General features: G+C 68.2%; 56 protein-coding genes and 2 pseudogenes. 27 read left to right on the forward strand and 31 right to left on the reverse strand.

Going from position 1 to position 54376, the window contains the following annotated elements:
- Nucleotides 1-120, forward strand: a pseudogene (locus tag P2PM1_RS25535) (IS110 family transposase); the annotation flags it as partial.
- Between the two features lie 468 nt (nt 121-588).
- Nucleotides 589-1044 (forward strand): GFA family protein, encoded by a 456-nt coding sequence (locus P2PM1_RS19110; protein WP_186400151.1) that lies wholly within the window; start codon nt 589-591, stop codon nt 1042-1044.
- Between the two features lie 20 nt (nt 1045-1064).
- On the opposite strand, the gene P2PM1_RS19115 is transcribed toward P2PM1_RS19110, so the two are convergent.
- Nucleotides 1065-2330 (reverse strand): FAD-binding oxidoreductase, encoded by a 1266-nt coding sequence (locus tag P2PM1_RS19115; protein ID WP_186400152.1) that lies wholly within the window; start codon nt 2328-2330, stop codon nt 1065-1067.
- 130 nt (nt 2331-2460) lie between these two features.
- Between P2PM1_RS19115 and P2PM1_RS19120 the strand changes: the two genes are divergently transcribed.
- From P2PM1_RS19120 to P2PM1_RS19150, 7 genes are all read left to right on the forward strand, one after another.
- Complete coding sequence (locus tag P2PM1_RS19120; RefSeq protein WP_186400153.1) at nt 2461-3459, forward strand: sodium:proton symporter; 999 nt, start codon at nt 2461-2463, stop codon at nt 3457-3459.
- Between the two features lie 39 nt (nt 3460-3498).
- Nucleotides 3499-4278 (forward strand): DUF2259 domain-containing protein, encoded by a 780-nt coding sequence (locus P2PM1_RS19125; RefSeq protein ID WP_186400154.1) that lies wholly within the window; start codon nt 3499-3501, stop codon nt 4276-4278.
- 114 nt (nt 4279-4392) lie between these two features.
- Complete coding sequence (gene rpe, locus P2PM1_RS19130) at nt 4393-5070, forward strand: ribulose-phosphate 3-epimerase (protein ID WP_186400155.1); 678 nt, start codon at nt 4393-4395, stop codon at nt 5068-5070.
- A gap of 79 nt (nt 5071-5149) precedes the next feature.
- Nucleotides 5150-5623, forward strand: a complete 474-nt coding sequence (locus P2PM1_RS19135; protein WP_186400156.1) for a hypothetical protein — start codon at nt 5150-5152, stop codon at nt 5621-5623.
- Between the two features lie 43 nt (nt 5624-5666).
- The gene (gene purB, locus P2PM1_RS19140; protein WP_186386342.1) at nt 5667-6995 is read left to right on the forward strand and encodes an adenylosuccinate lyase; all 1329 of its coding nucleotides are present in this window, start codon (nt 5667-5669) and stop codon (nt 6993-6995) included.
- A gap of 5 nt (nt 6996-7000) precedes the next feature.
- Nucleotides 7001-7753: a metallophosphoesterase gene (locus tag P2PM1_RS19145; RefSeq protein ID WP_186386341.1), complete on the forward strand. Its 753-nt coding sequence runs from the start codon at nt 7001-7003 to the stop codon at nt 7751-7753.
- A 37-nt stretch (nt 7754-7790) separates the two neighbouring features.
- Nucleotides 7791-8351 (forward strand): alpha/beta hydrolase, encoded by a 561-nt coding sequence (locus P2PM1_RS19150; RefSeq protein WP_186400157.1) that lies wholly within the window; start codon nt 7791-7793, stop codon nt 8349-8351.
- Between the two features lie 47 nt (nt 8352-8398).
- Here P2PM1_RS19150 and P2PM1_RS19155 read toward each other — a convergent pair whose 3' ends face one another.
- The 3 genes from P2PM1_RS19155 to P2PM1_RS19165 form a co-directional block, all read right to left on the reverse strand.
- The gene (locus P2PM1_RS19155; protein ID WP_186386339.1) at nt 8399-8617 is read right to left on the reverse strand and encodes a hypothetical protein; all 219 of its coding nucleotides are present in this window, start codon (nt 8615-8617) and stop codon (nt 8399-8401) included.
- Nucleotides 8618-8838: 221 nt separating this feature from the next.
- Nucleotides 8839-9609, reverse strand: a complete 771-nt coding sequence (locus P2PM1_RS19160; protein WP_186396228.1) for an HpcH/HpaI aldolase/citrate lyase family protein — start codon at nt 9607-9609, stop codon at nt 8839-8841.
- Between the two features lie 139 nt (nt 9610-9748).
- Nucleotides 9749-10072: a DUF1476 domain-containing protein gene (locus tag P2PM1_RS19165; RefSeq protein ID WP_186386337.1), complete on the reverse strand. Its 324-nt coding sequence runs from the start codon at nt 10070-10072 to the stop codon at nt 9749-9751.
- 392 nt (nt 10073-10464) lie between these two features.
- Here P2PM1_RS19165 and purC point away from each other — a divergent pair, with 392 nt between their 5' ends.
- Complete coding sequence (purC, locus tag P2PM1_RS19170) at nt 10465-11262, forward strand: phosphoribosylaminoimidazolesuccinocarboxamide synthase (protein ID WP_186386336.1); 798 nt, start codon at nt 10465-10467, stop codon at nt 11260-11262.
- A 105-nt stretch (nt 11263-11367) separates the two neighbouring features.
- On the opposite strand, the gene P2PM1_RS19175 is transcribed toward purC, so the two are convergent.
- On the reverse strand, nt 11368-12132 hold the full coding sequence (locus P2PM1_RS19175; RefSeq protein WP_186400158.1) for an SDR family oxidoreductase: 765 nt from the start codon (nt 12130-12132) through the stop codon (nt 11368-11370).
- Nucleotides 12133-12351: 219 nt separating this feature from the next.
- Here P2PM1_RS19175 and purS point away from each other — a divergent pair, with 219 nt between their 5' ends.
- From purS to P2PM1_RS19190, 4 genes are read left to right on the forward strand one after another with little or no spacing between them, the layout of a single operon-like run.
- Entirely contained in the window at nt 12352-12591 is a 240-nt protein-coding gene (gene purS / locus P2PM1_RS19180) for a phosphoribosylformylglycinamidine synthase subunit PurS (protein WP_186386334.1), read from the forward strand.
- A 25-nt stretch (nt 12592-12616) separates the two neighbouring features.
- Nucleotides 12617-12724 carry a phosphoribosylformylglycinamidine synthase-associated small membrane protein gene (locus P2PM1_RS25540; RefSeq protein ID WP_244301571.1) on the forward strand — a complete coding sequence of 36 codons (108 nt, stop codon included), beginning with the start codon at nt 12617-12619 and terminating at the stop codon, nt 12722-12724.
- Nucleotides 12725-12762: 38 nt separating this feature from the next.
- Entirely contained in the window at nt 12763-13437 is a 675-nt protein-coding gene (gene purQ / locus P2PM1_RS19185) for a phosphoribosylformylglycinamidine synthase subunit PurQ (RefSeq protein WP_186400159.1), read from the forward strand.
- 28 nt (nt 13438-13465) lie between these two features.
- Complete coding sequence (locus tag P2PM1_RS19190; RefSeq protein ID WP_186400160.1) at nt 13466-13726, forward strand: DUF2164 domain-containing protein; 261 nt, start codon at nt 13466-13468, stop codon at nt 13724-13726.
- A gap of 34 nt (nt 13727-13760) precedes the next feature.
- Here P2PM1_RS19190 and yegS read toward each other — a convergent pair whose 3' ends face one another.
- Entirely contained in the window at nt 13761-14660 is a 900-nt protein-coding gene (yegS, locus tag P2PM1_RS19195; RefSeq protein ID WP_186400161.1) for a lipid kinase YegS, read from the reverse strand.
- A 149-nt stretch (nt 14661-14809) separates the two neighbouring features.
- Here yegS and purL point away from each other — a divergent pair, with 149 nt between their 5' ends.
- The 4 genes from purL (at nt 14810) to P2PM1_RS19215 (ending at nt 18162) form a co-directional block, all read left to right on the forward strand.
- Nucleotides 14810-17035, forward strand: a complete 2226-nt coding sequence (gene purL / locus P2PM1_RS19200; protein ID WP_186400162.1) for a phosphoribosylformylglycinamidine synthase subunit PurL — start codon at nt 14810-14812, stop codon at nt 17033-17035.
- Nucleotides 17036-17050: 15 nt separating this feature from the next.
- Nucleotides 17051-17284, forward strand: coding sequence for a BolA family protein (locus P2PM1_RS19205; protein ID WP_186386329.1), 234 nt, complete (start codon nt 17051-17053; stop codon nt 17282-17284).
- A gap of 64 nt (nt 17285-17348) precedes the next feature.
- Nucleotides 17349-17681: a Grx4 family monothiol glutaredoxin gene (gene grxD, locus P2PM1_RS19210; RefSeq protein WP_186386328.1), complete on the forward strand. Its 333-nt coding sequence runs from the start codon at nt 17349-17351 to the stop codon at nt 17679-17681.
- Nucleotides 17682-17880: 199 nt separating this feature from the next.
- The gene (locus tag P2PM1_RS19215; RefSeq protein ID WP_186400163.1) at nt 17881-18162 is read left to right on the forward strand and encodes an antitermination protein; all 282 of its coding nucleotides are present in this window, start codon (nt 17881-17883) and stop codon (nt 18160-18162) included.
- 15 nt (nt 18163-18177) lie between these two features.
- On the opposite strand, the gene P2PM1_RS19220 is transcribed toward P2PM1_RS19215, so the two are convergent.
- From P2PM1_RS19220 to P2PM1_RS19240, 5 genes are all read right to left on the reverse strand, one after another.
- The gene (locus tag P2PM1_RS19220) at nt 18178-19446 is read right to left on the reverse strand and encodes an Hsp70 family protein (RefSeq protein WP_186400164.1); all 1269 of its coding nucleotides are present in this window, start codon (nt 19444-19446) and stop codon (nt 18178-18180) included.
- 107 nt (nt 19447-19553) lie between these two features.
- Nucleotides 19554-20486, reverse strand: a complete 933-nt coding sequence (gene ttcA, locus P2PM1_RS19225) for a tRNA 2-thiocytidine(32) synthetase TtcA (protein WP_186400165.1) — start codon at nt 20484-20486, stop codon at nt 19554-19556.
- A gap of 234 nt (nt 20487-20720) precedes the next feature.
- Nucleotides 20721-21338, reverse strand: a complete 618-nt coding sequence (gene rpsD / locus P2PM1_RS19230) for a 30S ribosomal protein S4 (protein WP_186386324.1) — start codon at nt 21336-21338, stop codon at nt 20721-20723.
- A 194-nt stretch (nt 21339-21532) separates the two neighbouring features.
- On the reverse strand, nt 21533-22354 hold the full coding sequence (gene murI / locus P2PM1_RS19235; RefSeq protein WP_186386323.1) for a glutamate racemase: 822 nt from the start codon (nt 22352-22354) through the stop codon (nt 21533-21535).
- Between the two features lie 12 nt (nt 22355-22366).
- Nucleotides 22367-23152 carry an RNA methyltransferase gene (locus P2PM1_RS19240; protein ID WP_186400166.1) on the reverse strand — a complete coding sequence of 262 codons (786 nt, stop codon included), beginning with the start codon at nt 23150-23152 and terminating at the stop codon, nt 22367-22369.
- Nucleotides 23153-23398: 246 nt separating this feature from the next.
- Here P2PM1_RS19240 and P2PM1_RS19245 point away from each other — a divergent pair, with 246 nt between their 5' ends.
- Nucleotides 23399-23968, forward strand: a complete 570-nt coding sequence (locus P2PM1_RS19245; RefSeq protein WP_186386321.1) for an HdeD family acid-resistance protein — start codon at nt 23399-23401, stop codon at nt 23966-23968.
- 123 nt (nt 23969-24091) lie between these two features.
- Here the strand turns inward: P2PM1_RS19245 and P2PM1_RS19250 are convergent, their stop codons facing one another.
- Nucleotides 24092-25534 carry an ATP-binding protein gene (locus P2PM1_RS19250; protein WP_186400167.1) on the reverse strand — a complete coding sequence of 481 codons (1443 nt, stop codon included), beginning with the start codon at nt 25532-25534 and terminating at the stop codon, nt 24092-24094.
- A 101-nt stretch (nt 25535-25635) separates the two neighbouring features.
- On the reverse strand, nt 25636-26172 hold the full coding sequence (locus tag P2PM1_RS19255) for a molybdopterin-dependent oxidoreductase (RefSeq protein WP_186386319.1): 537 nt from the start codon (nt 26170-26172) through the stop codon (nt 25636-25638).
- A gap of 308 nt (nt 26173-26480) precedes the next feature.
- Between P2PM1_RS19255 and P2PM1_RS19260 the strand changes: the two genes are divergently transcribed.
- From P2PM1_RS19260 to P2PM1_RS19275, 4 genes are all read left to right on the forward strand, one after another.
- Nucleotides 26481-27695, forward strand: a complete 1215-nt coding sequence (locus P2PM1_RS19260; protein WP_186386318.1) for an NADP-dependent isocitrate dehydrogenase — start codon at nt 26481-26483, stop codon at nt 27693-27695.
- Nucleotides 27696-27841: 146 nt separating this feature from the next.
- Entirely contained in the window at nt 27842-28282 is a 441-nt protein-coding gene (locus tag P2PM1_RS19265) for a hypothetical protein (protein ID WP_208985345.1), read from the forward strand.
- 120 nt (nt 28283-28402) lie between these two features.
- Entirely contained in the window at nt 28403-29272 is an 870-nt protein-coding gene (locus P2PM1_RS19270) for a cupin-like domain-containing protein (RefSeq protein ID WP_186386317.1), read from the forward strand.
- Nucleotides 29273-29275: 3 nt separating this feature from the next.
- The gene (locus tag P2PM1_RS19275; protein WP_186400168.1) at nt 29276-30484 is read left to right on the forward strand and encodes a GNAT family N-acetyltransferase; all 1209 of its coding nucleotides are present in this window, start codon (nt 29276-29278) and stop codon (nt 30482-30484) included.
- Between the two features lie 27 nt (nt 30485-30511).
- Here P2PM1_RS19275 and P2PM1_RS19280 read toward each other — a convergent pair whose 3' ends face one another.
- Together P2PM1_RS19280 and alaS are read right to left on the reverse strand one after the other, a co-directional pair.
- Entirely contained in the window at nt 30512-31042 is a 531-nt protein-coding gene (locus tag P2PM1_RS19280) for a cyclic nucleotide-binding domain-containing protein (RefSeq protein WP_186400169.1), read from the reverse strand.
- A gap of 27 nt (nt 31043-31069) precedes the next feature.
- The gene (gene alaS, locus P2PM1_RS19285) at nt 31070-33748 is read right to left on the reverse strand and encodes an alanine--tRNA ligase (protein ID WP_186400170.1); all 2679 of its coding nucleotides are present in this window, start codon (nt 33746-33748) and stop codon (nt 31070-31072) included.
- Nucleotides 33749-34041: 293 nt separating this feature from the next.
- Between alaS and P2PM1_RS19290 the strand changes: the two genes are divergently transcribed.
- Nucleotides 34042-34278 carry a hypothetical protein gene (locus P2PM1_RS19290; protein WP_186400171.1) on the forward strand — a complete coding sequence of 79 codons (237 nt, stop codon included), beginning with the start codon at nt 34042-34044 and terminating at the stop codon, nt 34276-34278.
- Between the two features lie 683 nt (nt 34279-34961).
- On the opposite strand, the gene recA is transcribed toward P2PM1_RS19290, so the two are convergent.
- From recA to P2PM1_RS19330, 9 genes and pseudogenes are all read right to left on the reverse strand, one after another.
- On the reverse strand, nt 34962-36041 hold the full coding sequence (gene recA, locus P2PM1_RS19295) for a recombinase RecA (RefSeq protein WP_186396210.1): 1080 nt from the start codon (nt 36039-36041) through the stop codon (nt 34962-34964).
- 1444 nt (nt 36042-37485) lie between these two features.
- Nucleotides 37486-37569 (reverse strand): annotated as a pseudogene (locus tag P2PM1_RS25840) (zincin-like metallopeptidase domain-containing protein); the annotation flags it as partial.
- A 175-nt stretch (nt 37570-37744) separates the two neighbouring features.
- Nucleotides 37745-38527 carry an inositol monophosphatase family protein gene (locus tag P2PM1_RS19300; RefSeq protein WP_186400172.1) on the reverse strand — a complete coding sequence of 261 codons (783 nt, stop codon included), beginning with the start codon at nt 38525-38527 and terminating at the stop codon, nt 37745-37747.
- A 276-nt stretch (nt 38528-38803) separates the two neighbouring features.
- Nucleotides 38804-39298 carry a hypothetical protein gene (locus P2PM1_RS19305; protein WP_208984791.1) on the reverse strand — a complete coding sequence of 165 codons (495 nt, stop codon included), beginning with the start codon at nt 39296-39298 and terminating at the stop codon, nt 38804-38806.
- 388 nt (nt 39299-39686) lie between these two features.
- Nucleotides 39687-41135: a hypothetical protein gene (locus tag P2PM1_RS19310; RefSeq protein WP_186386310.1), complete on the reverse strand. Its 1449-nt coding sequence runs from the start codon at nt 41133-41135 to the stop codon at nt 39687-39689.
- Between the two features lie 76 nt (nt 41136-41211).
- A complete protein-coding gene (locus P2PM1_RS19315) occupies nt 41212-42150 on the reverse strand; it encodes a DUF6384 family protein (protein ID WP_186396207.1) in 939 nt (312 codons plus the stop codon).
- 87 nt (nt 42151-42237) lie between these two features.
- Nucleotides 42238-43416, reverse strand: coding sequence for a cell surface protein (locus P2PM1_RS19320; RefSeq protein WP_186386308.1), 1179 nt, complete (start codon nt 43414-43416; stop codon nt 42238-42240).
- Between the two features lie 149 nt (nt 43417-43565).
- Nucleotides 43566-44540: a pseudouridine-5'-phosphate glycosidase gene (locus P2PM1_RS19325; RefSeq protein ID WP_186400173.1), complete on the reverse strand. Its 975-nt coding sequence runs from the start codon at nt 44538-44540 to the stop codon at nt 43566-43568.
- A 134-nt stretch (nt 44541-44674) separates the two neighbouring features.
- On the reverse strand, nt 44675-45622 hold the full coding sequence (locus tag P2PM1_RS19330; protein WP_186400174.1) for a PfkB family carbohydrate kinase: 948 nt from the start codon (nt 45620-45622) through the stop codon (nt 44675-44677).
- A gap of 162 nt (nt 45623-45784) precedes the next feature.
- On the opposite strand from P2PM1_RS19330, the gene P2PM1_RS19335 reads away from it, so the two are divergent.
- From P2PM1_RS19335 to P2PM1_RS19345, 3 genes are read left to right on the forward strand one after another with little or no spacing between them, the layout of a single operon-like run.
- Nucleotides 45785-46402 carry a CDP-alcohol phosphatidyltransferase family protein gene (locus P2PM1_RS19335; protein ID WP_186400175.1) on the forward strand — a complete coding sequence of 206 codons (618 nt, stop codon included), beginning with the start codon at nt 45785-45787 and terminating at the stop codon, nt 46400-46402.
- A complete protein-coding gene (locus tag P2PM1_RS19340) occupies nt 46399-47343 on the forward strand; it encodes a phosphatidate cytidylyltransferase (RefSeq protein WP_186400176.1) in 945 nt (314 codons plus the stop codon). Before P2PM1_RS19335 ends, P2PM1_RS19340 begins: the two co-directional genes overlap by 4 nt.
- Nucleotides 47344-47350: 7 nt before the next feature.
- Nucleotides 47351-48004 carry a lysophospholipid acyltransferase family protein gene (locus P2PM1_RS19345; RefSeq protein WP_186400177.1) on the forward strand — a complete coding sequence of 218 codons (654 nt, stop codon included), beginning with the start codon at nt 47351-47353 and terminating at the stop codon, nt 48002-48004.
- Between the two features lie 50 nt (nt 48005-48054).
- Here P2PM1_RS19345 and cckA read toward each other — a convergent pair whose 3' ends face one another.
- The 7 genes from cckA to flgB form a co-directional block, all read right to left on the reverse strand.
- Entirely contained in the window at nt 48055-50598 is a 2544-nt protein-coding gene (cckA, locus tag P2PM1_RS19350) for a cell cycle histidine kinase CckA (protein ID WP_186386303.1), read from the reverse strand.
- 70 nt (nt 50599-50668) lie between these two features.
- A complete protein-coding gene (gene flhB / locus P2PM1_RS19355) occupies nt 50669-51745 on the reverse strand; it encodes a flagellar biosynthesis protein FlhB (protein WP_186400178.1) in 1077 nt (358 codons plus the stop codon).
- Nucleotides 51746-51749: 4 nt separating this feature from the next.
- Nucleotides 51750-52523, reverse strand: a complete 774-nt coding sequence (gene fliR, locus P2PM1_RS19360; RefSeq protein ID WP_186386301.1) for a flagellar biosynthetic protein FliR — start codon at nt 52521-52523, stop codon at nt 51750-51752.
- 6 nt (nt 52524-52529) lie between these two features.
- Nucleotides 52530-52805 (reverse strand): flagellar biosynthesis protein FliQ, encoded by a 276-nt coding sequence (gene fliQ / locus P2PM1_RS19365; RefSeq protein ID WP_186386300.1) that lies wholly within the window; start codon nt 52803-52805, stop codon nt 52530-52532.
- Between the two features lie 58 nt (nt 52806-52863).
- Entirely contained in the window at nt 52864-53178 is a 315-nt protein-coding gene (fliE, locus tag P2PM1_RS19370; RefSeq protein WP_186386299.1) for a flagellar hook-basal body complex protein FliE, read from the reverse strand.
- 38 nt (nt 53179-53216) lie between these two features.
- Nucleotides 53217-53627 carry a flagellar basal body rod protein FlgC gene (gene flgC, locus P2PM1_RS19375; protein WP_186400179.1) on the reverse strand — a complete coding sequence of 137 codons (411 nt, stop codon included), beginning with the start codon at nt 53625-53627 and terminating at the stop codon, nt 53217-53219.
- 50 nt (nt 53628-53677) lie between these two features.
- Nucleotides 53678-54085, reverse strand: coding sequence for a flagellar basal body rod protein FlgB (flgB, locus tag P2PM1_RS19380; protein WP_186396201.1), 408 nt, complete (start codon nt 54083-54085; stop codon nt 53678-53680).
- Between the last annotated feature and the right edge of the window lie 291 nt (nt 54086-54376).

Genomic DNA, 54376 nt, shown 5'->3' on the forward strand with positions numbered 1-54376 from the left:
TTCTATCAACGGCTTGTCCAGAACGGAAAGAAGCCAATCGTCGCCATCGCCGCTCTCATGAGAAAGATCGTCGTCATCCTCAATGCAAGGCTCAGAGATCAGATCCAACAACAGAGTTGATGACGGCGGAGGGTGGGGTGACGCGGCGGGGATGAACTCGGAGGGGATGCGAGGTCGTGCCTCACCCTCGGAGGTCATCCCGGTCGCGCGCCAGCGCAGAGCCGGGAACCATTGGCACCCTTAGCCGGCATGAGGCGGGAGGCCGCCGCTCCACTCCACGGCTGTCATACCTGCGAAGGCAGGTGTCCAGTATCCGCTGGGTCTCATGGTTGTGCGAAAGCGGCAGCCTGAGGCCTTCCGGCGCCCGCCTCGGCTGGAGCCGCGCGACCTGGGGCACCTGGGTCGGTCTTCGGCTTCACTGAGACCGGGACGACAGGCTGAACGTGGGGTTCGCGCAGGCATGCCCGCGCGCCCCTGCAGCCGTCGCGGCCGCTTGACCCTGCACGCCGACAGGGCACAGTGGCGGCGCGCGGGCGTTGCCCGCGACGCCGCGATCGGGTGCGGCGATGTCGACGAGAGGACAGGACGATGGGACAGACTGCCAAGCCGCTGACGGGAACCTGCCGCTGCGGCGCGACGGCGATCGAGGTCGCGGCGGAGCCGATCATGACGGCGGCCTGCCACTGCCACGGCTGCCAGAAGATGAGCTCCAGCGCCTTCTCGCTGTCGGCGATGATACCGGCCGAAGCCTTCCGCGTGGTGGCCGGCGAGCCGGTCAAGGGCGGCCTGCGGGGCCCGCAGCTCGACCATTATTTCTGCCCGCATTGCATGACCTGGATGTTCACCCGCGTGAGCGGCTTCGACGCCTTCGTCAACGTGCGCCCGACCATGTTCGACGTGCCGCGCTGGAGCCGGCCCTTCATCGAGACGATGACGGCGGAAAAGCTCGACTGGGTCGAGCTTCCCGTCGCCCGCAGCTACGCGGGCTTTCCGCCGCCGGAGGACTATCAGGGCCTGATGGAGGCGTTCGCCGCGCGCGGCTGAGAGGCCGTGAGGAGGCGGCCCTAGCCGACGAGAAACCGCGAGGGCGAATAGGGCTGCGGGTCGGCGAGCGGCATCATGTCGGTGACGAGATCGGCGAGGAGCCGCGCCATCGCCGGGGCGAGGGAAAAGCCGTCGCGCATGTGGCCGACCGACAGCCACAGGCCCGGCATGCCCGGCATCTCGCCGACGATCGGCAGTTGATCGGGCACGAAGACGCGCACGCCCGCCGCCGGCCGCTCCTCCACCAGCGACCCGAGCGGCAGCAGCGCCTTCGCCGCCGCGCCCGCCCGCTGCAAGGCGTTGGCGCGCAGCGGTGCCGCGCCCAGCGCCCGCGCCGGCGACATCAGCTCCGTGCCGCCGACCAGCCGCAGCCCGCGCTCCATCGGCGTCAGCGTGAAGCCGCCCTCCTGGTCGGTGACCGGACGGGCCAGCGACACGCCGGAGACGGCACGGAAATGCCGGTGATAGCTGCGGCAGGCGGCGAGCGGCAGGCCGAGGCCGAAGCGCGCCAGCACCGGCGACACGCCCGCGCCCAGGGCCAGCACGACGATCGGCGCGCCGACCTCGCCGCGCACGGTGCGCAGGGCAAAGCCCTGCCGCGTGTCGATCAGCGAGCCGGCCTCGCCGATCTCCACATCGCCGCCGCGCTCGCGGAACAGCCGGCCATAGGCTCTGGTGACACCGCCGGGCGAGGACACCGACTGGCTTTCCGGCCAGTAGATCGCCGCTTCCTCCAGCGAGCGCAGATGCGGCTCCAGCCGGACGATCTCCACCGCGTCGAGATCGACATAAGGCACGCCGAGGATGCGGGCGAAATGCCGGTCCACCTCGGCAAGCTCGCGCGCGCGGCGCGAGCGCAGCAGCTTGATCCAGCCGGTGCGGCGGAAGAAGCGCAGGGCGCTGGCGGCCCGCGCCAGCGCCAGATGCTCGGCCGCCGCCGCCGCCTGCAACGGCGCCAGCGCCCGCGCGGCACGCGCCGCGCTCGACGGCCGGGCGGCAAGGCGCGCCTCGGCGAAGAAGCGGGCAAGATCGGGCAGCGAGCGCGAATCGATGCCGAGGCCATGGCGCCGGGTCAGCGCCCCGGCCAGGATCCCCGGCAGGCCGAGCGGCACGGAAAGCGCCGAATAGCCGTCGCGGCCGATCAGCCCGTCATTGCCGCGCGTCGCGTCCTCGCCCGGCGCGTCGCGGTCGACCAGCGCCACGCGCAGGCCCCGCCCCTGCAGGTGCAGGGCGGCACTCGTGCCGGTGATGCCGGCGCCAAGGACGATTGCGTCGAAGCTGCGCATACGCTTTTCGACACTGTTCACAATCGCCTTGCAAGTGGAAGACGCTCTCCGCGATACTCAAGGCCCTGAAATCTCTCCCGCCCGGCACCGCTCCAGGTGCCCGCAGGCTCTCCGGAAAGTGCCTTCCGACATGCCGGCGCTCGCCCTGCCGCTCTCCCTTCTCGCCTGGCTCGGACGCCAGGGCACCCGCGCCGTCGCGATCAGCGCCCTGCTCGGATTGATGCTGCCGCCGCTCTCCGCGCTGTTCCGGCCGCTGGTCGAGGAAGCGATCTTCGTGCTGCTGGTGCTGGCCTTCCTGCGCGTCGATCCGGTCGCCGTCGTCGCCCATGTCCGCCGGCCGAAACTGGCGGCCCTGGCGCTGCTGTGGATGCTGGTTGCCGTGCCGCTGGCCGTGGGCGCGCTGCTGCAGGCGAGCGGCCTTGCCGCCCTGCATCCGGACATCGCGCTCGCCGCCTTCATCGTCACCGCCGCCCCGCCGATCATGTCGGCACCGGCCTTCATCGCGCTGATCGGCCTCGACGGGGCGCTGTCGCTGGCGCTGGTCGGCGGCGGCATGCTCCTGACGCCGCTGACCGCGCCGGCGATCGCCGGCCTGCTGCTCGGCGAGAGCCTGCCGATCGACACGCTCTCCCTCGGCCTGCGGCTGACCGGCCTGCTCGCCGCCTCCGCCGGCCTCGCGATGCTGATTCGCCGCCTCGCCGGCACGGCGCGCGTCGTCGGGGCGAGAGAGCATATCGACGGGCTCAACGTGCTGATCCTCTTCGTCTTCGCCGTCGCGGTGATGGACGGCGTCGCCGAGCGCTTCATGGCGGCGCCCCTGTTCACCCTGGCGATGGCGGCGCTGACCTTCGCCGTGGCGCTGACGCAGATGGGGCTGACGCTGCTGGTCTTCGCGCAGGTGCGCCGCGACCAGGGCTTCGTCGTCGCCCATGCGGCCGGCAACCGCAACATGGGCCTCTTGGTCGCCGCGCTGGGAGGGACGCTTCCGGATCTCGCCTGGCTGTATTTCGGGCTCGGCCAGTTGCCGATCTACCTGCTACCCTGGCTCCTGAAGCCGCTCGCCAACCGCATCGCCGCCGATCAGGCGGAACGTGACCGGGATCACGGCGGCGCCGCGCCCGGCGGCTAGTCTCTCAAGGCCAACGCAACCCGCACCGGGAGACAGGACATGCGCGACTGCCCGACGCCGAAAGCCTTCACCCTTGCCGCCGCCCCGCTGGTGGGTGCCGCCTTCGCGCTGCTCGTCGGGCTCGGCACGACGCCGGCCTTTGCCGTCGATTATGCACGGGTCGACGTGATGGGCTTTTCCGCCAATGGCAGCCGCTTCGCCTTCGAGGAATACGGCATCCAGGACGGCTCGGGCTTTCCCTATTCCAACATCTACCTGTTCGATGTCGACCGCGACGCCTGGCTCGGCGGCAGCCCGTTCCGCCGGCGCGACGAGCCGGACTACACGACCTCGCCGCAGGCGGAAGCGGCGCTGCAACGCACCCGCGAGGCCAATCGCGATGCGGCCTGGAACCTGATCGTCTCGGCCGCCATCACCGGCCACGGCGACACGGTGGCGCACAACCCGCCGACCCAGCGCGGCATCGATCCGCACCGGATGAGCGCCACCACCCTTGTCGAGACGCCGGACTTCGGCCCGCCGATCGAACTGCGGCTGAGCGAGCACAAGGTGGAGCGGCCCGCCTCCTGCCCGGACGATCTCGGCGAGATCAAGGGCTTCCGCCTGACGCTGAGCTTCAAGGGCAAGACGCGCATCCTCAACGACGATGCCCGCCTGCCGCAAAGCCGCGGCTGCGCGCTCGGCTACCGGATCGACCGGCTGGTGCTGCACCACCCCGACGACGGCCGCGCCAGTTCCTTCGCGGTGCTGGTGCTGGTCGAGCAGATCGGCTTCGAGGGGCGCGACGGCCGCTATCTGGCGATCACCGGCCGGCTGTGAGACGAGGCCGGGCCGCTTGCGCGCTTGTGGCACCGGGGAGCCTGTGATAGCGGCTTGCGCCAGATCAGCCCCAAGCGATCAGCCTCCCAAGCCCAGCCATCGGAGCCGCCGCCCATGCCCCGCCCCCTCGTCATCGCCCCGTCCATGCTGGCCTCGGACTTCTCCGCCTTCGGAAGGGAAGTGCGCGACGTGGTGGAGGCGGGGGCCGACTGGATCCATCTCGACGTGATGGACGGGCATTTCGTGCCCAATATCAGCTTCGGCCCCGACGTCATCAAGGCGATGCGCCGGCACACCGACAAGGTGTTCGACACGCATCTGATGATCGCCCCCTGCGACGCCTATCTGGAGGCCTTCGCCAAGGCCGGCTCGGACATCATCACCGTGCATGCCGAGGCCGGCCCGCATCTCGACCGCTCGCTGCAGGCGATCCGCGCGCTCGGCAAGAAGGCCGGCGTCTCGCTCAACCCGGCAACGCCGGAAAGCGTCCTCGAATACGTGCTCGACCGCCTCGACCTGGTGCTGGTGATGAGCGTCAATCCGGGCTTCGGCGGCCAGTCCTTCATCCCGGCGATGGTCGACAAGGTCGCCCGCATCAAGGCGATGATCGGCGACCGGCCGATCGACATCGAGGTCGATGGCGGCGTCACCGCCGAGACCGCGCCGCTGGTCGCGAAGGCCGGCGCCAACGTGCTGGTCGCCGGCTCGGCGGTGTTCAAGGGCGAGGGCGTTGCCGGTTACCGCGCCAATATCGAGGCGATCCGCGAGGCCGCCGCAGCCGCCACGGCTTGACCCCCGCCGCCGCGCGGCCGACAGTCGGCGCGATGCGCCGGGCACTGCCGCCCGGCGTGAGAACGGATGACCCTGCCAGGTGCGATCTCTCGTCTTCGCCATCGCCTGGGCCGCGCTGATCGGCCTCCTGCAGACCGCGCTGCTGATGTGGCGCGGCGAAGCGCTGACCGGCCGTTCCGCCGCGGTGGTGCTGGTCATGACCGCGAGCGGCTTTCTCGGCGCCTTCTGCGCCTGGGGCGCCGCGAGCCTCCTGACCTTCCGCCGCCGCAAGGGGCGGCTGCCGGCGCGCTTCGCCGCGATGATCCTGTCGCTGACGCTCGGCACCACCGGCTTCGCCGCCCTGGGCTTCTTCCTGCAACTGCGCACCTATTATTCCGAGTGGCACACCACCACCCTCTCCATGCAGATGTTCTGGGAGTTCGCCTTCACCGCCGCCTCGTCCAGCTATGTCTTCGCCGTGCTGAGCGCCCGCCCGCTGCTGCCCTTCGCTTTCCTGCCGCTGCTCGCCTTCTCGTGGTACTTCGCGCGCATTGAGCCGTCGCGCCGGGTCTGATAAGCAGCCGGCACACCCGCCCGCTGCCCGAGAGGACGCCCGCATGATCCCGCGCTATTCGCGGCCAGAAATGGTCGCCATCTGGTCTCCCGAGACGAAGTTCCGCATCTGGTTCGAGATCGAGGCGCATGCCTGCGACGCGCTCGCCGAGATCGGCGTGATTCCGCAGGACGCCGCCCGCACGATCTGGGAGAAGGGCGGCGCCGCCACCTTCGACGTCGCCCGCATCGACGAGATCGAGCGCGAGACCAAGCACGACGTCATCGCCTTCCTGACGCATCTGGCCGAGATCGTCGGGCCCGACGCCCGCTTCGTGCACCAGGGCATGACCTCCTCCGACGTGCTCGACACCTGCTTCAACGTGCAGCTCACCCGCGCCGCCGACCTGCTGCTGGCCGATATCGACGCGCTGCTGGCCGCCCTCAAGCGCCGCGCCTTCGAGCACAGGGACACGGTCTGCATCGGCCGCTCGCACGGCATCCATGCCGAGCCGGTGACCTTCGGCCTGAAGATGGCCGAGGCCTATGCCGAGTTCGACCGCTGCCGCACCCGCCTGATCGCGGCGCGCGCGGAGGTCGCAACCTGCGCCATTTCCGGCGCCGTCGGCACCTTCGCCAATATCGATCCGCGCATCGAGGAACATGTCGCCAAGGCCATGGGCCTGGCCGTCGAGCCGGTCTCCACCCAGGTGATCCCGCGCGACCGGCACGCGATGTTCTTCGCGACGCTCGGCGTCATCGCCTCGTCGGTCGAGCGCGTGGCGACCGAGATCCGCCACCTGCAGCGCACCGAGGTGCTGGAGGCGGAGGAATATTTCTCGCCGGGCCAGAAGGGCTCCAGCGCCATGCCGCACAAGCGCAACCCGGTGCTGACCGAGAACCTGACTGGCCTTGCCCGCATGGTCCGCGCCTATGCGATGCCGGCGATGGAGAACGTCGCCCTGTGGCACGAGCGCGATATCTCGCACTCCTCCGTCGAGCGGATGATCGGCCCGGACGCGACCGTGACGCTCGACTTCGCGCTGGCGCGGCTGACCAATGTCATCGACAAGCTGCTGGTCTATCCGGAGCGCATGCTGGCCAACATGAACCGCCTCGGCGGCCTGGTGCATTCGCAGCGCATCCTGCTGGCGCTGACCCAGGCCGGCACCTCGCGCGAGGACGCCTATCGCCTGGTCCAGCGCAACGCCATGAAGGTCTGGGACAGCTACCAGAAGGACGGCAGCGCCGATGTCGACTTCCTGGAGGAGCTGCTGAACGACGCCGACGTGCGCGCCGCCCTGTCGGAGGAGGAGATCCGCTCGCGCTTCGACCTCGGCTATCACACCAAGGCCGTCGGCACGATCTTCGACCGGGTGTTCGGCAAGGCCTGACGGCAATGCGCATCGCCGTGCTGGCCGACATCCACGGAAATGCCGAAGCGCTCGAGGCGGTGATCCCCGACCTCGAGCGTGAGGCTCCGGACGAGGTCGTCAATCTCGGCGATTGCCTGTCCGGTCCGCTCTGGCCCGAGCGCACCGCGACACTCCTGCGCGGCCTCGGCTGGCGGACCGTGCGCGGCAACCACGACCGTGTCGTCGCGGCCGGCAACGTGCCGGCGGCGAACCGTACGGATCACTTCACCGCCAACGACCTCTCCGCCGAAAGCCTTGCCTGGCTGCGGACGCTGCCGGCAACGCTGGAGCTGGAAGGCGGCGGGATCCTGCTGTGCCACGGCACGCCCTTGCGCGACGACGTCTACCTGACGGAAGAAATCGCGGGCGACAGCACCCGCCTTGCCGCGGAACAGGACATCGCCGACCGTCTCGGCGATACGGCGGCGGAGCTGATCTGCTGCGGCCACACCCATATTCCGCGCCTGATCCGACTGCCGGATTGCGGCCGGACCATTCTCAATCCGGGCAGCGTCGGGCTGCCGGGCTATAGCGACGACACACCGGCGCCGCACAAGGTCGAGACCGGCAGCCCGCACGCGCGCTATGCGATCCTCGAAAGGATCGGGCGGGACTGGCGGTTCGAGATGAAGAGCATCACCTATGACTGGGAGCGCGCCGCCCGCGAGGCCGAGCGCAACGGCCGCCCGGACTGGGCCCGGCCGCTTCGCACGGGCTTCTTCGGCCCGCTGTCCTGACACTCGATCGCAAGAGACCGACAGGGAACACCGCTCGATGAAAATCGCCGAGACCGATATCCTGCTGCTGCCCGGCTATGGCGACACGCCGGCCGGCCACTGGATGCACCGCTGGTGCGAGAAGATGCCGACGGCGCGCATCATTGCCCAGCGCAACTGGTTCCAGCCCGTGCTGAAGGAGTGGGTGGATACCCTGAAGGACGCGGTCGCCGCCACTGAGCGCCCGGTGGTGCTGGTCGGCCATTCGCTCGGCTCGATCACCGTGGTGCACGCCGCCCATGGCCACGGGCTCGACACGGACAAGATCAGGGCCGCCTTCCTGGTCGCCCCGACCGATCTCAACCGCAAGGAGCCGAAGCCCGCCTTCGACGCCGCGCAATTCCGTGCTGTGCCGAAGGGTCCCCTGCCCTTCCGCACCAGGGTGGTGGCGAGCCGCACCGACCCCTATTGCGCCTATGAGGTGGCCGAGCAGATGGCAAGGGACTGGGGCGCGCATTTCCAGGATGCGGGCGATGCCGGCCACATCAACCTGGAGAGCGGCCACGGTCCCTGGCCCGAAGGACTGATGTCCTTCGCCTATCTGATGAAGGACCTGTAAGAGGCAGGCCCCCAGATCCCCTTGCGGCTCCCGGCGCGCCCCCCGCCTCAGGCGGTCTTGCGCGGTCCCGGCCCCATCACCGTGTCGATGCGCCGGGCGACCAGCAGCGAGATCGGCACGGCGACCAGCGCGCCGACACCGGCGAAGACCGCGAGCAGCCAGGGCGCGAAGGCATTGATGCCGTAGAAGGTCATCGGCACCAGGGCGAAGGTCCCGGCCAGGGTCGGCCCGATGACGATGAACAGAATGGCGGCAAGCTTCCACATGAAAGGCACTCCCTCATTGTGGGGCAGTGCGGGCGGTCTTGCGGGGGGAAACCGACCAACGCCCCAACGTCAGCCATGGTAGTCCCAACAGCCGCAAAAGGTATGCGGCACCCGACCTCATGGGGGTTTCCCTCTCGGGACTACTACGCAGAAACCGCCCGGTCGGAGACCGGACGGCCAATATGCGTTGCCTGCGAAAGACGGAAGGCAGACGGGGAACGTCAGTCCAGCTCGGCGAGCCTGGCGCCGGCCACCTCCAGCAGCATCGACATCTCGATGCCGTGGGAGATGAAGCGGAAGCCCATCTCGCGCGCCGACCTTGCATCCGCCGCGTTGTTGCAGAAGATGCCGGCGACCTTGCCGGCCGCCCGGGCGCGCCTGGCCACCTCGGCGGCGATCGTCTGCACCTTGGCGCTGCTGGGGGCAAGCTCGCGCCCCTCCGACAGGGTCAGCGACAGGTCCGCCGGGCCGATGAACACGCCGTCGAGCCCGTCCACCGCCAGCATCTCGTCCAAGGCCTCGAGCGCCGCCGGCGTCTCGATCATCGCGAAGGCGACCGTCTCCGTATTGGCGGAGGCAAGATACTCGGCCGGCGTCAGGCCCTGCAGCATCGCCGCGCGATGCGGCCCCCAACTGCGCACGCCGGCGGGGGGAAACTTGCTCGCCCCGACCAGCGCCAGCGCATCCTCGATCGTGTTGACCATCGGCATGATCACCGCCTCGGCGCCAAGGTCGAAGGCGCGGCTGACCGTGGCGAAATCGTCGACCGGCGGGCGCACCACCGCATGGGCGCCGCCAAGGCGCGCGGCGGCGATGCCCTCGCGCACCGAGGCAAGGTCATGGGCGCCGTGCTGCATGTCGAGCGTCACCGCGCCGTAACCCGCGCGGCCCAGCAATTCCGCCAGCACCGGCACAGCCAGCGTCGACCAGGCGGTGATGACGGTCTCGTCGGCGCGAAGGCGGGCGGCAAGCGAGGGCTTGGAAGCGGACATGGCGGGAAGTTCCGAACTGGCGGGGTGGGAAGGCCGGCAGGGCGCGGGCCTGCGGATCGACGCGATGAAGCGAAAAGGGGAAGAAGCGAAAAGGGGCGGAAGCGAAAAGGGGCAGCGCCCGGCGCTGCCCCCTCCCCTGTCACCCTTCGTTCTTGATCTGCTCGGCCGCCTGGTGCAGCAGCTCGTCCATGGTGCGGCGGATCTGGTGGTCGGACTGCTCGACACCCGCCTCGTCGAAATCGCGGCGGATCTTCCGGAACACGTCCTCGTCGCCCGGCTCCTCGAAATCGGCCCGGACCACTTCCTTGGCATAGTCCTGGGCCTTGTCGGCATCGAGCCCGATCTTCTCGGCCGCCCACAGGCCGAGCAGCTTGTTGCGACGGGCCACCGCCTTGAAGCGCAGTTCCTCGTCGTGGGCAAACTTGGACTCAAAGGCCTCCTGGCGACGGTCGAAAGTGCTCATGCGTCAGTCTCCTGCCTTCTAGCGGTGGCGCCCGCGGGCGCTGAATTCGGTTGCGGTACCGCCATCATATGGGGATCCGCTGCGCCCTTGCATATCCTTCGCGACACACCAAATCAACGCGTATCGGTCGCCCCGGCCTCCCTGTCCCGCACTCCCGACACACGCATCCCGGCCCCCGCGCGAACGCACAGGCGGCCAGGTGAAAATCTCTTGAGCGGCTTCATTGTACTTTCCAGGGCGATCGTGTAGGTTCCGCGCCATCGAGCGGGGGGCCGAAAGCGCAACTGCCGTTCTCGCGCCCTTCCGATGACCGTCCCGGGTCCGGCCTCCGCCGAACGAGACACTGTCCGACAGGGCAAGGGACCGCAGTCAACCGGAGCATCTCCGCCAATATGGATTTTCTTTCTCAAACACGGTACGTGCCTATGAACCGCCGCCGGCGCATTTACGAGGGCAAGGGCAAGATCCTCTATGAGGGCCCGGAACCTGGTACGCTCATCCAGCACTTCAAGGATGATGCAACTGCCTTCAACGCCAAGAAGCATGAGATTGTCGATGGCAAGGGTGTCCTGAACAACCGGATCTCCGAGTTCATCTTCAACCATCTCAACGCGATCGGCATCCCGACCCATTTCATTCGCCGGATGAACATGCGCGAGCAGCTCATCCGCGAGGTCGAGATCATCCCGCTCGAAGTGGTGGTGCGCAACGTCGCCGCCGGCTCGCTGTCCAAGCGCCTCGGCATCGAGGAAGGCACGCAACTGCCGCGCTCGATCATCGAGTTCTACTACAAGAACGATGCGCTCGAGGACCCGATGGTCTCCGAGGAGCATATCACCGCCTTCGGCTGGTGCTCGCCCCAGGAGATGGACGACATCATGGCGCTGGCGATCCGCGTCAACGACTTCCTGACCGGCCTGTTCCTCGGCGTCGGCATCCGTCTCGTCGATTTCAAGATCGAATGCGGCCGGCTGTGGGAAGGCGACATGATGCGCATCGTCGTCGCCGACGAGATCTCGCCGGATAGCTGCCGCCTGTGGGACATCCAGTCCAACGAGAAGATGGACAAGGACCGCTTCCGCCGCGACCTCGGCGGCATGCTGGAAGCCTATCAGGAAGTGGCCCGGCGCCTCGGCATCCTCAACGACAACGACCGGCCGAACGGCACCGGTCCGGTGCTCGTGAAGTAAGCCGGTCAAGCAAGATCGCCGGGCGTCGCGCTCGGCGGAACACGGAAAGCCCCGACCGGAAACGGCCGGGGCTTTCGGTTTTTCGGGGACGCCTCGCGCCGAAGATCAGGTGCGGTTGATCGAGACGCCGCCGTCGACCAGCATCGCCGTTCCGGTGGTGAAGCTGGAGGCCGGCGAGGCGAGGTACAGCACCGAGCGGGCCACCTCCTCCGGCGCGGAGATGCGCTTGAGCGCATGCAGCCCCTCGACGAAGGCGAGCGCCTCCGGCGTCGAAGCCGCCTCGCGTCCCATCGGCGTGTCGATGCCGCCCGGCAGGATGGCGTTGACCCGGATCCCCTTCGCGCCATGCTCGGCCGCCAGCACCTGCGTCAGCCCGACGAGCCCGGCCTTGCTGGCGCCATAGGCCGCCATGCCCGGCAGGCCGACCGAGTGCCCGACGATGGTCGAGGTGAAGATCAGCGAACCGCCACCACGCTCCTCCATCGCCGGGATCTGGTATTTCGCCCCGAGGAACCCGCTGGTCAGGTTGGTGGCGAGCACCGTGTTCCAGTCAATGAGCGACAGGGACGATGCCGGCGCCATCGGCCCGATCATGCCGGCATTGTTGAAGCCGATGTCGAGCCCGCCGAAGCGGTCCTTGGCGAGATCGACCAGCGCCTTCGCATAGGCCTCCTCCTGCACGTCGCCGGCAAGCACGGCCGCCCGGCCGCCCGCCCGCCCGATCTCCCCGGCGACCGCTTCCAACTCGCTGGAGCGCCGCGCGCCCAGCACGACCGCGCAGCCTTGCGCGGCGAAGAGCCGCGCCGTCGCCGCTCCCAGCCCGGAGCTCGCCCCGGTGATGATTGCGACCTTGTCTTCCAGTATCGGCATGAAGCCCTCCTTGCGTTGTCAACGGAACGGTTGATAGGCAAGGCGGGAGAGCGGCGACACCCGATTAGAGATCGCCCCGGCACCGATGCGAAACGCATCCGGCCGACGCAAAACGCACAGAAGCCCCTTCCTTCCGCGCGGCCAGCGCGCTAGAAGCGGCGCAAATGCCCTGCCGGCGGACGCCAACGCGCCGGCGCCGACCTGCGGAGACGTCCCCCGATGAAAGCACGCGTGACCGTTACCCTGAAAACCGGCGTCCTCGACCCGCAGGGCAAGGCCATCGAGGGCGGCCTTGCCGCGCTCGGCTTCGCCGGCGTCGACAGCGTGCGCCAGGGCAAGGTCTTCGACCTGGAGCTCAGCGGCCGCGATGCGCAGGCCGCGCGCGCCGACCTTGCCGCCATGTGCGAGAAGCTGCTCGCCAACACGGTGATCGAGAACTACGACATCGAGATCCTGTAAGGATCCTCGCGGAGCCGGGACCGAAATGGACGAGGACAGCGCCAGGGCCCTGCGTTTCCTGCTGATCAAGGCGGCGATCTTCATGTTGCTGCCGGCCGCGCTGGCGCTCGCCGCCGCGCTGTTCCTGGTCTGAACCGATCCTCGCGTGAACCGAAAGGGAGTCCTCCCGCCATGAAGTCCGCCGTCGTCACCTTCCCCGGCTCGAATCGCGAGCGCGACATCATGCATGCGCTGGAGCTGACCTGCGGCCGCAAGCCGCAGGCCGTGTGGCATGCAGAAACCAGCCTGCCGGACGTGGACCTCGTCGTGCTGCCGGGCGGCTTTTCCTATGGCGACTACCTGCGCTCCGGCGCCATCGCCGCCCGCGCCCCGGTGATGGAGGCGATCCGCGCCTTCGCCGCCCGCGGCGGCCTGGTGCTCGGCGTGTGCAACGGCTTCCAGATGCTGACCGAGGCCGGTCTGCTGCCGGGCGCATTGATGCGCAATGCCGGCCTCACCTTCGTCTGCCGCGAGGTGCTGCTGGAGACCGCCTCCACCGCCAACCGCTTCACCGCCGGCATGCGCAAGGGCGAGGTCTGGCGCTGCCCCGTCGCCCATCACGACGGCAACTATTTCGCCGATGGCGAGACGCTGGCGCGGCTGGAGGGCGAGGACCGCGTCGCCTTCCGCTATGCCAAGGGCACCAACCCGAACGGCTCGCTCAACGACATCGCCGGCATCACCAACGAGGCCGGCAATGTGCTCGGCATGATGCCGCACCCGGAAAACTACGTCGACGACCAGCAGACCAGCACCGACGGGCGCGCCTTCTTCGAGAGCATCTGCGCGGCCTTCGCCGCCGCCTGAGCCGGCCGCGAGACACGGGAGACAACCGATGAGCCGCTCCGCCTCCGGATCTCCCTTCTCAGGCGAAGAAAAGGCCGAGCTCGCCCGCCGCCTGCGCGCCTATCTGCGCGATGAACTGGGCGCCGAAGCCGGCATGCTGGAGACCGAGGCGTTTCTCGACTTCCTCGCCGCCGAGATCGGCAACGCCTTCTACAATCGCGGCCTGCTCGACGCCCAGGCCGCCATCGCCGCCCGGCTGGAAGAGGCGACCGACGCGGTCTATGCGCTGGAAAAGCCCATCCGCCCCTGACCGCAGATGAACCGCTCCTGCGGGGCGCGCAGTCTTATTTTCCGGTGATGAAGCTCAGCGCTGCCGGATCGACCTGCACGTCGAGCCGGCGTGCCGACATCGGCTCGCCGTCGAGATTGAGCGCGAGGTCTTCCTCGGCCTCGATGGTCAGCCGGGTGAAGCGCGCCTTGCGGGCATAGCCGTCGAACTGGCTTCCCGGCTCGCGCAGCAGGCCGGAGAGCAGCGTCATCAGGTTGTCCGCGTCGGGCTGGGGAAACAGCGTCAGGTCGAGGCGGCCGTCGTCGACACGCGCCTCGGCGCAGAGCGGCACGCCGCCGCCGGCCAGCCGGCCATTGCCGATGGCCATGGCGATGAAGTCGCCCTCCCAGGAGAACCCGTCGGCCGCGAAGGCGGCGCGCGTCGGCGCCAGCTCCCCGATCCGGCTGGCGCCGGCGATGAGATAGGCCGCCCCGCCGAGCAGCCGCTTGGCGCGCGGGTCGGTCTCGCGGGTGATGCGGGTGACGGAGCCGCCGCTCGCCACATTGACGAAGACCCGGCCGTTGATCCGCCCGACATCGATCCGCCGCGGCGCCGCCGCCGCGCAGAGCGCCAGCGCCGCGGCCACATCGTCGACCGGCAGGCCGAGGCCGGTGGCAAAGTCGTTGGCGGTGCCGAGCGGCAGCACGCCGAAGGCGCAGTCGGTCGCCGGCTCCGCCTCCAGTGCGGCGGCAACCACCTGGTTCACCGTGCCGTCGCCGCCGCCGGCGACGATCACCTGCGGCCGCGCGTCGCCGGCAAGGCGCACCGCCTCGCGCGCGAACTGCGCCGCGTCGTCCCCGTCATAGGTCACCCGCACGCGGACCTCGCAGCCTTCGCCGCGCACCCGCTCGACGGCGCCGCGCACATCCTCGCGCTGCGCGGACTTGCCATTGAGGATCAGCAGGAGACGGCGCATGCGGGAATCCGGTCTTTCGTTTCGCAAGGAACGGCGCGGCGGGCACCTATCGATAGATGGCGAGCCGAAAGCGGCATGTCTACAATTCCCTTTGCCCTTGCGGTTTGCTAAAGGGGCGGCATCTTCCGCTTTCAAGGTTGCAGGCCCCCATGATCCCCAACGACATCGCCATCACTCCGGAGCTGGTCGAGGCGCACGGCCTCAAGCCGGACGAGTATGACCGCATCCTGGCGCTGATCGGGCGGGAGCCGACCTTCACCGAACTCGGCATCTTCTCGGCCATGTGGAACGAGCACTGTTCCTACAAGTCGTCGAAGAAGTGGCTGAAGACCCTGCCGACCAGCGGGCCGCGCGTCATCCAGGGACCGGGCGAGAATGCCGGCGTCGTCGATATCGGCGACGGCGAGGCGGTGGTCTTCAAGATGGAGAGCCACAATCACCCGTCCTATATCGAGCCCTATCAGGGCGCGGCGACCGGCGTCGGCGGCATCCTGCGCGACGTCTTCACCATGGGCGCCCGGCCGATCGCGGCGATGAACGCGCTGCGCTTCGGCGCGCCGGACCACCCGCGCACCCGCCATCTGGTCTGCGGCGTCGTCGCCGGCGTCGGCGGCTACGGCAATTCCTTCGGCGTGCCGACGGTCGGCGGCGAGGTCAATTTCGACGCGCGCTACAACGGCAACATCCTGGTCAACGCCTTCGCCGCCGGCCTCGCCCGCACCGATGCCATCTTCTATTCCAAGGCGGAGGGCGTCGGCCTGCCGGTCGTCTATCTCGGCGCCAAGACCGGCCGCGACGGCGTCGGCGGCGCCACCATGGCCTCGGCCGAATTCGACGAGCAGATCGAGGAAAAGCGCCCGACCGTCCAGGTCGGCGACCCGTTCACCGAAAAGTGTCTGCTGGAGGCCTGCCTGGAACTGATGGCCTCGGGCGCGGTCATCGCCATCCAGGACATGGGCGCGGCCGGCCTCACCTGCTCGGCCGTCGAGATGGGCGCCAAGGGCGACCTCGGCATCGAGCTCGACCTCGACAAGGTGCCGGTGCGCGAGGAGCGCATGACCGCCTATGAGATGATGCTGTCGGAGAGCCAGGAGCGCATGCTCATGGTGCTGAAGCCCGAGAAGGAGGAGGAGGCCAAGGCGATCTTCCGCAAATGGGGCCTCGACTTCGCCGTGGTCGGCCGGACGACGGACGACCTGCGCTTCCGCATCCTCCACCAGGGCGAGGAAGTCGCCAACCTGCCGATCAAGGAACTCGGCGACGAGGCGCCGGAATACGACCGCCCCTGGGTGGAGCCGGCCCGGCCGGCGGCCCTCGCCGCCGACGACGTGCCGCAGGCCGATATCGCCGACGCGGTGCTGACGCTGCTCGGCTCGCCCGACCTGTCCTCGCGCCGCTGGGTCTGGGAACAGTATGACACGCTGATCCAGGGCAACTCGCTGCAGCGGCCGGGCGGCGATGCCGGCGTGGTGCGCATCGAGGGCCATGCCGCCAAGGCGCTCGCCTTCTCCTCCGACGTCACGCCGCGCTACTGCGAGGCCGATCCGTTCGAGGGCGGCAAGCAGGCGGTCGCCGAATGCTGGCGCAACATCACCGCCACCGGCGCGCTGCCGCTGGCGGCCACCGACAACCTGAACTTCGGCAATCCTGAGCGCCCCGAGATCATGGGCCAGTTGGTCCGGGCGATCCAGGGCATCGGCGAGGCCTGCCGGGCGCTCGACTTCCCGATCGTCTCCGGCAATGTCTCGCTCTACAACGAGACCAGCGGCAAGGGCATTCCGCCGACCCCGACCATCGCCGGCGTCGGCCTGCTCGCGGACGCCGGGAAGATGGCGCGGATCGGCTTCGCCGCCGAGGGCGAGATGATCGTCCTGGTCGGCGCGCCGCAGGGCTGGGGCAGCCATCTCGGCCAGTCGGCCTATCTGCGCGACGTCCACGGCCGCGCCGACGGCACCCCGCCGCCGGTCGACCTGGCGGCCGAGAAGCGCGTCGGCGACCATGTGCGCGACCTCATCGGCCGCGGCATCGTCACCGCCTGCCACGATCTCTCGGATGGCGGCCTCGCCATCGCCCTGGCCGAAATGGCGATGGCCTCCGGCATCGGCGCGACCATCGCCGGTCTCCCGGACATCGATCCGATCCCCGTCTTCTTCGGCGAGGACCAGGCGCGCTATCTGGTGACGCTGGCCTTCGACCCGCACAGCGCGGAGTGGGCGGCCCTGCGCGCCGAGCAGGAGTCGCTCGGCATCTTCGCCCCCTGGATCGGGACGACAGGCGGCACCTCCTTGAAGCTTGGCGGTGCGCGTGCGATATCCGTTGAGGAACTGAAGGCGGTGCACGACTCCTGGTTCCCCCGCTTCATCGACGGCAAGTAATCGAGGACTGATCCCATGCCCATGGACGCCCGCGACATCGAACGGCTGATCAAGGAAGGGATTCCGGACGCGAGAGTGACGATCCGCGATCTCGCCGGCGACGGCGACCACTACGCCGCCGAGGTGGTGGCCGAGAGCTTTCGCGGCAAGAGCCGGGTGCAGCAGCACCAGATGGTCTATCAGGCCTTGAAGGGGAGCATGGGGGGCGAGCTGCACGCACTCGCCCTGCAGACCAGCGCTCCGGAATGAACGCCGCACAGCGGACATCCCACGGTCGCCGGATCTTGACCCGGCAGAACGAAAGGACAATGAGATGAGCATTCAGCAGTGGATCAAGAACGAGGTCGACAGCAACGACGTCGTCGTGTTCATGAAGGGCACCCCGGCCTTCCCGCAGTGTGGGTTCTCCGGCCAGGTGGTGCAGATCCTCGACTATGTCGGCGTGCCCTACAAGGGCATCAACGTGCTCGAGGACGACGAGTTGCGCCAGGGCATCAAGGAGTTCTCGAGCTGGCCGACCATTCCCCAGCTCTATGTCAAGGGCGAGTTCGTCGGCGGCTGTGACATCGTGCGCGAGATGTTCCAGAACCAGGAACTTCAGGCGCACTTCACGGAAAAGGGCATCCCTGTCCGGCAGCCGAGCTGATCAAACAGGTTAATAAAGAGTTAATAAGGGGCGGATCCAAGTCGATCCGCCCTTTATTTTTGCAAAATTTGCTGACTAGGCAAAATTTGCCGAATCACTCACGATGAACGTCAGATGAATGCGCATTTCAGACTGCGCTCACGGACGAAGCGGTAGTTCTCGGGTGAACAGGGGTTCCCGTCACCGAAAGGAACGACAGATGCGGATAGCGAAGTTTGCCGTTGCCGGTATTGCCCTCAGCCTGGGCCTCGGCCTCGCGACCGTGGCGCAGGAGTCCGACGCCGGGCTGCGCCGGATCGCCTGCGTCAACCTCACCGTCTTCGCCCCCGCCGGCAACGGCCTCAGCGACGCCGACACCTGCCGGGCCCATGGCGGCCTTGCCGAGAAGGGCGCGGCCGAGGCCTCCGCCGCCCTCGTCATCCTGGTGCGCAACCAGCCGGCCGGTTTCGACCGCGGCCTTGCCGCCGGCAACGGATCGTAGCCGCTTCCCCGCAGCTCACCGCGATCCGTATTTGCGGGCAGCGTCGAGGGCAAGGCCCGTGCCGACGCTGCCGAAGACGTCGCCCTGTACCACGCTGGCGCCGGGCAGCAAGCCGGTCAGTTGCTGCCGCACGAAAGGCACCGACGCCGAGCCGCCGGTCAGGAACACCGACGAGATGTCGCCGGCCGCAACGCCCGCCTGCGCCAGGCACGCCGCCAGCGCCCCCTCGATGCCCGCCACCGCCTGTTCGATCGCCGCGATGAGGTCCTGACGGGTGATCGCGATGTCGAGCGCGCCGCCGCGCAAGGGAAACCCAAGGCGGTGAACCTCCTCATGCGACAGGGCGATCTTCGCCGCCTCCACCGCACCGGCCAGCGCATGGCCCTGCCGCTGCGCAATCACCTGGATCAACCGCTCGACAAGCTCCGGCCGCGCCGCGTCCTGGCGCAGCTCGCGCAGCCGCGTGTCGATCTGCGGCGCGTAGAGAAAGTTGATCCGGTGCCAGGTGGCGAGCTCGAAATAGGCCCAGTTCGGCAGGTCGCGGCGCGGATCGCGCGAGCGCGTGCCATAGCCGAGCTCCGGCATCACCCGGGCAAGGCTCAAGAGCCGGTCGAAATCCGTGCCGCCGATATGAATGCCGGTGCTGGCGAGAATGTCCTCGCGCCGGTCGACCTTGCCCCGCCGCTCCGGCGACACCCGCACCACCGCGAAATCCGAGGTGCCGCCGCCAAGGTCGACGATCACCGCCAGTTCCTCGCGCGTCACCGCGCGCTCATAATCGAGCGCGGCGGCGATCGGCTCGAACTGGAAGGCGACGGAGGCAAAACCGGCCTTGCGGGCGATGGCCTCCAGCTCGCCTTCCGCGCGGCGGTCGGCCGCGTCATTGTCGTCGACGAAGCGCACCGGGCGGCCCAGCACCACCGCGTCGAAGGCATGGCCCGCCGCCTGCTCGGCCCGGTGCTTCACCTGCGACAGATAAAGGCCGATGATCTCGCCGAAGGTCCAGCGCTGCGCCCGGATCGTCGTCTTCTCGCTCATGGTGCTGGAGCCGAGCACGCTCTTCAGCGCCCGCATCAACCGCCCCTCGATGCCCTCCACATAGGCGGCGACCGCATCGCGGCCGAAGCGCACATGCGTGTCCTCGAAGGAGAAGAAGATCGTGCTCGGCAGCACCACGCTGTCGCCCTCCAGCGGCAGCAGCCGCGCCGTGCCGTCGCCCAGGAGCTGCGAGGCGGTGGAGTTGGACGTGCCGAAGTCGATGCCGCAGGGGCGAAGGCTGGTCATGGTCGGGTCCGGGTCGGGTCGGGTCGCGCCGCGGCCGGCGCAGGGAAAGCGCTGCCGGCGGCCGGGAGACGGTCCCCCCGGCGCGGGCAGCGCTCTGGTCGGGGCGGTTATTCGGCGGCGAACAGCGTCCGTGTCATGGCAAGGCCGGCAGCGCAGGGCTCCTCCGCCTCGCCGGCGGACACCGGGACCTCGCCCTGGCCGGGGCGGAGCCCGGCGAAATCGAACAGCGAGAGATCGTGCAGATGCGACGGGCGGACCTGCGTCAGCGCCTTCGCCATGGTGGCGAGCCGGCCGGGGCTCTCCTGCTCCCAGGCCTGCAGCATGCGCTTCACCTCGGCCCGCTGCAGCCCGTCCTGGCTGCCGCACAGGTCGCAGGGGATGATCGGGAACGCCATGGCGCGGGCAAAGCGGGCGATGTCGTCCTCGGCGCAGGCGATCAGCGGCCGCAGCACCATCAGGTCGCCGTCGTCATTGACCAGCTTCGCCGGCATCGCCGACAGCCGCCCGCCATGGAAGAGGTTCATGAACAGGGTTTCCAGCGCATCCTCGCGGTGATGGCCGAGCACCACCGCCTGGCAGCCCTCCTCGCGCGCCGTGCGGTAGAGCAGGCCCCGGCGCAGCCGCGAGCACAGCGAGCAATAGGTGCGCCCTTGCGGGATCTTCGAGGTGACGATGGAATAGGTGTCCTGCCGCACGATCCGGTGCGGGATGCCGTTGTCGCTCAGGAACTGCGGCAGCACATGCGAGGGAAAGCCCGGCTGGCCCTGGTCGAGATTGCAGGCCAGCAGATCGACCGGCAGCAGCCCGCGCCATTGCAGCTCCAGCAGCACGGCGAGCAGCGTGTAGCTGTCCTTGCCGCCCGACAGGCAGACCAGCCAGCGCGGCCGCGCGCCGCTCGCCTCGACCATGGCGTGGCGGGCGATGGTCTCGCGCGTCTCGCGCAGCAGCCGCTTGCGCAGCTTCTTGAAGCCGACCGAGGACGGCGCATTGCGATAGAGCGCGGGAACGTCGCTCTCCACAGGGTCGGCAAGGTCGGTCATGGCTGGCGCGCGCCCCGGCTGGCTGAAACGGGAGGATCGATGATCCCGCTGGAATAGCGCCTCGCGCCGCCAGCGCCAAGCGGAAAGCCGCGCCCCCATAAAAGCAAAAGGGCGCGCTCCTCACAAAAGCGAAGGGGCGCGCTCCTCACAAAAACAAAAGGGCGCGCCCCTCGCAAAAGCGAAGGGGCGCGCCGGTGGCGCGCCCCTCAAAGGCCTGGCGGACTTTTTCAAAAATCAGCGCGAGTAGAACTCGACGATCAGGTTCGGTTCCATCTGGACCGGATACGGCACGTCGGTCAGCGTCGGAACGCGCGCGAAGGTCGCGGTCATCTTGCTGTGGTCGGCGGCGATATAGTCCGGCACGTCGCGCTCGGCCAACTGCACGGCCTCGAGCACGGTGACGAGCTGGCGCGACTTCTCGCGGACCTCGATCAGATCGCCCGGGTTGCAGCGGTAGCTCGCGATGTTGACGCGGCGGCCGTTGACCTTGACGTGACCGTGGTTGACGAACTGGCGGGCGGCGAAGACGGTCGGAACGAACTTCGCGCGGTAGATGATGGCGTCGAGACGGCGCTCGAGCAGGCCGATCAGGTTCTCCGACGTGTCGCCCTTCATCCGCGAGGCTTCCACGTAGATCTTGTGGAACTGCTTCTCGGAGATGTTGCCGTAGTAGCCCTTGAGCTTCTGCTTGGCGCGGAGCTGCACGCCGAAGTCGGAGAGCTTGCCCTTGCGGCGCTGGCCGTGCTGGCCCGGGCCGTACTCGCGGCGGTTGGCCGGAGACTTCGGACGACCCCAGATGTTCTCGCCCATCCGGCGGTCAATCTTGTACTTTACACCATGGCGCTTCGACATGCGCGGTTCCCTCGTTGTTTGCCTTCTTGCAAGGAAACGCGACCTCCTCTCCTGCTTTTCCGCAAAGCGGCGAAACAGGCGACAGGACCCCCGGCCAACGGCGCCGGCGCGGGGCTCCACGGTTGCGTGAAATGCAAAGCGGGCCGACAGGGCCCGCAAAGCGAGAGGATGCCTACTCCAAAGCCGCCTTCGAGTCAAACGCTCGATGCCGCCTCCACGCCGGAAATCGCCAGCGTTTGCCCCGACAGCAGGCCGAGCGCGGCGGAAAGATCCGCTCCCGACGTCGCCAGCATCCGCACCGGCGCAGCAAGCAGCCCCTCGCCGGTCGCCGCCCCGCTGGCGAGGAGCACGTCGCGCAGCCGGCGGGCGATGGCCGGCGCCGGGTCGAGCCAGTCCACCGGCCAGGGCGCGATCTCGGCCATCCGCTCCGCCAGCAGCGGAAAATGCGTGCAGGCCAGCACCACCACATCCGTGCGCCGGCCGCCCTTTTCCACGAAACAGGGAGCGAGTTCGGCCGCCAGCAGGTCCGCATCGAGCCGCCCGCGCAGCAGCGCCTCCTCGGCAAGCCCGGCAAGGCGCCGCGCGCCGACCAGCGTCACCGCGACATCCGGCGCGAAACGGTGGATCAGGTCGAACGTGTAGTCGCGCGTCACCGTGCCCGGCGTCGCCAGCACGCTGACAAGGCCGGAGCGGGTGCGCTCGGCCGCCGGCTTGATCGCCGGCACGGTGCCGACGATCGGAATGTCGAGCGCCGCCCGCAAGGGAGGCAGCACCAGCGTCGAGGCGGTGTTGCAGGCAATGACCACGGCGGCCGGGCGCAACGCGCCGGCCAGCCGCGTCACCACGCCGGTGCAGTGGCGCGTCAGCGCCTCCGCCTGCCAGGCGCCATAGGGAAAGCCGGCATCGTCCGCCGCATAGACCAGCGGCAGGCCCGGCAGCAGCCGCCGGATCTCGCGGGCGACCGTGAGGCCGCCGATGCCGCTGTCGAAAACCAGAACCGGAGCCGGTTCCGCCATGGTCTGCCCCCGTCAGCCGCGCGGGCGGGTCGAGCGGCCTTCGAGCGCTGCCACCACCCCGCGCAGGGTCTTCACCTCCTGATCGGTGAGTGAGGCTTTTTGAAGGATGTTGCGCAGGTTGCGGACCATCGAGGGCCGCTTCTCCACCGGGCGGAAGAAGTTGACCGTGTCGAGCGCCCCTTCCAGATGCTCGAACAGGCGCACGAGGTCGTCCTTGCTGGCCGGCGGGTTCTGCTCCTCGTCGAGACGGAAGGGCAGAGCCCCGTCATTCGCCTTCAGCCGCCATTCATAGGCGCAGACCAGCACCGCCTGGGCGATGTTGAGCGAGGCGAAGTCAGGATCGACCGGCAGGGTGACGATCTCGTCGGCGAGCGCCACCTCGTCGTTGTTGAGGCCCCAGCGCTCGCGCCCGAACAGATAGCCGGTGCGGGTGCCGCCGGCGCCGAGCCGCGTCGCCGTCACCGCCGCCTCGTCGGGGCCGCGCACCGGCTTGGCGATCTCGCGCGAGCGCGCCGTGGTGGCGAAGACGAAGCCGAGATCGGCAACCGCCGCCTCGACACTGTCGAACACCTGCACCGCCTCGATCACATGGTCGGCGCGGCTTGCCGCCGCCCGCGCCTTCTCGCTCGGCCAGCCGTCGCGCGGATTGACCAGACGCAACTCGCGCAGGCCGAAATTGGCCATGGCGCGGGCCGCCGTGCCGATGTTCTCGCCAAGCTGCGGCTCGCACAGGATGATGCAGGGCGGCGGCAGGTCGGTGACCCTGGCCGCCGGGTCGATGGTCGAATTGCGTGTCATGGCGGGCGAGATAGCCCAATCCGCGCGGCTTTTCCAGCGCCCGGCGACGGCGACCCGGCCAAGGGGCGCAAAATCCCGTCGAACCGCCCGCCCGGTTACGATAGCTTCACATATCGGGGGTTGAAATCGCGTTCGGGCCGTCAGGCCGGGCGCCTGCCCGGACGGCCCCGCTCGCAAGGCGAACCTTCCGCCCGTCCCAAGGCCGACCGCTCGCCCTCTCCAAGACGCAGACGACAGGATCCCGCCATGACCGACGCACCCTCCCTCCCCGTCACCGAAGCCGTCCGCCAGAAATGGGGCTGGTTTCTCGCCCTCGGCATCGTCCTGGTGATCGGCGGGGCGCTGATGATCGCGCTGCCGCTCGCCAGTTCCATCGCCGTGACGCTGGTCATCGCCATCGTCTTCGCCGTCGGCGGCGCCGTCCAGATCTGGCATGCCTTCTCCGTTCCCGGCTGGGGCGGCTTCATCTGGAACATTACGACCGGCGCCATCGCGCTGGCCGGCGGCATCGCCGTCTATTTCAACCCGGTGATCGGCGCGGCGGCGCTGACGCTGGTGGTCGCGGCGATCCTGCTGGCGCAGGGTATCGCCCAGATCCTGCTGGCGATGAAGATCCGCCCGCATGACGGCTGGGGCTGGGTGCTCACCGCCGGCATCGTCTCGGCGATTGCCGGCCTGTGCATCTGGTTCGAGTTCCCCTCCTCCGCCGTCTGGGTGCTCGGCCTGCTCGCCGGCGTCTCGGTGCTGATCAACGGCTGGAGCTTCATCGCCATCGCGCTCGCCGCGCGCGCCCTCGGCCAGCGCCTGTCCGCCTGAAGCCCCGGCCCGCCTGAAGCGTCTGTCCGCCTGAGCGGAAGGGACAGCCGAAGCCCCTCAGGAAGGGCGGGAAAGAGACCGCCAGAGGAGACGGCCAAGGGAAGGGAAAAGCCCGCGGCCGGACTACTCGGCGGCCTCGACCATGCCGGGCCGGCGGCCGTCTCCAGCCCCTTTGCCGGCGCCGGCCATGAAGTTGATGCGGAACGCGGAGCCCTCGCCCGGCACGCTGACCGCGTCGATATCCCAGCCATGACGGCGGGCGATGGCCTGGCAGATGGCAAGGCCCATGCCGGTGCCGGAATAGCGGTCGCGCGAATGCAGCCGGCGGAACGGCTCGAACACCTGCGCCTTGTGCTGCATGTCGAAGCCGATGCCGTTGTCGCGGATGGTGACGCTCGCCGTCGCCCCGCTGGCGAGCCGCTCGGCGAGCACCTCGACCACCGGCGCGCGGTCGGGATGGCGGAACTTGATGGCATTGCCGATCAGGTTCTGGAACAACTGCTCCAGGAACACCGGATCGCCGCTCAGCAGCGCATCGCTGTCATGCAGCACGACCTTGGCGCCGTTCTCGCGGATCAGCTCCGACAGGCTGTCGCGCACCTGCTCGACGAGCTGCGCCAGCGGCACCGCCTCGCGCGACAGCTCCCGGTCGGAGGCGGCCGAATAGTTCAAAAGGTTGGAGATCAGCGTCTTCGCCCGCCCGGCCGAGGTCTTCATCACATTGGCCGCATAGTCGATGGTCTCGCGGTCCTTGTTGGCGACCCCCTCCAGCAGCAGGTCGCTGAACACGGTGATCTTGCGCACCGGCTCCTTGAGATCGTGCGAGGCGAGATTGTTGAACTGGGTCAGCCGCTCGTTCGCCAGCCGCAGATCCGCATTGGCCTGGGCAAGCTCGCTGGTGCGCTCGGCCACCCGCCGCTCCAGTTGCGCCTGCAGCCGCATCAGCCGGCTGCGGTCGCGCAGCAGGAGCAGACCCATGGAACTGCCGGCGACCAGCAGGCCGAGGATCAGCACCACCACCAGATTGACCGTGCGCTGCAGCGCCGCGCGCTGGCGCGAGGCCGCGTCGAGCTGCAGCCGGTAGACCGCCGAGCGGAAGGAATCGAGCGTCGCCTGCAGGCCGGAGAAGTCGTCGCGCAGCTTGCGCGCGGCCGCGACATCGCCGGCGGCAATCGCCGGCATCGCCGGGTCGGAGTCGCGCAGCACCGCCTCCAGGTCGCCCATCAGCGGCACCGAGCCGTCGACCCGCACCAGCTCCTGCCCCGCCTCGCCCTCGCCAAGGCGCATCGCCCGGCTCCACAGGATGTCGAAGCGCGCGGTCACTTCCTGCGCATGTTCGGGCGCCCCGCCATGCACGATCATCGTGTTGAGCGCGTGCATCAGGTCCTGATACTCGACGACGAGCTGCGCCGTGTACCAGATCAGGCTCTGCCGGTATTCGGAGCGGTCCTCGCTGTTCTGGCGATTGAGGGTGGACACCACGAAGAAGAGCGAGGCGCTGATGATGGTGAGGCCGATCATCAGCGCGACGTAAAGCGTCCGCACCCATCTTGCGCTGAGATCCATCGCCGCGATCCGCTCCCGTTTCCCGCGCCCGGCGCAAGCCGAAGCCGAACCGCAAGCTTACAAGCGTCGCGGAACCGAGGGAAGGCCGATTTCAACCAGAACTATTCGGATCGTGAATCCACTACTATGATTTCGCGGATCTGCCAGATCGAACGCGAATAGTAGAGCTCCCGGCGCAGTTCCTCCCGGTCGGACCAGGGATAGATCAGCCACAGCGGCCCGCGATCGCGGATGCTCATCTCCTTGCCGTTGACCCGCATGGCGAGAATCACGTCGTGGTCGAGCGCGTCGGAGACCGGGATGGTCACCCGGTACTTGTTGAGCGCAACCGCCTCGATCCACGCGCCGCGGGCGCCGACGCGGGCCAGCAGATCGCGCAGCAGCGGCCCCTCGAACACGGCCGCCTCGGAGAGCCAGGGCGTCTCGGTGGACACCGCCGTCATGCCGAGCGCTTCCAGTTCCGCGCGGGTGAAGCCGACCGGCGCCCCGCCTTCCAGCGCGCCGCTGACCACCAGCACCGGCCCGCTGTCGGCCAGCGCGGGCGCACCTAGCGGCGGCATCGCAAGGCCCGCAATGAGCGCGAGAGCCGCAACGACACCGCCCAACCCCTTGCGGCCGGCATGCCGCCAGCGCGTCATCGGACCTTGCATCCGTTCCACTTGCAAAGGGCTCCCTCCGAATCTTTGACAGGAGGATATGCGCCGAATAGGCACTTCTCGCAAGGGCCTGGCGGTTGCATCGCCCGATATGGTTTCCAGCCGCCTGGATTGCAGCCGAAGGGCAGTTTGACGAATGGTTGGCTTTCCGTTTGGCCGGCCCTTTGCTATAGGGGCCGCGCGGCATCCTTGACCGGCGGCGCCAACCTGCGACGGCAGGCGCCCGGCAGGGCCGGCAGGTTCGGGCGCATGAGGCGCGAAAGCCACCCAAGACGCGAGGTCATCTGCACATGGCGAAGATTAAGGTTGTCAATCCGGTTGTCGAACTCGACGGCGACGAGATGACCAGGATCATCTGGCAGTTCATCAAGGACAAGCTGATCCACCCCTATCTCGACATCGACCTGAAGTATTACGACCTCTCGATCGAGAAGCGCGACGAGACGGATGACCAGATCACCGTCGATGCGGCCAATGCCATCAAGCAGTACGGCGTCGGCGTGAAATGCGCGACGATCACCCCGGACGAGGCCCGCGTCGAGGAGTTCGGCCTCAAGAAGATGTGGCGCTCGCCGAACGGCACGATCCGCAACATCCTCGGCGGCGTGATCTTCCGCGAGCCGATCATCATGCAGAACGTTCCGCGTCTGGTGCCGGGCTGGACCCAGCCGATCATCGTCGGCCGCCACGCCTTCGGCGACCAGTACCGCGCCACCGACTTCCGCTTCCCCGGCAAGGGCAAGCTGACGGTCAAGTTCGTCGGCGAGGACGGCACCACCATCGAGCACGAAGTGTTCGACGCTCCCTCCGCCGGCGTCGCCATGGCGATGTACAACCTCGACGATTCGATCCGCGACTTCGCCCGCGCCTCGATGAACTACGCCCTGCAGCGCGGCGTGCCGTGCTACCTGTCGACCAAGAACACCATCCTCAAGGCCTATGACGGGCGCTTCAAGGACATCTTCCAGGAGGTGTTCGACGCCGAGTTCAAGTCGGCCTTCGAGGCCAAGAAGATCTGGTACGAGCACCGCCTGATCGACGACATGGTCGCCGCCGCGCTGAAGTGGTCGGGTGGCTATGTCTGGGCCTGCAAGAACTATGACGGCGACGTGCAGTCCGACATCGTCGCGCAAGGGTTCGGCTCGCTCGGCCTGATGACCTCGGTGCTGATGACGCCGGACGGGCAGACGGTGGAGGCGGAAGCCGCCCACGGCACCGTCACCCGCCACTACCGCCAGCACCAGCGCGGCGAGGAGACCTCGACCAACCCGATCGCCTCGATCTTCGCCTGGACCCGCGGCCTCGCTCACCGGGCCAAGCTCGACGACAACCAGGACCTCGCCAACTTCGCCGCGACCCTGGAGAAGGTCTGCATCGACACCGTCGAGGCCGGCTTCATGACCAAGGACCTGGCGCTGCTGGTCGGCCCGGACCAGAAGTGGCTGACCACCAACGGCTTCCTCGACAAGATCGACGAGAACCTGAAGTCGGCGATGGCCGCCTGAGCCGTCAAGCCCTTGCGACGACACGCGAAAGGCGCCCCTTGCGGGCGCCTTTTTGCAGTTCGGGTCCGCCGCGCCTCTCGCGGGCCGCGACGCGGCGCGCGCAACGCGCTAGCATAGCCATACCCTTCCCTTTCGGAGCCCCATCGATGCCGTTTCGCCTTTCTGCCCTGGCCCGCCTCGCCGCAGCGGTTCTCACCCTTTTCGCGCTTGCCCTTCCCGCCGCCGCGCAAGGCGCATACGAGCCGGCCCGCGGCACGCCCGAGCGCGCCGCGCTGATGGACGCGATCCGCCCGCTGGTCGAGGTGCGCACCGGCGCACCGGTCGAATTCATGGTCGTCCGGCTCAGGGTCTCCGGCGACTGGGCCTTCGCGATCGTCGATCCGCAGCGCCCCGGCGGCGCCCCGATCGATCCGGCCGCCACCATCTATGGCGAGGACGCCGAATACATGGACGGCCTGCGCACCTATGCGCTGCTGGTGCGCGCCAACGGCCGCTGGAACATCGTCGACTACGCCGTCGGCCCGACCGACGCCTTCTGGGACGGCAATCCGCTCTATCGCCAGATCCCGCGCGGCCTGCTGCCATAATCCAGCGTTTACCATGCGGAGAAATTGACAGATTTGCCGAGCGCAACGCGCCCCGGTTGACCCGATCTTCACCTGTACACTGCATCCTCCGCCAAAGTCGGAATTGGTGGAGAGGGAGCAATGACGACACTGGGACTTCCCCAAGACATCGCGGAACTCTGGGACCGGGAGATCGTTCGCGTCACCCATGACCTTCCCGGCAACCCGCTGTTCTCGGACGAGGCGCTGGCCGAACTCGTCGCCAACAACCCGGATGCCGTGCGCGAGATCGCCACGATGGACACCAGCGTCGAGGACAAGAGCCGCTGGCGCCGCAGCGACCTGTCCGCCAACGACCCGCACGGCCTGTTCGAGGCCGTGCGCAGCGGCGCGCTGTGGGTCAATATCGGCCATGTCGGCGGGCGCGATGCCCGCTACCAGCGGCTGATCGACGGCATCATGGACCAGATCGACGCGGCCGTGCCCGGCCTCGACAGCTACAACCGCCAGATCGGCGTCCTGATCTCCTCGCCGCGCGCCCGCGTCTACTACCATGCCGACGTGCCCGGCCAGGGCCTGATCCACATTCGCGGCGAAAAGCGCATCTGGCTCTATCCCGGCCGCGAACCCTATCTCAAGCCCGAGGAGCTGGAGCGCGTGGTGACCGCCGTCACCGCCGAGGAGATCAGCTACGACCCGAGCTTCGACGAGGCCGCGACCGTGATCGACCTGACGCCCGGCACCGCGCTGTTCTGGCCGCTCAACTGGCCGCACCGCGTGGTCAACGGCGACAGCCTCAACGTTTCGGCGACGGTGGAATATCACACCCGCAAGACCCGCCGTCATTTCGCGCTCAACTATGCCAATGGCGTGCTGCGCCACGGCCTCGGCCTCCGGCCGCGCTCACGCGCCACCAGCGGCGCCGGCTTCTGGAGCAAGGCGGCCTTCGCCTATGCCTGCCGCAAGACCGGCCTCGGCTCGCGCCTGCTGCGGTCCGGGAAGGGAGGCTGAGGCATGGCGCAAGCCGCCCGGCCACTCGCCCGCCGGTTCGACACGGTCCACGATGCCGACCTCGCCGCGCTGTGGACAACGCTGGAGGCGGAGGGCTGCTCGACCGCCTTCCTCTCGCTGGACTTCGTCCGCTCGCTGGAGGACGGCGTCCTGCCGGAGAGGCAGGGCAGCCCCGTCTATATCGCGATCGTCGAGGCGCGGACCGGCGCGCCGCTGATGATCGTGCCGCTTGTCGCCGACACCCGCTTCGGCGTCCGCCGCCTCGGCTTCCTCGATTGCGGCGTCGTCGACTACCACTTCCCGCTGGTCGACCGGAAGGCCTGCGCCGATCCACGGCTCTTCGCCGCCATGCGCGAGACCTTCCTCGCCGCCCTGCCGCCGCATGACGCGCTGCTGCTGGGCAAGGTCATCCGCGAGTTTCGCGGCGTGCCCAATCCCCTGTGGAGCGAGAGCAAGCTGATCGAGATCGGCGAAGGCGCCTCGCGCATCGACCTCGACCCGGAAAGCCTGGAGCGGGCGCGGCGCAACCACTCGCTCTATGCGAAAATGGCCAAGCAGCGGGCGAAGCTTGAAAAGCTGCCCGGCTTCGAGATCGTCGAGGCCCGCAGCCCCGGCCAGATCGACCAGGTGCTCGGAGTGATGGCGCGCCAGCGCCGGCAGCGTCTGTCGGCCTTCGGCATCGCCGACCTGTTTCAGGATCCGGCGGTCTACGCTCACTATCGCCGCCTGGCGCTGGCCGGCTGCGCGAGCGACAAGGTCCTGGTTCTCGGGCTCAAGGTGGACGACACCTGGCTCGCCACCAGCTATTGCTTCTGCCACCAGGGCGTCGTCACCGGCATCCTCTGCTCGCTGGACGACGGCCCCTATCGCAAGCACTCGCCCGGGCTCATCGCCACGATTCTGGAGATCGAATGGGCGGTGCGGCACGGCTTCGGCCTCTATGACTTCGGCGCCGGCAGCTATGACTACAAGGAGCGGTTCGGCGGCCGCCACCGGGCGGTCAAGGCGCTCGCCGCCTCCGCCAGCCTGAAAGGGGCAGCCTATCTCGCCGCCGTCAAGGCACGGATCGCCCTGCGCCTGTGGCTCAGGGACCGCCCGGCCCTGCACCGGCTGGCCCGCACGACAAAATTGCTGTTGCTTGCCGCGATCGGCCGCAAGCGGCTGCCGCAAACCCGGATCGCCGGGCGCACCCGGCCCGTTGCGCTGAACTGAGGCGCCTGCCGCGAAATGTGAGGGAGCTCAGGTTCGGGTGTCTGGCCCCGCCGCCTCCGGCAGGTCGGAAAACAGGTCCGGCAGCGTCTCGTCCGCGCCGGCCGCATCCGCGCGCTCCATGTCCTCGGCCTCGGCGACCTCCTCCGCCAGAATGTCCCCGCTGGGAGCGCCGCGCCGCTGCCGCACCTCGTCCAGGACCCGCCGCGCAAGATCGGATTTGCGCGCCATAAGCGCGTGCAGGTCCTGGGCCTCGAGCACCAGCAGCCGCGCGTCGCTTTCCGCCGTGACGGTCGCCACGCGCTGGCGATCCCCCAGCACCGCCATCTCGCCGAAAAAGCCGCCCTCGCCAAGATGCGCGCGGGTCTGGCCCAGCGTCACCTCGACGAGGCCGGAGGCGATGAAATACATGCTGCTTGCCGGTTCGCCGCGCCGGCTGATCACCTGGCCGGCCGAAACCGACTGGCCGCGCAGCAGCCGGTCGAACCAGCGCCCCTGCCGGTCGCCGGCGGGCTCTGCCGAGCCTCCCTCACGCCCACCGGGTCGCCGGCCCCTTCGCAAAGAGGGTCGCGACCGGTCGTCATCGGATCAGGCCTCGGCCGGCGCAGCCGTTTCCAGCGCCGCCGCGATCGCGGCAACCGCCGCTTCCGCCTGCGAGGCGTCGGTACCGCCGGCCTGGGCCATGTCCGGCCGGCCGCCGCCACCGCGCCCGCCCAGCACCTCCGAGCCGAGCTTCACCAGCTCGACCGCGTTGAACCGGCCGGTCAGGTCGCCCGTGACGCCGACGACGATCGCCGCCTTGTTGTCGTCCGAGGCATTGACCAGCACGACGATGCCTGAGCCGATCTGGCCCTTGGCGTCATCGGCAAGGCCCTTGAGATCCTTCGGGTTCAACCCCTCGACGATGCGCGCCATCAGCTTGACGCCGCCGATCTCGCGCAGGCCCTTGTCGCCATCGCCCGCGCCGCCGCCCATGGCGAGCTTCTTGCGCGTGTCGGCAAGCTCGCGCTCCAGCCGGCGCTTGTCCTCTACCAGTGCCGCGACGCGCTCGGTCACCTCCGCCTGGCCCGACTTCAGCACCGAGGCGATCTCGCGCACCCGCGCATCCTGCCCGGCGAGATGCCGGCGGGCGGCCGCCCCGGTCAACGCCTCGATGCGGCGCACGCCGGCGGCAACCGCGCCCTCGTTCACCAGCGTGACGAGGCCGATATCGCCGGTGCGCGACACATGGGTGCCGCCGCACAGTTCCAGCGAATAGGTTCTGCCCGCCTTGTCGCCGCGCAGCGCCCGGCCCATCGAGACGACGCGCACCTCGTCGCCGTATTTCTCGCCGAAGAGCGCCATCGCGCCCTCCTCGATCGCCTCGTCGACGCCCATCAGCCGGGTCTCGACCGCGGCATTCTGCAGCACGATCTGGTTGGCGATCTCCTCGACCTCGGCCAGTTCCTCCGCCGACATCGGCTTGGGATGGGAGAAGTCGAAGCGCAGCCGCTCCGGGCTGACCAGCGAGCCCTTCTGCGCGACATGGGTGCCGAGCACCTCGCGCAGCGCCTCGTGCACCAGGTGGGTGGCCGAGTGATTGGCGCGGATCGAGCCGCGCCGCGCCCCGTCGACCAGCAGTTCCAGCGGCAGGCCGACGGTCACCTTGCCGGAGAGAACCCGCACCTCGTGGACGAAGAGGCCGTCGGCCTTCTTCTGGGTGTCGGTGACTTCCAGCTCGACGCCGCCCTCGCCGCGCATGCGGCCCGTATCGCCGACCTGGCCGCCGGACTCGCCGTAGAACGGCGTCTGGTTGAGCACGACGAAGCCGGTCTCGCCTTCCTGCAGTTCCATCGCCTCGCCGCCCTCGCGCACCATCGCGGCGACGACGCCCTCGGCGGTCTCGGCATCGTAGCCGAGGAAGTCGGTGGCGCCGCAGCGCTCCTTCAGCGTGAACCACACGGTGTCGGTGGCCGCCTCGCCGGAGCCGGCCCAGGCGGCGCGCGCCTCGGCGCGCTGGCGCTCCATCGCGGTGTTGAAGGCGGCAAGATCGACGCTGACGCCGCGCGCGCGCAGGGCATCCTGCGTCAGGTCGAGCGGGAAGCCATAGGTGTCGTAGAGCTTGAACGCCGTCTCGCCGTCGAACTCGGCGCCCTCGCCGAGACCGGCGCTCGCCTCGTCGAGCAGCGTGAGGCCGCGCGCCAGCGTCTTGCGGAAGCGGCGCTCCTCCAGCTTCAAGGTCTCGGTGATCAGCGCCTCGGCGCGGGCGAGCTCCGGATAGGCCCGGCCCATCTCGCGCACCAGGGTCGGCACCAGGCGCCACATTAGCGGCTCCTCGGCGCCCAGCAGATGGGCGTGGCGCATGGCGCGGCGCATGATCCGGCGCAGCACATAGCCCCGCCCTTCGTTGGACGGCAGCACGCCGTCGGCGATCAGGAAGCTCGAAGCGCGCAGGTGATCGGCGATCACCCGGTGGCTGGCGCGCTGCGCCCCTTCCGCCTCGGCGCCGACCGCGTTTTCCGAGGCGGAGATCAGCGCCCGGAACAGGTCGATGTCGTAATTGTCATGCACGCCCTGCAGCACGGCGGCGATGCGCTCCAGCCCCATGCCGGTGTCGATCGACGGCCGCGGCAGGGTGATGCGCTCGCCCGGCAGTTGCTCGTACTGCATGAAGACGAGATTCCAGATCTCGATGAAGCGGTCGCCGTCCTCGTCCGGCGACCCCGGAGGGCCGCCCCAGATGTGATCGCCGTGATCGTAGAAGATCTCCGAACACGGACCGCAGGGACCGGTATCGCCCATCGCCCAGAAATTGTCCGAGGTCGGGATGCGGATGATCTTGTCCTCGGACAGGCCGGCGATCTTCTTCCACAACGAGAAGGCCTCGTCGTCCTCGGCATAGACGGTGACCAGCAGCCGCTCCTTCGGCAGCGCGAATTCCTTGGTGATCAGGGTCCAGGCGAGTTCGATCGCCCGGTCCTTGAAATAGTCGCCGAAGGAGAAGTTCCCGAGCATTTCGAAGAACGTATGATGGCGCGCGGTGTAGCCGACATTGTCGAGGTCGTTGTGCTTGCCGCCGGCGCGCACGCATTTCTGCGCGGTCGTCGCGCGCTGATAGTCACGCTTCTCCAGGCCGGTGAAGACGTTCTTGAACGGCACCATGCCGGCATTGGTGAACATCAGCGTCGGATCGTTGCGCGGCACGAGCGGACCCGATGCGACGATCTCGTGACCGTTGCGCCCGAAATAGTCGAGAAAGGCAGTCCGGATTTCGTTTACGCCGCTCATAAAGCCGTCCAATGCTCCCTGGACTGACGACCCTGCCGCGACGTCTCGCGCAGCGTTCCCGCCAAGTCCTGCCATGTCCAAGATCTCGAGCCGCTTTTAGCTTTGCCCCGGCGACAAGTCCAGTATCGCCCGCACCGCGCCGGCTTGCCTTCCCTGATCAGGCACCCGCCCCACCCGATACCGTACAGGCGCCGACCTGCGTACTCTCCTGCATGGAAACCGTGTGCCCGATGTGGAACAGTCGCGGCATGGCTGTCACGCCGAGGACCCGCACCGGAAACGGGAGATGTGCCATGGGATGGGAATGCAAGAACCGCTTTTGGTCCGGGACACGGACCTATATCTCGAGCTTCCGCAAGAATCCTCCGCCGCATGTCTACATCGCAACCCTGACCGCGCACGAGATCACGGCCGCGGAGAAGCGCGAGCTCGTCACCTGCGTGCGCACCTGGCCAGCCGTGACGGATCAGTCGCGCCCCCTGATCGAGCAGGTCGTCAAGGACATCGAGGAGGCGCAGGCGTCCGGCTGACGAAGGACACGCCCCGCATGTCCACGACGCGAGGACAAGGCGCCCGGAAGGACCAAGGACGAAGTCAAAGGGGACGGAGGCCGACGGCCGCCACTCAAGGGCAATCACCTGAGACTGGCGGCCCGGGCGAGGCGCCTTCACGGCGGTGAAACCGAGGCGCTGACGCTCAAGATGGCCGGAGTTCAATCCCCCCGTCATGCCCCCCCCCGTCATGCATCCCTCGTCATGCCGCCCTTCGCCGGCCAAGGACAGCGACCGCGGCGAGACACGGCTGGAGGGCGTTTTTCTCCGCGCCTATGTCGCGCTCCGGGTCCCGCACCCACTTGACGCGGCTAAAGCCCTTTCGGCCAATTCGGAGCCATTCTGACGGAGCGATTTTGTGACAAGGTCAAGCAAAGGCACGCAGGCCGTATCTGGAGACGGACAAGGGGCTTTGCGCCGAAATTGGCGCAAAATCGCCCGTCCCGCAGGACTTCCGATTGGCGGGCGCCCGACATTGGTGGGCGCCCGACGCCGAACCGATCTTGCCCGATGCGACGGCATCGCGCGGCGACCGTTTCGACGCCGGATCGCCGCTCCAATCGAGAAGCGGAATTGACTTCGAATTGGCCGAAAGGGCTCTAGGATGCCTGTCCGGCACATGTCAGGCGAGCCGCCCGGCACAAGGGCCGGGCGGCATCACATCAATCGTCGGCGGCGCCGTCGTCGTCGGTTTCGGAGAAGGGATCCGTGATGCGTTCGGCGATCAGCCCGGCATTCTGCCGGATCGCCAATTCGATCTCGTCGGCCAGCGCCGGGTTGTCGCGCAGGAACTGCTTGGCGTTTTCGCGGCCCTGGCCGAGCCGCTGGCTGTTATAGGAGAACCAGGCGCCGGACTTCTCGACGATGCCGCCCTTGACGCCGAGATCGATGAGTTCGCCCATCTTCGAAACGCCCTCGCCATAGATGATGTCGAACTCGACCTGGCGGAACGGCGGGGCGAGCTTGTTCTTCACCACCTTGACGCGGGTCTGGTTGCCGACCACCTCGTCGCGGTCCTTGATCGATCCGATCCGGCGAATGTCGAGGCGCACGGAGGCGTAGAATTTCAGCGCATTGCCGCCGGTCGTCGTCTCGGGCGAGCCGAACATCACGCCGATCTTCATGCGGATCTGGTTGATGAAGATGACCATGCACTTGGAGCGCGAGATCGAGGCGGTCAGCTTGCGCAGCGCCTGGCTCATCAGCCGCGCCTGCATGCCCGGCAGGCTGTCGCCCATCTCGCCGTCGAGTTCGGCCTTCGGTGTCAAGGCCGCGACCGAGTCGACCACCAGCACGTCGATGGCGCCCGAGCGCACCAGCGTGTCGGCGATCTCCAGCGCCTGCTCGCCCGCGTCCGGCTGGGAAATCAGCAGCTCGTCGATGTTGACGCCGAGCTTGCGCGCATAGATCGGATCCAGCGCATGCTCCGCATCGATGAAGGCGCAGATGCCGCCCTTCTTCTGGGCCTCGGCAACGGTGTGCAGGGCCAGCGTCGTCTTGCCCGACGATTCCGGCCCGTAGATCTCGACGATGCGGCCGCGCGGCAGGCCGCCGATGCCGAGCGCGATGTCGAGGCCGAGCGAGCCGGTCGACACGGTCTGTACCTCGACCACCTGTCCCTGGCCCATCTTCATGATGGAGCCCTTGCCGAAGGCGCGTTCGATCTGCGAAAGGGCGGCGTCGAGCGCCTTGTTCTTGTCCATCTGAATGCCTTCGACCAAGCGGAGTGAATTCTGTGCCATGAGGCTACCATCCTTATTTCACGCCGCGCCCGGCGATTCAAACTGCGCTTTTGTACCAGTTTTGTTCTCATTGCACAAGAGAGATCAAGCTATTGATATAACTTGATTTATAGGATAGTGTTCCTTTTGTGTTCCGATAGGATGTCGGGTGCCCCCGCGCGCCACCGCGGCGGGAGAATCGGTTTGGTCTGCCGTCAGCGCCGGGTCGCTTGTCGCAGCCGGCGCAGACGGCAGCGGCCCGTGTCCGACCGGATCTTCGCGCAAGGGCGCGCAGGGATACGGGCGGACTGCGGCCGGGCAGCAGATCGGAGACGGGAGCAGGTATCGAGTGAGCACCCAGGACGCGGCGCGAGACGGAGACAACGCAGCACAGAGACCACGCAGCACGGACAGGAACGGTTGGTGAGAACAGCGGAAGAGGCTGAACCGAGCCCGGATAGGCGGCGGCTTGCCCTCGGACGTACTTTGCCTTGCCCCCAGACGCACTTTGCCTTGCCCGAAGTGGCGCAGGAACGGCCGGGCACGTCGGCCGCTTTCTCGGCCGTCATATCTGCGCCTTGTGCGCGCGCCGCCGAAACCAACGAAAACTGGATGGAGGCCAACCGATACCTCAACATGGACGACCTCAGAGAGAACAAGAAGCTCGAACTCCGTAGGCCGCATGACCAGCTTCACGGCCGCCCCAATTCGCAGAACTTGACGCACACAACCACGACAGCCTGTGTGAGGCATCGGCCCGCGCATCGTTTCCGCCGTTGTTTACGGCCGGCCTCTCCTGGCGCCTTCCCGGACGAGCAACGCGAGATCCGGGACCGGCGAGCCGAGGGCGTGTGTGGCAACACTCAGGTGTGAGACCGTTGGCGCGGGGGCTCCCCGATCCCCGCGCGGCGCTGGCGCACCGTCCGGGAGGACGCGGGAGAGAGGCAGCGTGTCGCCGCTGGCGCTTTCCCCCCCTCTGCCGGCGGCGCCGACACCTCCCCCTTGAGGGGAAGAGAGGAGCTTGGCCTGCGGCCGGCGCACCGCTGCCGCGAACGCCCTCGGCTCGTCGATCCCGGGGCGGACGGTCTTGCAGCAGCGGAGGCCTCCGGTCTTCTGCGGCCAGCCCAACGGCTCGGTCCGCACGACCTGTGATTACGGGTTCCCGGTCTCCGGCTTCGCCGGAGCCGGAACGACAGCCTGTGTGTGAGGCACCGGCCCGCGCATCGTTTCCGCCGTTGTTTACGGCCGGCCTCTCCTTGCGTCTTCCCGGACGAGCAACGCGAGATCCGGACCGGGGAGCCGAGGGCGTGTGTGGCAACACTCAGGTGTGAGACCGTTGGCGCGGGGGCTCCCCGATCCCGGCTCGGCGCTGGCGCGCCGTCCGGGAGGACGCGGGAGAGAGGCGGCGTGTCGCCGCTGGCGCTTTTTGCATGCCCCCGAGAGAATCCGCCGCGCGCTGCGCATCGGCGGCGCCGAGTTCGGCGATCAACTCCTCCATTGCGTAGCCTTCATCGCCCCACTTCTTGCGACCAAGATCCCGGTCGAGGCGCTATGGATGCCGGGTCGAGTCACCGTTATGCCGATATCGGCATAAGACGCATTATGCCGTAAGCCGGATTATGCCGCATGGCCGAGTTCGGTGGCTGGCTTGCCGGGGTTCGGCCATGTGGCGGTTCGGCAAAATCCAGTTCATGGAAAGCGACGAAGCCTGTGGAATTTGCCGTTCACACCGGTAGCAGTAGCTGGTCCAAAACCACTGAGTGAAGCTCTGGCGATGCGCATGCGACAATGGCGCCACTTGATGTCAGCGACAGGGGCCGCCCCTTCCAGTCAGAGATCACGCCACCTGCTTCCTGCACAACCGGGCACAAAGCGCAGATGTCGTACGCATCCAGATCATCTCCATTAAGGCAGATATCTATGAGGCCACGTGAAAGTGCGCCATAGGCGGGTGCCCCGCCGTCGAACACCCTTAACCTTCCGGTCGACAACAACTGTCGGTACCCCGAGGCGCTGTCGCCTCTGAAACTGTCGGGATTTGCCAGACTGATGACAGCCTCATCAAGTTCGCGCCTCCCGCTGCTTCGAACGAGCCGACCACTGAAGACCGTGCCTTTCCCCTCTGCGGCGACATAGCGCGCGCCTGGCACGGGCATGTCTATGATCCCCAGAACCGGAGATTCGTCACGGCATACGCTGATCAGCGACGCGAAGTTCAAGAGTCCGGTTCCAAACTGGCGTGTGCCATCAATCGGATCGAGAACCCATGTGAAGGCGCTTCTCCCGGTTTCAAAACCGTATTCTTCGCCAAGAATGCCGTGAGACGGAAACTGCTGCCGTATCCGCTCCCGCCACATCGTCTCGATGGACAGGTCGGCTTCTGTCAGCGATGAGCCATCGGATTTGTAGGTCACCGCCAGGTCGCTGTGCCACGCCTGAGCGGAGAGACCCGCCGCAGACTCGGCGAGGTTCAGGGCCGCCGCAAGGATGTGATCGAGTTCGTGCATCGCTACCTCTCGGAAAATGGCTCCTTTAGCCTTCGCCCGGTAACGGCTGAATGACGGGTAGGCGTGAACATTGGGGCTCCAACAACAGGGAGTTCTCCCGCATGCGGCTCTTCGGCGTTGCTCCTGCGCGTCGGCCCGAGAGCCTGGTGCGGGCCGCCGGTGGGCGCCCTGCTCCGCAGGCAGTGCCGCAGACAGGCCTGCGTAGCCGCCGCTGGCGACAGGTCGCCGGGCGGGTCCCCGGCGCCCCGGTCAGATGAAACGGCGTCAGATACAGCGTCAGATACAGCGGCCGCCGGCTTCCGCCTTGGACTTCAGGCCGACAAGACTGTCGCGCGGGTTGTATTGCGGCTGGGTGAGAGTGAAGACCTGCTCCAGCGCGGTGCCGGCATTGTTGATCACCGCGACGTCCTGCACCACCAGCGTGTCGCAGTCCGTGCCCTGGAAGCGCACGCGGATGCGGAACCTGCGCGGGCCGTTGTCCGACGGGCCGAATTCGCTGTCGAGCGCCGGGTTCGGCTCCGTCACCGTACGCTCCAGCACCACCATGTTGGGCTGGTTCTGGGCGATCGGCGTGCCGCGCTCCGTCGCATTGGCGACGATGGTCTGGCGGATCGTCTCCGGATTGGCCCGGACGCTGATCGACTGGGCCCCCGCCGGCACCGTCAGCACCGCCTGTTGCGGCTCCACCGGGGTCACCGGGACACGGCGCTGGCTCTGGCAGGAGGCAAGGGCCGTGGCGGCAAGAAGGACAAGGGTCAGGCGGAACAGCATTACGGCATTCCCCAAGCAGGCTGGAACGGCCCGCCCCCAGACAGGCTGGACGGCGGGCGGGACATCCGGCCGGCCCCGGGAGGGGGACCGGCGGAACTTTCGCGCAAGCGCAAGCTTGCGCCAGCAAGGTTAACAAAGACTGCGGGGGCCGGCACCCCGGCGAATGGGCCCGACCGCAACTGCGACGCCGATGCAGGCAAAAATGCAACTTCCGGCTCCGGCCCCAGGTCGCAGGCTACAAGTGTGCCGGAAACGGCGTCTCGTCGGACAACAATCCGCCGGGAGGAGCGCGACGACCGGGACAGGCGCCCGTCAGGTCCGGCGAACCTTCCGCCAGTCGGAACGTGTCGCCGGTCAGAACGTGTCTCCGGTCAGAACGTGTCTCCGGTCAGAACGTGTCTCCGGTCTTGAAGCCACCGCCGCCGAAAGAGCCGCCGCTGCCGAAGCCGCCGCCACCGAAGCCCCCGCTCGAGCCGCCTCCCGATTTCCCTCCCGAGCCGCCCATGGAGCCCGGCAGGCCGATGCCGCCGGGAAAGCCGACGCCGCCGCCATGGCGCTTGCGCCGCTTGCGCGACTTCTCGGCCCGCGCCCAGTAATCCGCCCCCGACAGCGCGCCCTTGGCCAGTTCGCCGAGCAGCACGCCGGTCAGGCTGTCGTCGTCGAAGGTGGAATCCCAGGTGTCGTAGCGCTTCTGGCGGAACTGCCGCGTCACCTTGGCGAGTTCGTCGCGCCGGCGGCCGAGATCACGCAGATTGCGCTGGTCGTCCTCCGTCGTGCTGTTGAGCAGGGCGATGCGGGCATCGAGATCCTGCAGGCGGCGGACGATCCGCTCGTCCTCGGGCGAAGGCGTGGCCAGCGCCTCCTGCCACAGGGTCGACAGTTCCTCGGACCGAAGCGAGCGCAGCAAGGCCTCCTCGGCGGTGCGGAATTCGGAATCCTCGCCGGAAAGATAGGGCTGCTCGCGCTTTGCCAGCTCTTCCAGCTCCGCTTCCAGCTTCTCCAGCGCCGCGGTGGTGTCCTCGATCTCGGCCTCCGCCCGCTCGATGGTGGCGGCCAGATCCTCGCCGGCGACCTCGGCCGCCGCCCGGCGCGACAGGCTGCCGAGCTTCGCCTGCTCCGCCTGCGCCTCCGCCTCGCGGTCGCTCGCATAGGCGGCGAGCCGCTCGGGGATCTCCACCAGCATGGCGTAGTTGGGACGCGCGTCGTCGTAGCGGATCAGCCGTGCCACCCAGCGGTCGAGCATGCGGATGATGCCGCCCGAACGGTAGGACGAGGTGCCGAACCCGCGCTTCCACAGATAGAGGAACAGCGCGTCGGCCTCATAGGCCTTGCTCTTTGTGGCGCGATCCTCCTGCGCCTGGCGCGCCTTGGCCCGCGCCGCCTCGGCGGTGCGGGTGGCAGCCTCCGCCGCGGCGCGCTGCGCGGTGTAGTCCGGATCGGCGGCGAGTTTCTCGTCCACCGCGGCAAGGATGCCGTCGAGCCGGTCGCTCGCCGCATCGCGCTCGCGCGTCAGGCGGCGGCGCTGCTCGGTGAGGGCGGCAATGTCGCGGACCAGCGTGTCGTGCTGGGCACGCAGCGCCGACAAGGCCAATTCGCGCTGCTCCAACTGCCGCCGGGCTTCCGCCTCGTCCTTGTCGATGCGCAGGCCGAACGCCTTGTCGCCGCCTTCGCGCAGGCGGAAGCGGGCAAGTTCGCGGAAGGCCTCCAGCTCGACCGTGCGCAGATCGTTGATCTCGCGCATGGCGTCGTCGATGCGCCGCCGCAGAAGGTCCTCCTCCTGCCGGACTTCGCCGAGCGCCCGCTCGATGGAGCCGAGGGTCTGACGTCCGCTCACCATGAAAACCTGTCCCCTGCCGTATCCCGCATGCCGGCCGGTGTCCCGCCGGCCGCCGCCTCGGCACCCTCAGCCTCGGCTACCATTGCGTGATCGCTCCCGTCTCGACCTGCGCCCGCCACTCCGGCTGCAGGCGGCCGCGCGCCTTGACGCCAAGCACCGGGTTGCTGACGATCCCGTCCTCCTCCTTGTCGCGGCGCACCGCGTCGAAGGTGGATTGCGGCACCCGCTGGCCCCAGATGGTGACGGTCTTGCGAGCCCCGTCCTCCTCCGAGGTGACGTTCTGCGGCAGCACGCTCCCGTCCGGAGCCACCGCCTCGACAACAAGGTAGTAGTTGCGCGCCGAGGTGTTGGCCTCGGGGATGCGGGTGACGCCGGTCGGCGTGCCCGGACGCGACACGATGCGGATGTCGTAGACCTGCAACAGGCGCGCCTCCAGCGCGGCAAGGTCTGCGAGCGCCTTGCGCGCCGCGCCCGCGTCGTTGGCCGCAAGCGCCGCCTGGCCGGCGGTGGCAAGCGTCGCCGCCTGCTCGCGCGCGGCCGTTTCCTCGGCGACCTCGCCAATGCGGCGCACCGTCTCGGCGATCCGCGTCGGCAGGGTCTGCGTCAGTTCGATGCGCAGCGCCTCGGCAGCCTGTTCGCGCGGGGCGACGACGAGGAAGCGCCAGGCGAGAACCGCCGCCGCCGCCAGCAGCAGCAGGATCAGGATCGCCTTGGCCCAGCGCAGCCGCGTCACATAGACCAGCGCCAGCAGCCGCTGGAAGCCGACGGCCGGCGGGCTGTAGACGAAGCGGTTCTGCTTGAGGTTCTCCACCCCCTCCCGCAGGATCCGGTCGGAGACCTCGATGCCCTGGCTCGTATAGATCTCCCGCAGCCGCTGGATCATCGCGGCATCGCGTTCGTCCGAGCCCAGTTCCTTCAGCGCGATGCGTTCGTCGTGGCGCAGCGTGTCGACCACGTCCATCGCCATCATCAACTCGTCGAGCGGCGCCCTGGTCGAGGCGGTGTCGGAGGCCATGCACGCGTTCCCCTGCGGCCCGTTGCGGCGGGACCGGCCCCGGAAGCCCGCGACCGGTCGTGATCATACCGTACCCTTGCGGGTGGCTCAGGCGCCGAGCATGTTGCCCTGCGCGGCGAGCTTTGCAAGCCGGCGCTTGCCGTCCTCCACCGCGTCGCGGATCTCTTCGGAGTTCTTCGTCGACATGACGCGCATCTCGTTGATGATCTCGCGCGAATGGACCTGGAAGTTGATGACCGAGTCGACCAGCTTCTTGACGGCAGCGGCCTGCACGGTGGGGCCGTAGCCGGCCTTGAGCGCCGCCTCCTGCACCGCGTCGCCGATTTCCGCCAGGGTTTCCAGCGACTTCGACACGCCTTCCTTCATGGCGTTGAGCGCCTCGGTCGATTCGTGCAGGCCGTGCAGGCCGGTGAAGGAGGCATTGAGCGCGGTGAGCACGGAATCGTTGGTCGAGAAGAAGCTGATCGCCTGCGAATAGACCCGCTCCTTGGCATTGGTCGTCTGCATCAGCCGCGCCATGATCACTTCCGACGTGTTGTAGCCGATGGTCAGGTTGTCGGAGAGATCCTTGGCGATCTGGTAGCGCTTCTCCTCGTCCTGCATCGCCCGCATCTTCTCGTCGCGGGCGAACTCCAGCCGCGCCTTGGCCGCGGCGTCGGCGCCGTCATGCGCCTCGACCTCGCGGTTGGCGGCCTCCAGCGCCGCCTTGGTGTCCTCGAGCCGGGCGGTGGCGGTGTTCAGGACTTCGAGCGCCAGGATCTCGGCCTGCTTCAGCGCGCCGCGGAAGTCGCGATAGGCCTCCAGAATGCGCCGCTCGCGCTCGATCTGATCCTTGGTGTCGCGGGCGACGTCGAGATAGGTCTGGCGGATCTTGCCGAAACGGTCGGAAATCGTGCCGCGGGTCATGTCGCGCCACTTGTTGGACAGGTTCTCCATGAAGGAGATCTTGCCGTCGGCAAGCTGGTCGACCATGCTCTTGGCGTCGTCGCGGATCGAGTTGAAGGCCTCGGTGATCGCCTCGTAGCGCTCGCCGATCGACATCGCCTGGATCTCGTTGCGCACCACCTCGTTGAAGGTCTGCGCCTGGCCGAGCGTGCGGGTGATCACCGCGATCCTGTCCGGCGACAGGTCCGAGATCTTTTCCAGCAGCGCGTTGATCGGCGCCTCGACGGTGCCATCGGGCATCAGGCCCATGTCGCGCAGGGCCGCCACGGCCTTGTCGAGATACTGCATCGGGGAAAGTCCGGTCTGAGCTGTTTCCGCCATCTTGGCCTCTGTCTTCCTGTCTTGCCCCCGTCGCCGCCCGCCGGGCGATGAGGCAGCCTCGCGTTGGACTGCGGCGATCGGCGGCGGATGGGTCGTTTGTTGCCCCCCGTCTGCCGGTCGCAGCGAGTTAAGCACATAAAATGCGGCAGTTACACGTCAGAGGCGAGACGCCCGGTGCGGCTTGCGTGCTCCCGCGCGGCGAGCGCAACGGCGATCCGCGCCGCGAGCCTGGCATTGTTGCGGACCAGCGCGATGTTGGTGACGAGGCTGCGGCCCCTGGTCAGCTCATAGATCATCGCCAGCACGAAGGGCGTCACCGCCTTGCCGCCGACCCCGCGTGCGGTGGCCTCGGCCACCGCCTGGTCGATCACGGATGCGATCTCGGCCGGCGGGATCTCGTCGGCCTCCGGCACCGGATTGGCGACCAGCACGCCGCCATGGCCCGCCATGCGGGCGCGCAGCGCCAGCAGCTCCGCGATCTCTTCCGCCGTATCCATGCGGTAGGGCGCGGCAAGGCCGCTGTCGCGCGACCAGAAGGCCGGGAAGGCGTCCTGCCCGTGGGCGATCACCGGCACGCCGCGCGTTTCCAGCACTTCCAGCGTCTTGGGCAGATCGAGCAGCGCCTTGGCGCCGGCCGCCACCACGCAGACCGGGGTGCGGGCGAGTTCGTCGAGATCGGCGGAGATGTCGAAGCTGGTCTCGGCGCCGCGATGCACGCCGCCGATGCCGCCGGTGGCGAAGACCGCGATGCCGGCCGCATGGGCCGCCATCATCGTCGCGGCGACCGTGGCCGAGCCGGGCCGGCCGGTGACAAGCGCGATGGCAAGGTCGGCGCGCGAGCACTTCATCACGCCCTCGGCCCTGGCCAGCCGCTCCAGCGCCCCGTCGGACAGGCCGATATGCAGCTTGCCGTCGAGAGCGGCGATGGTGGCCGGCACGGCACCACCGGCGCGGATATCGGCCTCGACCAGCCGGGCGGTCTCGACATTCCTCGGCCACGGCATGCCATGGGTGATGATGGTCGATTCCAGCGCCACCACCGCCCGCCCCTCGGCGAGCGCGTCGGCGACCTCCTCCTCCAACCGCAGAACCGGGCCCAGCCCGTTGATGTCCTTGCCCAGCATGTCGACGTCACTCCGTTCTGCCGCGTCCAGCCGGATGCGGACCGTCTTATAGGACCGGCGCGGCGGCGCTGTCGAGGCGTCGGCCCCTCGCCCCGTGCATGACAGGGTGGCGCATGACAGGGGGCGCAGCACAGCTAGCCATTCGGCGCGATGGCCGGCCAGTTCAGCGTCCCGGCCACCGCGCCGGGACTTTCCAGTGTCAGGGCAGCGGCCCGCATGCCGGCCGCGACCGCGTCTGCGAGCGCGAGGCCATGTTCGAGACCGGCCAAAGTGCCGGCGATCAGCGCATCGCCCGCGCCGGTCACGTCGACGATCCGCGGCGCCGGAGCGGCTGCGCCCTCGCGGGTCGTCAGCGAGATCTCGTCGATGCCGCCGCGCGTTGCCAGCAGCACGGGCGCGGCGCCCCGGGTCATCACCACGGCGCCTGCGCCGGCCGTAACCAGCGCGGTTGCCACCTCCGCCCCGCTATCGCCCGGCTCCTGCTGCCCCTCGTCGTGTTCGCTGTCGCGCCCGAGCAGGGCCGCGGCCTCCGCCCGGTTGCAGAACAGCAGATCGACCCGCGGCAGGATCGGGGCAAGCCGCGCAGCCTTGGCCCGCGACACCGCGTCGGCCGCCAGCCTCCGCCCTGCCGCCGCCTCGGCCAGTTCCACCAGAAGCGGCTGCGGCAGGTTGGCGTCGAGAAACCAGCAGCCGGACGCCTCCTGCGCCTTGGTCGGCGGCAGCAATGCGCCGGGCTCCAGCGTCTCGGTGATGCGGGCATCGACGACCGCCGCCGCCAGCGTGCCGTCGGGATCGTGCAGGGCGAGATAGCGCCCGCTCGGCAGGTCGGCGCGGCGGATGGCGCCGGTGTCCACGCCTTCCCCCGCCAGGTGCGCCAGCAGCCCGTCGGCCTCCGCCTCGCGCCCCAGCCGGCCGGCCAGCGACACGCGGCAGTCGAGCCGAGCCAGCGCGCGCGCCACATTGGTGGCGACGCCGCCGGGCCGTATGGCAAGCGACGCCGGCGTCGAGGTTTCGCGCAGGATCCGGCGGTCCGCATGGGCGATCGTGTCGAGATGGATGGCGCCAAAGGCGGCAATCGGCATGCGGGCGGGTCTCCGACCTGGATCCTTGCAGCCGCTTATACCGGCCCGCGAAAGCCGAGGGGAGTGGCTTCGCCGGTTATCCCGTTGCGCGACGGGAGAAAAAGCGCTTGTCTCACGTTCAGGCTGAACCGAACTCTGATCCTCAGCGCAAGCGGCGAGACCATGGCCACCGTCTATGACCTGAAGTCCCGATTCCAGGACCTGTTGCGGCCGCTCGTGCACCGGCTGGCGAGCGCCGGCATCACCGCCAACCAGGTGACGCTGGCGGCGCTTGCCCTGTCGGCGATCGCCGGCCTCGCCATCGCGCTATGGCCCGCGGCCGGACTGCCGCTGGCGCTGTTGCCGCTGGTGCTGTTCGTCCGCATGGCGCTGAACGCCATGGACGGCATGCTGGCCCGCGAGCATCACCAGCAATCGGCGCTCGGCGCCGTGCTCAACGAGCTCGGCGATGTCGCCTCCGACCTGGCGCTCTACCTGCCCTTCGCGCTGGTGCCCGGCGTCTCGCCGGTGGCGGTGGTCGGCCTGTGCCTGCTGGCCGTGATCAGCGAGATGATGGGCGTCGTCGGCGTGCAGATCGGCGCCTCGCGGCGCTATGACGGGCCGCTCGGCAAGAGCGACCGGGCGGTGCTGTTCGGGACGCTCGGCCTGTTGCTGGGCCTTGGCATCGTCGGCCCGGCCTTTGCCACCTGGGTGCTGGCGATCGCGCTGCTGCCGGCCGCTTTCACCATCTTCAACCGCGCCCGCAAGGCGCTTGCCGAGGTCCGGGAGGGCCGCCCGTGACCCAGCTTTCCGGCGTTACGCCGCTGCAGCTTGCCATCGCCGGCATCTGGGCGATCCTCATCCTCGCCAGCATCGTCGTCTTCGCGCTGAAGCGCCTGCAGCCGGAGCGCGACCATTCCGAGCTGGTCAGCCGCACGGCGAGCTGGTGGGGCATGATCGCCCTGTTCACCGCCGCCTTCCTGCTGAGCCACACGCTCTCCATCGTGCTGTTCGCGCTGGTCAGCTTCCTCGCCTTCAAGGAATACCTGTCGATGATCCCGACGCGCCGGGCCGACAGGCGGGTGCTGTTCTGGGCCTATCTGTCGATCCCCGTCCAGTATTACTGGGTGGCGGACGGCTGGTACGGCATGTTCGCCGTCTTCATCCCGGTCTACATGTTCCTGTTCCTGCCCTTCGCCATGCTGCTGTCGCAACAGACGGAGGGCTTCCTGAAGGCGGTCGGCACGCTCAACTGGGGCCTGATGCTCTGCGTCTTCTCGCTGAGCCATGCCGCCTTCCTGCTGGTGCTGCCGGTGACCGGCAACACCGACCCGCAGGCCGGCGCCGGCCTGCTGCTCTATCTGGTGTTCCTGACCCAGTTCAACGACGTCGCCCAATACACCTGGGGCCGGCTGTTCGGCCGCCGCCCCATCGTGCCCGTGGTCAGCCCCAAGAAGACCTGGGAAGGCTTCCTCGGCGGGCTGCTGACGACGACGGTGGTTGCGGTGCTGGTCGCGCCGCTGGTGACGCCCTTCGGCTGGCAGCAGGCCGCCGCCGCGGGACTGATGATCGCCGCCGCCGGCTTCATCGGCGACATCACCGTCTCGGCGGTGAAGCGCGACCTTGGCGTCAAGGACACCGGCTCGCTGATTCCCGGCCATGGCGGCATCATGGACCGGATCGACAGCCTGACCTTCACCGCGCCGCTGTTCTTCCACTTCGTGCGCTACTTCCACACGTGAGGGCACAATGACGCGCGTGCTGCAGACCCTGTTCTTCCTGGCCGTGCGCACCGTCGTGCTGTTCGTGCTGGGGCTGAACGTGCGGCGCCGCGAGTGGCTGCCGGAGCGCGGGCCTGCAGTGATCGTCGCCAATCACAACAGCCATCTCGATACGCTGGTGCTGATGTGCCTGATGCCGCTGTCGAAGCTGCATCTGCTGCGCCCGGTCGCGGCCGCCGACTACTTCCTCGCCAACAGGGCGATGGCGTGGTTCTCGCTCAACATCCTGCGCATCATCCCGATCGTCCGCAAACCCGGCGAGCGGAAGGACGAGGCGCCGGGCGCCGACCCGCTGGCCGAATGCCACGCCGCCCTGGCCAAGGGCGAGATCCTGATCCTGTTTCCCGAGGGCAGCCGCGGCGAACCGGAAAAGATGACCGCGCTGAAGAAGGGCATCGCCCATCTCGCCGAAAAGAACCCGGACGCCCCCGTCGTGCCTGTCTTCACCCACGGGCTCGGCAAGGCGCTGCCGAAGGGATCGTTCCTGCTGGTGCCGTTCTTCTGCGACATCTTCGTCGGCGAGCCGATCCGCTGGCCGGGCGAGCGCGCCGCCTTCATGGAGATGCTCGCCAACCGCTTCGCCGCCCTTGCGGCGGAGAAGGCCTTCGCCCCCTGGGAATAGGCGCCCCCTGGGAATAGGCGCTCCGACTGGCGTGCGCCTGGCGAGCGCCCTCAGCTCGCCAGCACGTCCTTCACCACCGTTGCCAGTTGCTTCAGCGTGAAGGGCTTGGGCAGGAACGAGAACTTCTCGTTCTCCGGCAGGTTCTTCTCGAAGGCGTCTTCAGCATAGCCGGAGACGAAGATGATCTTGAGGTCCGGCCGCGTCTTGCGCAGCTCGCGCAGCAGCGTCGGCCCGTCCATCTCCGGCATGACCACGTCGGAGACGACGAGATCCACCTCGCCGTCGGTCTCTTCCATGATCTCCAGCGCCTCGGCGCCGCTCGAGGCCTCGTGCACCGTATAGCCGCGCGAGGTCAACGCCCGGGCGGCGAAGGCGCGCACCGCCTCCTCGTCCTCGACCAGCAGGATGGTGGCCGAGCCGGTCAGGTCGGTGAGCTGCGGCGCCTCGACCGGCTTCACCTCCACCTGCTCGGCCTCGTTGCGCACATGGCGCGGCAGGAAGATGCGGAACGTCGTGCCGCTGCCGATCTCGCTGGTGCAGAAGATGAAACCGCCGGTCTGCTTGACGATGCCGTAGACGGTGGAGAGGCCGAGACCGGTGCCCTTGCCCACCTCCTTGGTGGAGAAGAACGGCTCGAAGATCTTCTCCATCACCTCGGGCGTCATGCCGGTGCCCGTGTCGGTGACCTCGATCAGCACATATTCGGCGACCGGCATGCCGCGCGTGCCATCATAGGACCGCGACTGGTCCTCCGGCACGTTGAGCGTGCGGATGGTCAGGCGGCCGCCCTCCGGCATGGCGTCGCGCGCATTGACCGCCAGGTTGACGATCACCTGCTCCAACTGGTTGAGATCGGCCATCACCGGCCACAGGTCGCGCCCATGCACGACACTGAGCTCCACCTTCTCGCCAAGCAGCCGGTCGAGCAGGATCGACAGGTCCGCCAAGACGTCGTTGAGCGCCAGCTCCTTCGGCCGCAGCGTCTGGCGCCGCGAGAAGGCAAGCAACTGCCGCACCAGGCCTGCCGCCCGGTTGGCGTTCTGCTTGATGTTCATGATGTCCTGGAAGGACGGATCGCTCGGCCGGTGGCTGGCCAGCAGCAGGTCGGAAAAGCCGATGATCGCGGTCAGCACATTGTTGAAGTCATGCGCCACGCCGCCGGCCAACTGGCCGATCGCCTGCATCTTCTGGCCTTGCGCGAATTGCGCCTCCAGCACGCGCTGCGCCGTCGTCTCCAGCACATAGACGATGGCGGCATCCGCATCGCCCTCGCCGTCGCGCACCGCCGAGACATAGACGGTGGCGGAGCGGCCGTCCTCGCGCTCGTCGAGACGCACATCGACCGGCGGGATCTCGCTGCGTCCTTCCGCGGCGGCGGCCAGCGCCTCCATTAGCGCCGGACGCGAGGGCGCGGTGACATGGTCGACGAGCTTCGGCGCGCCCTGGCTGCTGTCCGGCGTGCCGAACAGCCGCACGAAGGGCGCATTGGTCTTGCTGATGCCGCCGTCGTGATCGATCGAGGCAATGGCGATCGGCGTGTTGTTGAAGAAGCGGGCGAAGCGCACCTCGGAGGAGCGCAGCGCCTCGGCCGCATCCTCACCGCGCGAGCGGTTGAGCACCAGCGACCGGCTCTCGCCGGGCAACCCGCCGGCGCCGAACGGCACCCGGTGCAGGATGCGCACCGGCACCGAACGGCCGCCGCGCGTGGTCAGGTCGAGATCGAAGGTCTCGGTCTTGACTTCGCCCGCCCTGCCCTGGACGGAGAGCAGCAGTTCCGCGCCATCGCCGCGCATGAACTCGCTGACCCCGAGCGAGCCGGCCTCGAAGCTGACGAGATCGTAGCCGAGCCAGTCGGCCAGCGTCGCGTTGAGATAGACCACCCGGCCGGCGGCATCGCACGAGAAGAAGCCGGCCGGCGCATGGTCGAGAAAGTTGATCGCCCGCTGCAATTCCTGAAACGAGGTTTCCTGCTCGGTGCGGTCGCCGCTGATATCGGAGAGCTGCCATACGGTGCAGGCGCGCGCCGCGCCGCGCCCGGAGGCGAGCGACAGCGGCCGCACGCGCACGCGGTACCAGCAGGGCTCGCCGTCGTTCGACCCGAGCGGATGCGGCAGGCGGATCTCCTCCTCGGCCGCGCGTTCGGCCTCCGCGGCCCGCGTCAGGTGGAAGATCGCGTCGGTGGCGGCCGGGTCGCTGGAAAACACCCGCTCGACGCCGCGCATCTCGGCAAGACCCTGCGCACCGATCAGCCGGGCATAGGCGTCGTTGGCATAGACGATGCGGCCGTCGCGCTCGGTCACGAGCACGCCGTCCTCCATCGTGTCGAGAAAGGCGGCCGGGACCGGGCTTGCCGGCGCGCGCGAGGAGAAGCTCAGCAGGCCGATGGCGCCGGCAAAGAGCGAGAAGACGCCGACGACGGCGAGCATGCCGAGAAGGCCGAGGACCCAGGGCTCGGCCTCCTGGCGATCCATCAGCGACAGGCCGGTCGCGGCGCCGACAAGGCCGACGGCAAACAGGATCAGCAGCAGGACGCTGCCTGACCGCTCCTGCCGCTCGAACGCGGGAGACGTCGGACCCCTCTCACTTCTGCTCATTCACATACCCCGTGGCGACAGCGCGCCAGCCTCTCGTCGGCATCCGCCGGTCGCGGTCCGGAATCAGTCCCTAGCTGCGCCAGGCGCGGCGTTCCCGCATTCGATAAACGAAACCGATCACTTCTGCCACCGCGCGATACTGCTCTTCCGGCACTTCCTGATCGATCTCGATCAGCGCGTAGAGCGCGCGGGCGAGCGGCGGGTTCTCCACCACCGGCACCTCGTTGTCGCGGGCAACCTCACGGATCCGCAGCGCCACCGCGTCGACGCCCTTGGCAACGCAGATCGGCGCTTGCATGCCCTGCTCGTATTTCAGCGCCACCGCGTAGTGGGTCGGGTTGGTGACCACCACCGTCGCCTCCGGCACCGCCGCCATCATGCGCCGGCGCGAGCGCTCCATGCGCAACTGGCGGATCTTGCCCTTGACCAGCGGATCGCCCTCGGTCTGCTTGTATTCCTCCTTGACCTCGCGCTGGGTCATCTTCTGCTTGTCGAACCACTTCTTGCGCTGCCAGAGGTAGTCGAGGCCGGCGACCACGGTCATCACCGCAAGGATCGCCGCGATGAGCTGCAGGATGAGGAGATGCACCTCCTCCAGCAGCATCGTCGTCTCGCGAAAGATCAGCGTGTCGATCTTGTTGCGCTGCGGCCAGAGCACGGCGACCATCAGGCCGCTGACCACGACGATCTTCACCAGTCCCTTGGCGAAGTTGACGAGGCTTTCGGAGGAAAACAGCCGCTTGAAGCCGGCTGCCGGGGAGATCTTCGACAGTTTCGGCTTCATCCGCTCCGCCGACCAGACCAACTGGTGCTGGATGACATTGCCGGCCACCGCCAGCGCGAGCAGCAGCAGCAGCGGCAGCGCCAGGATCGCGCCGATCCTCAGGCCGGTGTCGCGCCACAGCAGCGAGAGGCCGCCGCCGTCGACCGGGATCTGGTGCGAATGGGCAAGGTAGCCGCGCAGCGCCGCCTGCAGACTGTCGGCCGCCCCCGGCGCCAGCAGCGCCACCACCAGGCCGGTGCCGAGCATGGCGAACCAGGTGGAGACCTCCTGGCTCTTGGCGACGTCGCCCTTCTTGAGCGCGTCCTCCAGCTTCTTTTGCGTGGGGTCTTCTGTTTTCTCGGCGTCGTCGTTCTGTTCGGCCATCGCCCTACCCCGCGATGAACCGGCCGACGGCCGTCTCGAAATGCGACAGATACCACATCATCATCGTCGTCAGCAGGGCGAAGAGCATCAGCCCGCCAATGGTGATGTTGAGCGGCATCGCGATGAAGAAGATCTGCATCTGCGGCATCAGCTTGTTGAGCAGGCCGAGGCCGAAATAGAACACCAGGCCGACCACCATGAACGGCGCGGCAAGGCGTAGCGCGATGGAAAACACCTCCGCCACCAGAACGGTGGCGAGCTCCGCCATGTCGCCGACGGGCATGCCGCTGCCCGGCGGAAACAGCCGGAAACTGTCATGCATGGCGGCGATCACAAGATAATGCAGGTCGAAGGCGAAGATCAGCGTGATCCCGAGCAGGCTGAGGAACGAGCCGATCACCGCCCCCTGCTGGCCATCCATGGTCGGATCGGTCGCCATGGCGAAGGCGAGGCCCGACTGGTTGGCGATGATCATGCCGGCGATGGACAGCGTATAGGTGATGAACCGCGCCCCGAGGCCGATGAAAAACCCGACGGCGAACTCGGCCGCCAACAGCACCCCAACCCGCCCCAGCGGCGCGGTCACATCGACCGCGTAGAGTGGGGCGGCGATCGGGTAGAAAACCAGGGTCAGCAGCAGGGCCACCGCCAGGCGGACATTGGGCGGGATCGATCCCTCCCCCAGCGCCGGCATCAGCATCAGCATGGTGCCGAGCCGGGCGAAGAGCAGCATGAACAGCAAGGCCACCTGGGGAAGCAGCGAGACGTCGACGGTCATGACCGGCTACCCGCTGCCGGAACCGGAAATGATGAGGTCGGCAAGGCGGGCGGTATAGGCCTCCAGCACCTGCCCCATGAAGGGTAGCGCGATCAAAAGGGTCATGAAGATCGCCAGGATCTTCGGCACGAAGACCAGCGTCATTTCCTGGATCTGGGTCAGCGCCTGGAACAGCGCGATGACAACGCCCACCAGCAGGCCGATGACCATCGGCGGCGCGGAGATGAGGATCAAGGTCCAGATGCCCTGGCGGGCGATGTCGAGGACCTCCGGCCCGGTCATGATCTTCCTTCCGCTTCGCCCGCACCCCGCCGGCACCGACCGGCGGAGGGGCTCATGCTCAGATCGGCATGCGCATGATCTCCTGATAGGCGGAGATCACCCGGTCGCGCACCGAAACGAGCGTTTCCAGCGCCACCTCGGTCTCGGCGACCGCGGTGACGACGTCGATGACATTCGCCTTGCCCTCGGTCAGCGCCAGTGCCTGCTTGTCCGCCGCACGGCCCTGATCGACCACCTGCTCCACCGCCGACTTGACCATGTTGGCGAAGTCCGGCGTCGGCATAGACGAAGTCTTCAGCTTTGTATCCTGATTCGCTCCAGCGAGCGCGGACGTCATGCGATAGGCGGTTGCGGCGATCGACGGCGTGGACATGGCACTCTTCTCCGAAAAGGGATGCGGGCGCGGCCCGATCAGGCGCGCAGGATCTCGATGGTCTTCTGCAGCATGCGCCGCGTCGCAGTGATCAGGTTGAGGTTGGCCTCGTAGGAGCGCTGCGCCTCGCGCATGTCGACCATCTCGATCAAGGTGTCGACATTGGGCGTGCGCACATATCCGCTCTCGTCGGCCGCAGGATGCCCGGGCTCGTAGCGGGTCTTGAAGTCGGTGTTGTCGAACTCGACCGGCCCAAGCGCCACGACATCGGCCCTGAGCTTGCGGTCGAGTTCCGTGCTGAAGGTCGGAATCTTGCGCCGATAGGGATCCTCCTGCGGCGTGCGGCCGGTCGAATCCGCATTGGCGATATTCTCGGCGATGATCCGCATGCGGCCGTTCTGGGCCTTGAGCCCGGAGGCGGCGATGAAGATCGACTTGACGAAATCCACGGGCAAACTCCCCGGCCCTCAGGGCCTGATCGGTGGGGTTTCAGGGCGCGTCAGCCGCTGCGCGACAGGGCGGTGCGGATGAGGCCAAGCCCCTTCTGGTAGAGCGAGGCAACCGTCTGGTAGTCCATCTGGTTCGCCGTCACCTTCATCATCTGCTCCTCGAGCACCACCGTGTTGCCGTCTGGGGTGATCTCGAAGCCGCTCGGATCGTCCCGCGCGACCCCGCCGCTCTCGCGCATCATCGAGCCGACGATATGTGCGGTGCTGGTGCGCGTCGTCGCCAGGCCGACGGTGCGCGAGGCCAGCGCCTTCTCGAAGCTGAAGGCGGCAAGATCCTTGCCGCGAAAGCCGGGCGTGTCCGCATTGGCGACGTTTTCCGCCAGCACACCCTGCCGGCTCTGGTGCCACTGCATCTTCGACTTGAGCGCCTGAAACAGCGGCAGGTCCGAGATCGACATGGGATGCGCTTCCCGTTGCGACGAAGGTTAACGACTAGGCAGATCCTGCCGGGTGGATGGTTAACGAGGAGTTAACGATTAACGTTTCTGCAAGGTGAACCCGCCGGTTTTGCCCAGCCCGCCGCGCAAGGCACGGTCGCGGCTTGCAAATTGGCGGCGGATATCGGCATTTTTTGCCGAGATGCGTTAACCTTGCCTCTTTGAGAGAATCGCGCAAAACGGCTAAACAGGGTGCAGTGAGGCAGGATTCGCGCGCGTTCGTCCGGCATGACCGGTTGCGCGATGCCACGG

Source organism: Stappia sp. P2PMeth1 (assembly GCF_900185735.1).
In the GTDB taxonomy this organism is placed as follows: domain Bacteria; phylum Pseudomonadota; class Alphaproteobacteria; order Rhizobiales; family Stappiaceae; genus Stappia.

Excerpts from the sequence above, each read along its gene's own strand:
- P2PM1_RS19110 (WP_186400151.1), top strand. The coding sequence starts at position 589 with ATGGGACAGACTGCCAAGCCGCTGACGGGAACCTGCCGCTGCGGCGCG.
- P2PM1_RS19115 (WP_186400152.1), bottom strand. The coding sequence starts at position 2,330 with ATGCGCAGCTTCGACGCAATCGTCCTTGGCGCCGGCATCACCGGCACG.
- P2PM1_RS19120 (WP_186400153.1), top strand. The coding sequence starts at position 2,461 with ATGCCGGCGCTCGCCCTGCCGCTCTCCCTTCTCGCCTGGCTCGGACGC.
- P2PM1_RS19125 (WP_186400154.1), top strand. The coding sequence starts at position 3,499 with ATGCGCGACTGCCCGACGCCGAAAGCCTTCACCCTTGCCGCCGCCCCG.
- rpe (WP_186400155.1), top strand. The coding sequence starts at position 4,393 with ATGCCCCGCCCCCTCGTCATCGCCCCGTCCATGCTGGCCTCGGACTTC.
- purB (WP_186386342.1), top strand. The coding sequence starts at position 5,667 with ATGATCCCGCGCTATTCGCGGCCAGAAATGGTCGCCATCTGGTCTCCC.
- P2PM1_RS19145 (WP_186386341.1), top strand. The coding sequence starts at position 7,001 with ATGCGCATCGCCGTGCTGGCCGACATCCACGGAAATGCCGAAGCGCTC.
- P2PM1_RS19150 (WP_186400157.1), top strand. The coding sequence starts at position 7,791 with ATGAAAATCGCCGAGACCGATATCCTGCTGCTGCCCGGCTATGGCGAC.
- P2PM1_RS19155 (WP_186386339.1), bottom strand. The coding sequence starts at position 8,617 with ATGTGGAAGCTTGCCGCCATTCTGTTCATCGTCATCGGGCCGACCCTG.
- P2PM1_RS19160 (WP_186396228.1), bottom strand. The coding sequence starts at position 9,609 with ATGTCCGCTTCCAAGCCCTCGCTTGCCGCCCGCCTTCGCGCCGACGAG.
- P2PM1_RS19165 (WP_186386337.1), bottom strand. The coding sequence starts at position 10,072 with ATGAGCACTTTCGACCGTCGCCAGGAGGCCTTTGAGTCCAAGTTTGCC.
- purC (WP_186386336.1), top strand. The coding sequence starts at position 10,465 with ATGGATTTTCTTTCTCAAACACGGTACGTGCCTATGAACCGCCGCCGG.
- P2PM1_RS19175 (WP_186400158.1), bottom strand. The coding sequence starts at position 12,132 with ATGCCGATACTGGAAGACAAGGTCGCAATCATCACCGGGGCGAGCTCC.
- purS (WP_186386334.1), top strand. The coding sequence starts at position 12,352 with ATGAAAGCACGCGTGACCGTTACCCTGAAAACCGGCGTCCTCGACCCG.
- P2PM1_RS25540 (WP_244301571.1), top strand. The coding sequence starts at position 12,617 with ATGGACGAGGACAGCGCCAGGGCCCTGCGTTTCCTGCTGATCAAGGCG.
- purQ (WP_186400159.1), top strand. The coding sequence starts at position 12,763 with ATGAAGTCCGCCGTCGTCACCTTCCCCGGCTCGAATCGCGAGCGCGAC.
- P2PM1_RS19190 (WP_186400160.1), top strand. The coding sequence starts at position 13,466 with ATGAGCCGCTCCGCCTCCGGATCTCCCTTCTCAGGCGAAGAAAAGGCC.
- yegS (WP_186400161.1), bottom strand. The coding sequence starts at position 14,660 with ATGCGCCGTCTCCTGCTGATCCTCAATGGCAAGTCCGCGCAGCGCGAG.
- purL (WP_186400162.1), top strand. The coding sequence starts at position 14,810 with ATGATCCCCAACGACATCGCCATCACTCCGGAGCTGGTCGAGGCGCAC.
- P2PM1_RS19205 (WP_186386329.1), top strand. The coding sequence starts at position 17,051 with ATGCCCATGGACGCCCGCGACATCGAACGGCTGATCAAGGAAGGGATT.
- grxD (WP_186386328.1), top strand. The coding sequence starts at position 17,349 with ATGAGCATTCAGCAGTGGATCAAGAACGAGGTCGACAGCAACGACGTC.
- P2PM1_RS19215 (WP_186400163.1), top strand. The coding sequence starts at position 17,881 with ATGCGGATAGCGAAGTTTGCCGTTGCCGGTATTGCCCTCAGCCTGGGC.
- P2PM1_RS19220 (WP_186400164.1), bottom strand. The coding sequence starts at position 19,446 with ATGACCAGCCTTCGCCCCTGCGGCATCGACTTCGGCACGTCCAACTCC.
- ttcA (WP_186400165.1), bottom strand. The coding sequence starts at position 20,486 with ATGACCGACCTTGCCGACCCTGTGGAGAGCGACGTTCCCGCGCTCTAT.
- rpsD (WP_186386324.1), bottom strand. The coding sequence starts at position 21,338 with ATGTCGAAGCGCCATGGTGTAAAGTACAAGATTGACCGCCGGATGGGC.
- murI (WP_186386323.1), bottom strand. The coding sequence starts at position 22,354 with ATGGCGGAACCGGCTCCGGTTCTGGTTTTCGACAGCGGCATCGGCGGC.
- P2PM1_RS19240 (WP_186400166.1), bottom strand. The coding sequence starts at position 23,152 with ATGACACGCAATTCGACCATCGACCCGGCGGCCAGGGTCACCGACCTG.
- P2PM1_RS19245 (WP_186386321.1), top strand. The coding sequence starts at position 23,399 with ATGACCGACGCACCCTCCCTCCCCGTCACCGAAGCCGTCCGCCAGAAA.
- P2PM1_RS19250 (WP_186400167.1), bottom strand. The coding sequence starts at position 25,534 with ATGGATCTCAGCGCAAGATGGGTGCGGACGCTTTACGTCGCGCTGATG.
- P2PM1_RS19255 (WP_186386319.1), bottom strand. The coding sequence starts at position 26,172 with ATGACGCGCTGGCGGCATGCCGGCCGCAAGGGGTTGGGCGGTGTCGTT.
- P2PM1_RS19260 (WP_186386318.1), top strand. The coding sequence starts at position 26,481 with ATGGCGAAGATTAAGGTTGTCAATCCGGTTGTCGAACTCGACGGCGAC.
- P2PM1_RS19265 (WP_208985345.1), top strand. The coding sequence starts at position 27,842 with ATGCCGTTTCGCCTTTCTGCCCTGGCCCGCCTCGCCGCAGCGGTTCTC.
- P2PM1_RS19270 (WP_186386317.1), top strand. The coding sequence starts at position 28,403 with ATGACGACACTGGGACTTCCCCAAGACATCGCGGAACTCTGGGACCGG.
- P2PM1_RS19275 (WP_186400168.1), top strand. The coding sequence starts at position 29,276 with ATGGCGCAAGCCGCCCGGCCACTCGCCCGCCGGTTCGACACGGTCCAC.
- alaS (WP_186400170.1), bottom strand. The coding sequence starts at position 33,748 with ATGAGCGGCGTAAACGAAATCCGGACTGCCTTTCTCGACTATTTCGGG.
- P2PM1_RS19290 (WP_186400171.1), top strand. The coding sequence starts at position 34,042 with ATGGGATGGGAATGCAAGAACCGCTTTTGGTCCGGGACACGGACCTAT.
- recA (WP_186396210.1), bottom strand. The coding sequence starts at position 36,041 with ATGGCACAGAATTCACTCCGCTTGGTCGAAGGCATTCAGATGGACAAG.
- P2PM1_RS19300 (WP_186400172.1), bottom strand. The coding sequence starts at position 38,527 with ATGCACGAACTCGATCACATCCTTGCGGCGGCCCTGAACCTCGCCGAG.
- P2PM1_RS19305 (WP_208984791.1), bottom strand. The coding sequence starts at position 39,298 with ATGCTGTTCCGCCTGACCCTTGTCCTTCTTGCCGCCACGGCCCTTGCC.
- P2PM1_RS19310 (WP_186386310.1), bottom strand. The coding sequence starts at position 41,135 with ATGGTGAGCGGACGTCAGACCCTCGGCTCCATCGAGCGGGCGCTCGGC.
- P2PM1_RS19315 (WP_186396207.1), bottom strand. The coding sequence starts at position 42,150 with ATGGCCTCCGACACCGCCTCGACCAGGGCGCCGCTCGACGAGTTGATG.
- P2PM1_RS19320 (WP_186386308.1), bottom strand. The coding sequence starts at position 43,416 with ATGGCGGAAACAGCTCAGACCGGACTTTCCCCGATGCAGTATCTCGAC.
- P2PM1_RS19325 (WP_186400173.1), bottom strand. The coding sequence starts at position 44,540 with ATGCTGGGCAAGGACATCAACGGGCTGGGCCCGGTTCTGCGGTTGGAG.
- P2PM1_RS19330 (WP_186400174.1), bottom strand. The coding sequence starts at position 45,622 with ATGCCGATTGCCGCCTTTGGCGCCATCCATCTCGACACGATCGCCCAT.
- P2PM1_RS19335 (WP_186400175.1), top strand. The coding sequence starts at position 45,785 with ATGGCCACCGTCTATGACCTGAAGTCCCGATTCCAGGACCTGTTGCGG.
- P2PM1_RS19345 (WP_186400177.1), top strand. The coding sequence starts at position 47,351 with ATGACGCGCGTGCTGCAGACCCTGTTCTTCCTGGCCGTGCGCACCGTC.
- cckA (WP_186386303.1), bottom strand. The coding sequence starts at position 50,598 with ATGAGCAGAAGTGAGAGGGGTCCGACGTCTCCCGCGTTCGAGCGGCAG.
- flhB (WP_186400178.1), bottom strand. The coding sequence starts at position 51,745 with ATGGCCGAACAGAACGACGACGCCGAGAAAACAGAAGACCCCACGCAA.
- fliR (WP_186386301.1), bottom strand. The coding sequence starts at position 52,523 with ATGACCGTCGACGTCTCGCTGCTTCCCCAGGTGGCCTTGCTGTTCATG.
- fliQ (WP_186386300.1), bottom strand. The coding sequence starts at position 52,805 with ATGACCGGGCCGGAGGTCCTCGACATCGCCCGCCAGGGCATCTGGACC.
- fliE (WP_186386299.1), bottom strand. The coding sequence starts at position 53,178 with ATGTCCACGCCGTCGATCGCCGCAACCGCCTATCGCATGACGTCCGCG.
- flgB (WP_186396201.1), bottom strand. The coding sequence starts at position 54,085 with ATGTCGATCTCGGACCTGCCGCTGTTTCAGGCGCTCAAGTCGAAGATG.